The organism is Cellulomonas sp. PhB143, assembly GCF_003752595.1.
GTDB lineage: Bacteria > Actinomycetota > Actinomycetes > Actinomycetales > Cellulomonadaceae > Paraoerskovia.
In genome coordinates, this window is record NZ_RKIJ01000009.1 from 1 (window position 1) to 57,671 (window position 57,671).

Genomic DNA, 57,671 nt, shown 5'->3' on the forward strand with positions numbered 1-57,671 from the left:
CTGTTGAGTTCTCAAACAACCGACGCGCACCGTCCCGACCACCCCACACCGTGGAGCACCCGAACCCGGGGCAACTTCTCCAACTTACCAGACCCAGTCACCCGCGTCCAGCCCCCACACCCTCCACCACCAGCCGGGCACACCGAAGCGCACCACACCCGAAGGCCTCGTTCACAGGGATCACACCCGCGGCAGACAGCCACCGGCCAGCCCCCGAAAGAGCGACTCCCCCAGGCCGCGAAGCCCAAGATCCGTGTCCGTCCCGCCCTGCCGGGCTGACAAGAAGAACATTACACGGCCCCCAGCCCCCCTCCAAACCATCCCACCGTGACCCCCGGCACACGGTCGTGAGCCCGGCCCGTCGCGACCCCGGTCAGCGGCAGAACGGCACGGCTCCGACCCCCTCGGCGACGAGGCGGTCCCGGACCGCCCGCAGCAGGCCGACCGCCCCCGGGGTGTCCGAGTGCACGCAGACCGACTCGGCGTCCACCGTCAGGGCCGGCCCGTCGACCGACCGCACCCGGCCGTCGAGCACCATGCCCAGCACCCGGTCGGCCACCTCGCGGGGGTCGTGCACCAGGGCGCCCGGCGCGCCGCGCGGCACCAGCGTGCCGTCGGCGCGGTAGCCACGGTCGGCGAACGCCTCTCGCACCGTGCGCAGGCCCCGCCGCTCCGCCTCGCGCAGGACGACCGAACCGGGCAGCCCCACGACAGGAAGTGTCGCGTCGTACTCCTGCACCGCGTCGAGCACCGCCGCAGCCTGGGCCTCGTGGTGCACGATCGCGGTGTAGAGCGCACCGTGGGGCTTGACGTAGCGCACCCGGTCGCCGGCCAGGCGCGCGAAGCCGTCGAGGGCGGAGATCTGGTAGACGACGTCGTCGGCCAGGTCCGCCGGACGGACGTCGACGAACCGCCGTCCGAACCCCGCGAGGTCGCGGTAGGCCACGTGCGCCCCGACGCGCACACCGCGCTCGACGGCGCCGCGCGTCACCGCGCGCATCGTGGCCGGGTCCCCCGCATGGAAGCCGCAGGCGACGTTGGCGCTCGTGACGAGGTCGAGCAGCGCGGCGTCGTCCGCGATCGTCCACGCGCCGAAGCCCTCCCCCAGGTCGGCGTTGAGGTCGATGGTGCGCTGCGTCGTCGGGCCCATGGCGCCATGATGCGCCCTCCGGCGCGATGGCTACAGTGCGAGCGTGAACCATCGCACCCGTCCCGCCACCGCGGACGACGTCCCCGACCTCGTGCGCGTCGCCGCGCTGACGTTCCCGCTCGCCTGCCCGCCCGGGGCCGACCCGGCCGCGGTCGCCGAGCACGTGCGCACGCAGCTCGGCGCCGACCGCTTCGCGGCGTGGGCGAGCAGCCCGGACCACGCCCTCCTGGTGGTCGAGGACGCCGACCGCAGGACCGTGGGGTATGCGCTGCTCGCCCGCGGGCCGGTCGACGACCCCGAGGTCGCGGCGCTCGTCGGACTGGGGACCCGGGTGGAGCTGTCGAAGATCTACGTCGACCCGGCCGCCCAGGGCACGGGCGCCGCCGGCGCGCTGATGCGCGAGGCGCTCGGCGTCGCTCGCGAGAGGCTCGGCGCGCGGGACGTCTGGCTGGGCACCAACGGCGAGAACGCCCGCGCCCAGGCCTTCTACCGCAAGCACGGGTTCGCGACCGTCGGCAGCCGCCGCTACGTCGTCGGCGGCGAGACCCACGACGACGTCGTCATGGTGCTGGCGGAGCGCTGACCGCTCCTGCTCCGTCCGTCGAGGAGAACGCGGAGTCGAAGGCCGCCTCCGGGGCGTCCAGCGCGTTCGCTCGGACGAAGGCCAGCCCCTCCGGCGCCCCGAGCAGGCGATCCATCCCCGCGTCCTCCCACTCCACGGACAGAGGCCCGTCGTAGCCGATGGCGTTGAGCATCCGGAAGGCGTCGTCCCAGGGCACGTCCCCGCGGCCCGTCGAGATGAAGTCCCAGCCGCGGCGGGGGTCCGCCCATGCCAGGTGCGAGGACAGTCGACCGTTGCGGCCGTTGAGCCGCTTCTTGGTGTCCTTGCAGTGCACGTGGAAGATGCGGTCCCGGAAGTCCCACAGGAACCCCACGGGATCGAGGTCCTGCCAGACCATGTGGCTGGGGTCCCAGTTGAGGCCGAAGGACTCGCGGTGGCCGATGGCCTCCAGGGTGCGCTCGGCCGTCCAGTAGTCGTAGGCGATCTCGCTGGGGTGGACCTCGAGCGCGAAGCGGACGCCGACCTCGTCGAAGACGTCCAGGATCGGGTTCCACCGGTCGCCGAAGTCCTGGTAGCCCGCCTCGACCATGTCGGCGGGGACGGGCGGGAACATGGCGACCGTCTTCCAGATCGACGAGCCCGTGAACCCCACGACGGTCCGCACGCCCAGCCTGGCGGCCATGCGCGCGGTGTCCTTGATCGCCTCGGCCGCCCGGCGTCGTACCCCCTCCGGCTCGCCGTCGCCCCACACCTGCGGCGGGAGGATCTCCTGGTGGCGCCGGTCGATGGGGTCGTCGCACACGGCCTGGCCGGTCAGGTGGTTCGAGATCGCCACGATCTCCAGCCCGTGCCGCGCCATCAGGTCGAGCCGGCCGCGGACGTACTCGTCGTCGTCCCAGCGCGTGACGTCGAGGTGGTCGCCCCAGCAGCAGAGCTCGAGGCCGTCATACCCCCATCCGGCCGCGAGCCCCGCCACCTCCTCGAGCGGCAGGTCCGCCCACTGCCCGGTGAACAGGCTGATCCGTCGTGCCATCTCAGTTCCTTCCTCGTCGAGAGCCGGTCGGTCCGTCGACCTCGAGCCAGCATCCCTTCTCGGCGCTGCGCTCGACGGCGTCCAGCACGCGCTGGACGGCGAGGCCGTCGGCGAACGAGGGCGCGGGTACGTTCCCGGCAGCGATCGCGCCCACGAGATCGACGACCTGGTGCGTGAACGCGTGCTCGTACCCGAGCCCGTGCCCCGGCGGCCACCACGCGGCGACGTACGCGTGCTCGGGCTCCGTGACGACGATCCGCCGGAACCCCGCCGTCGCGGCCGGCTCGTCGGCGTCGAAGAAGTGCAGGACGTTCATGTCCTCGAAGTCGAACGCCAGCGCTCCGCGCGACCCGTTGATCTCGATGCGGATCGCGTTCTTGCGGCCCTGCGCGTACCTCGTCGCCTCGTAGACGCCGACGCCACCACCGGACATGCGTGCCAGGAAGCACGCGGCGTCGTCCACCGTGACCGGCCCGGTCTCGTCCCCGCCGGTCCCGGAGAGGCCCGCGAGCCCTGTCGCGACGGGACGCACCGGCACGAACGTCTCGAGCAGACCCGAGACGCTCGTGATCGCCTCGCCCGTGACGAACTGCGTGAGGTCGACGATGTGGGCACCGATGTCGCCGAGCGCGCCCGAGCCCGCCCGCTGCTTGTCCATGCGCCAGGTCAGCGGCGCCTCGGGATCGGACAACCAGTCCTGCAGGTACTGCGCCCGCACGTGGCGGACCGCACCGATCCGGCCGTCCGCCACGAGCCTGCGGGCGAGCTGGACCGCCGGCACGCGACGGTAGGTGAACCCGACCATCGCGACGACCCCACGCTCGGCCGCGGCGTCCGCGGCCGCAACCATCGCCTCCGCCTCGGCGACGGAGTTGGCCAGCGGCTTCTCGCAGAGGACGTGCTTGCCGGCCTCGAGCGCCGCGATCGCGATCTCGGCGTGCGTGTCACCGGGGGTGCAGACGTCGACCAGATCGACGTCCGCGCGCCCGAGGAGCGCATGCCAGTCCGTCTCGACCGAGTCCCAGCCGAGACGTGCCGCCGCGGCCGCGACCTTGTCGCGGTCCCGGCCCGCGAGCGCAGTCATCGAGACCGCCAGCGGCAGGTCGAAGAATCGCGGGGCCGTGCGCCATGCCTGGGAGTGCGCGGCACCCATGAACGAGTAGCCGACCATCCCCACGCCGAGGCGGCGGCGACCTGCGTCTGTCATGTCGGCTCAGGACTCGAACGCGGTGGGCAGGAACTCGTCGACGTTGTCCGCCGTCACGACGGGCGCGAAGAGCTGGACCTGGCGGGGCACGCCCACCGTCGAGATGTCGGTCAGGCTCTTGCCGTGGGCGATCAGGCGCGCCAGCTCGACGCCGTCGGCGGCCTGGGTGGACGGGTAGACGACGGTCGCCTGGAGGACCGTGTCCCCGGACTTGATGTCCTCCATCACGTTCTTGGACCCGGCCCCGCCGACCATGAAGAACTCGTCGCGGCCGGCGTTCTCGATGGCGGCCATGACGCCCACCCCCTGGTCGTCGTCGTGGTTCCAGATGGCGTCGATCTTCGGCGCGGCCTGCAGCAGGTTCGAGGTCGCCGACTCCCCGCCCTGGACCGTGAAGTCCGCGGCGACCCGGTGGTCGACGTCGAGCCCGCAGTCGTCCAGCGCGTCCTTGAAGCCCTTGCTGCGGTCCTGGGTCAGCGGGAGGGAGTCGATCCCGGCGATCTCCGCCACGACGGCGTCGGGGTCGTCGGCGAGCTGGGAGCAGATGTAGGTGCCCGCGCTGACCCCCATGCCGTAGTTGTCGCCGAGCACGGTGGTGCGCGCGGCGAACGGGCTGGAGAACTCGCGGTCGACGTTGACGACGGGGATGCCCGCCTCCATCGCCTTCGTCGCGACCGCGGTGAGCGAGGCCCCGTCGAAGGGCAGCAGGACGATGGCATCGACGCCGTCGTTGATGAACTGCTCGACCTGGCTGATCTGGACGTTGACGTCGTTCGTGGCCTCCGCCTGCCGGAGCTCGACGTCATCGAACGAGTCCGCCATCGCCACGGCGTTCTTGGTGATCGCGCCCATCCAGCCGTGGTCGGCAGCCGGTGCCGAGAAGCCGATGACGACGGTGTCGCCCGTCTCGTCGTTCGACGTGGCGGCGTCGACCTCGGTGGCGGTGCCGCCGCCGTCCCCGTCGTCGGAGGTGTCCTCGGTGTTCGAGGTGCAGCCGCTCACGAGCAGCGCCGCTGCGGCGCCGGCGACCGTGAGGCTCGCGAGCCGGCGGCGTGTGGTCGTCCGTGCAGACATGAGATCTCCCTTGATGTCGTACTGCTGGTGAGGTCGGGCCGGGTGGTGCCGTGCCGCGTGGTGCCGCGCCGCGGGGTCACGTGCTCGCGCTGCTGCGGTTCGCGAACCGCTGCTGCAGCAGGACGGCGACGACGATGATCACGCCCTTCGTGACGGACTGCGCCGAGATGGACATGTTGTTCTGCGTGAAGACGTTCGTCAGGGTGGTGAGGATGAGGACCCCGAGGACGGTGCCCGCGATCGTGCCCCGGCCGCCGGCGAGGAGCGTCCCGCCGACGACGACGGCCGCGATCGCGTCCAGCTCGTAGAGCTGACCGTGGGTGGACGTCCCGGCGGTCGTGCGAGCGAGCATCAGGACCGCCGCGATGCCGGCGGTGAGCCCGGACAGCGCGTAGAGGTACATGACGTGGCGCTGCACCTTGATGCCCGCGAGCCGCGCCGCCTCCGGGTTGCCGCCGACGGCCACGGTGCGGCGCCCGAACGTCGTCCGGTTCAGGAGCACCCATCCGGCGACGGCGACCAGCGCGAACATCCACACCAGCACCGGCACGCCGAGGAAGTCGGCACGGAAGAAGTCGAGGAAACCGTCGACCTCGACGATCTGGTTCTGGCGGCCCGAGATGATCTCGGCGAGCCCGCGGGCGCCGATGAGCATGGCGAGGGTCGCGATGAACGCGACGACCTTGCCGTAGGCGATGAGGACACCGTTGACGAGGCCCGCCGCCGTGCCGACGGCGAGCGCCGTGAAGACCATGACCGTCCAGTGCGTGTCCTGCGCCATCGTCTGGGTGGCGACCGTGCTCGCCCAGACCGTCGCCAGACCCAGGACCGACCCGACCGACAGGTCGATGCCGCCTCCGGTGATGACGAACGTCATGCCGACAGCCAGCACGCCGAGCACGGCCGCGAGCCGCAGGATCGTCAGGAAGTTGTCGACGCTGAGGAACCGCTCGCCGGCTGTCGCGTACCCGACGACGCAGAGCAGCAGCAGCGCGAGCACGAGCCCGGCATTGCGCCCCACCCCGCCGCCGAGGAGCTCTCGGCCGCGGCCGGGTGACGTGCCCTCGCGCGTCGAGGGTGGACGCCCCCCGAGCGCTGCTGCGTCGTTCTGCTCCGACACGGAGCTCCCGGCGTCCTGCTGACCGCTCATGCGACACGTCCTTCCATCACGAGGTCGAGCACGCCGTGCTCGTCGATCGACGTGGCCGGCCCGTCGTGGACGACCCGCCCCTCGGAGACCACCAGCACGCGGTCCGCGAGGCCGAGCACCTCCTCGATCTCGCTGGAGACGACGACGACCGCGGCCCCGGCGTCGGCCAGCGCCCGTACCAGGGCGTAGATCTCCGCGCGGGCACCGACGTCGACGCCACGCGTGGGCTCGTCCAGGAGGAGCACCCGGCACCCGTGCACGAGCCAGCGGGCGAGGAGCGCCTTCTGCTGGTTGCCGCCGGAGAGCGTGCGCACGGCCCTGTCGACGTCGGCGGGGCGCACGTCGAGGGCGGTCACCTGCTCTCGCGCGACGGCGCGCTCTGCGCGCTCGTCCACGAAGCCGGACCGCGCGAAGCGGGTGAAGCTCGGGAGAGTGATGTTGCGGTAGACGGCCTCGTCGAGCACCAGTCCCTGGGACTTGCGCTCCTCGGGGCACAGCCCGATCCCCGCGTCGACGGCGCGATGCACGGATCCCGGCCGCACCGGTGCCCCGGCCACGCTCACGGTGCCCGACGACGCCCGGCGAGCCCCGTAGACCGTCTCGAGGATCTCGGACCGTCCGGCGCCGACGAGCCCCGCGAGCCCGAGCACCTCGCCCGCGCGCACCGTCAGCGACACCTTCTCGAACACGCCGCGGAGGGTGAGGTCCTCCACCTCGAGCAGGGGGGCGGCATCCTCGGGCACGCCCGGGCGCTCCGGGAACGTCCCCTCGACCGTGCGCCCCGTCATCAGCCGGATCAGGTCCGGGGTCGTGGTCGCGGCCACCTCGAGCCCGGACGCGACGCTCGCACCGTCCTTGAGGACCGTGATGCGGTCGCCGATCTCGCGGATCTCCTCGAGGCGGTGGGAGATGTAGACGATCGCGATGCCCTGTGCGGACAGGTCCCGCACGACGCGGAACAGGTTGGCGACCTCTCCGGCGTCGAGGACGGCCGACGGCTCGTCCATGACGATCACCCGCGCGTCGTGGGAGAGCGCGCGAGCCATGGAGACGATCTGCTTGCCCGCGGCCGGCAGGGTCCCGACCTCGCGGTTGGGGGAGATCTCGCGGTGCCCGAGCCGGTCGAGGAGCGCCCGTGCGTGCCGGGCGAGCCGGTGCCGGGCCGTGAAGCCGCCCGCGGACAGCTCGTGCCCGAGGTAGACGTTCTCGGCGACCGAGAGCCCGTCGACCACGTCGAGCTCCTGGTACATCGTGGCGATGCCGTGGCGCAGCGCCGACACGGGGTCGGTGATCGTGACCGGCTCGCCGTCGATGAGGACCGCGCCCTCGGTCGGCTGGTGGGCGCCAGACAGGACCTTGATGAGCGTGGACTTGCCGGCGCCGTTCTGCCCGAGGAGGCAGTGCACCTCTCCCTGGCGGACCTCGAGGTCCACGCCGTCGAGGGCGCGTGCGCCCGGGAAGATCTTGACGATGCCGCGCATCTGCAGCAGCGGTGCTGGGGGGTCTGCGATGACCATGCGACGAACGTAGACGCACTTCTGTCAGTCGTCAAGCAAAAGATGGGGTACTTTTGCTTCGTTACTCGGCCGTGACAGAGTCTGGTAATCAGAAGTCTGGAGTCCGTACGACAGATTGGTGTTTCACTGTGCCTATGGAAGGGCTGAAGAAGTTCCCGCCGCGCCCGACGGGCGCCGGCGAGATGTTCCAGCTGTTCCGCGACGGTGAGCCGCGGACCCGTGCCGCGCTCGTCGCGACCACCGGCCAGTCCCGCTCGACCGTCGCCGCGCGCATCGACGCGCTCTGCGCGGTGGGTCTGCTCGCTCCCTCCGGCGAGGCCACCAGCACCGGCGGACGCCCGCCCTCGACGTTCGCGTTCGTCCCGGACGCCAGGATCGTCCTCGGCGTCGACCTCGGCGCCACGCACGCACGCCTCGCCGTCACGGACCTCGCGGGCGCCGTCCTCGCTGAGCTGGAGGCACCGCTCGCGATCGCGGACGGGCCCGACGCCGTGCTCGGCTGGACCGCAGAGGCCGGGGAGAAGCTCGTCGTCGGTGCCGGGCGGTCCCTCGAGGACCTCGCCGGCGTCGGGATCGGGCTCCCCGGACCCGTCGACCACGCGACGGGCCACCCGGTGAACCCGCCGCTCATGCCCGGGTGGGACGCCGTCGACGTCCCGGCCGCGCTGAGCCGGCGCTTCCGGACACCCACCGCGCTCGTCGACAACGACGTCAACATCATGGCCCTGGGCGAGCACCGCACCGCGCTGCCCGACGAGCGCGACCTGCTGTTCGTCAAGGTCGCGACCGGCATCGGGGCGGGCCTCGTCATGGACGGGAGGCTCCGCCGCGGCGCGCAGGGGGCCGCGGGCGACCTCGGGCACGTCGCCGTGCCAGGGGCCCGCGACGTGCCGTGCCGCTGCGGGAACGTCGGCTGCCTGGAGGCCATCGCCGGGGGCCAGGCGATCGCGACGGCGCTGCGGGCCGGCGGCGCGGACGTCACCACGGCGTCCGACGTCGTCGCCCTCGTGCGCGGGGGCGACGTCGCCGCGAGCCAGGCCGTGCGCCAGGCCGGGCGCGACATCGGCGCCGTCCTGGCCGCGTGCGTCAGCCTGCTCAACCCCTCGCGGATCGTGATCGGCGGCGTGCTCGCCGAGGCGGGCGAGCACCTCGTCGCGGGCATCCGGGAGATCGTCTACCAGCGGTCGCTGCCGCTGGCGACGCAGCACCTGCGGATCACCGCGTCGCTGACCGGCGCGCACGCCGGGGTGCTCGGTGCCGGCGCGATGGTCACCGAGCAGTTCCTCGCGTCGGCGTCCGTCGACGAGCTCGTCGCGCAGAGCTCGGAGCAGCGCTGACCCCCGCTCCCGCCCGGGGTACGGCTCAGGCGTCGGCGGCCGGGACCTCCACCGCGTCGGGACCTCCCTCGAGCAGCGCCGTGAAGCCGGCCTCGTCGAGGATCGGCCGGCCCAGCTCGCGCGCCCTGGACTCCTTGGACCCGGCGTTCTCGCCGACGACGACGAAGTCCGTCTTCTTCGAGACCGAGCCCGCCGCCTTGCCACCCCGCGCGAGGATCGCCTCCTTCGCGCCGTCGCGCGAGTAGCCCTCCAGCGACCCGGTGACGACGACGGTCAGCCCCTCGAGCGTGCGGGGCACCGACGCGTCGCGCTCGTCCTGCGTACGCACCCCCGCGGCCGCCCAGGCGTCGACGATCCCGCGGCGCCAGCCGCCCTCCTCCGGGTCGCCGAACCACTCCTTGACCGCGCGCGCGATCGTCGGGCCGACGCCGTCGACCGCCGCGAGCTCGGACGCCTCGTCGTCCTTCGACGCGGCCGCCTCGATCGCGTCGATGGAGCCGAAGTGCTGCGCGAGGGCGCGGGCCGCCGTCGGGCCCACGTGCCGGATGGACAGCGCCACCAGCACGCGCCACAGCGGCTGGGCCTTGGCCTTGTCCATCTCGGCGAACAGCGTGTCCGTCGTCGCCGACGGGCGCGCCCCGCCCTTGTCGCTGGTGGTCCAGAAGTACGGCCGGTCCGTCCAGAGCCCGGTCCCCTCGGTCTTGCGGCCGTCCGGGGCGTCGTCGACCCTGCGACGCAGCTCGCGCCACGTGCGCACGTCGCGCAGCGCGTCGGGCGTGAGGTCGAACAGGCCGGCCTCGTTGGCGAGCACCGGGGTCTGGCGCTCCGGCAGCCGCTCGGGCGCCGGCTCCTCGATCCTGCCGCCGGGCCGGTACACCGTCGCGTCCGCCGGCCGGTTGGCCTCCGGGTCCGTCAGCGCCCCGGCCGCCTCCCAGCCGAGCGCCTCGATGTCGAACGCGCCCCGGCCCGCCACGTGGAACAGCCGCTCGCGGATCTGCGCCGGGCAGGACTCCTGGTTGGGGCACCGGATGTCGACGTCGCCCTCCTTCGCGGGGGCGAGGCGCGTGCCGCAGGAGGGGCACTCCGTCGGCATGACGAAGGCCCGCAGCTCGTCGTCCCGCCCCTCGCGCAGCGCGACGACCGGGCCGACGATCTCGGGGATCACGTCCCCCGCCTTGCGCAGCACCACGGTGTCGCCGATCAGCACGCCCTTGCGCTCGACCTCGCTGGCGTTGTGCAGCGTCGCCATCTCCACGGTGGACCCGGCGACGACCACCGGTTCCATCACGCCGTAGGGCGTGACGCGCCCGGTGCGCCCGACGTTGACCCGGATGTCGAGGAGCGTCGTGTTGACCTCCTCGGGCGGGTACTTGTAGGCGATCGCCCAGCGCGGGGCCCGGCTCGTCGCGCCGAGGCGGCGCTGCAGCGCGAGCTCGTCGACCTTGACGACGATGCCGTCGAGCTCGTGCTCGATGTCGTGCCGGTGCTCGCCGTAGTGGTCGATCATCTCCTGCACGGCCCGCATGCCGTCGACCACACGGTTGTGCGGGGACACCGGCACGCCCCAGCCGGCGAGGAGCCCGTACGCGTCGGACTGCCGCTCGAGCCTCGTCGGGCGGCCACGCTGCCACTCGAGGGCACCGACGCCGTGCGCGTACATCCGCAGCGGCCGCCCGGCGGTGACCCGCGGGTCCTTCTGCCGCAGGGAGCCCGCGGCGGCGTTGCGCGGGTTCGCGAACGGCGCCTTGCCGGCGGCGACCTGCGCGGCGTTCAGCCCCTCGAACTCGGCGACGAGCATGAAGACCTCGCCGCGGACCTCGATGCGGTGCGGGTGGGTGGCGGGGTCCCCGCCGAGCGTGTGCGGGACGCCCTCGACCGTCCGCACGTTGAGGGTCACGTCCTCGCCCGTGCGCCCGTCCCCGCGCGTCGCGGCGCGCACGAGGCGGCCGTCGTCGTAGAGCAGGGCGATCGCCAGGCCGTCGATCTTGACCTCGCACAGGTAGTCGATCGTCCGGCCCTCGGGCAGCTCCAGCTCGCGGTGCACGCGCTCGGCCCACGCCGCGAGGTCCTCGGCGTTGAACGCGTTGTCGAGCGAGAGCATCCGCTCGACGTGCTCCACCGGGGTGAACGCGGTGGAGAACGTCCCCCCCACACGCTGGGTCGGCGACCCCGGGGTGCGCAGCTCGGGGTGCTCCTCCTCGAGGCGCTCGAGCTCGCGCATGCGGGCGTCGTAGTCCGCGTCCGACGACGTCGGCTCGTCCTTGAGGTAGTAGGCGAACTGGTCCGCCTCGAGCTGCTCGGCCAGCTCCGTCCACCGCCGCCGGGCGGCGGCGTCCTCCGGTGCGACCTGGGTCTTCGGTGTCTCGCTCACGGGGACATCATGGCGCGGACCACCGACGCCCGCCGCCCTCGCGGCGCGAGCACGGTCGTCGGCCACGGGCTGACCGTAGGGTGACCGCCATGGACTCCGCGGACGACCCCTACCTGTGGCTCGAGGACGTCGAGGGTGAGCGCGCGCTCGCCTGGGTGCGTGCCCGCAACCACGACGCCGAGACGGACCTCGCCTCGACGACGTCGTTCGCCACCACCCGGCAGGCGGTGCGCGACGTCCTCGACTCCGACGAGAAGATCCCCGCCGTCTCGCTCGTCGGGGGGCTGTACTACAACGTCTGGCGCGACGCCGAGCACCCGCGCGGCCTGTGGCGCCGCACCACCCCCGAGTCCTACCGCGCGGAGCGCACCGTGTGGGAGACCGTGCTCGACCTCGACGCGCTCAGCGAGGCCGAGGGCGAGAGCTGGGTGTGGCACGGCGCGAGCGTCCTGCGCCCGGACTGCCGACGCGCCCTCGTCGACCTCTCCCCCGGCGGTTCGGACGCGGACGTGACCCGCGAGTACGACCTCCTCGACCTGCGGTTCGTGCCCCCCGAGGAGGGCGGTTTCGCCCGGCCCGCGGCGAAGGGCGGCCTCGGCTGGATCGACGAGGACACCGTGTACGCGTGGAGCGACTTCGGCCCCGGCACCATGACCGCGTCCGGGTACCCCCGCACCGTGCGCCGCTGGCGCCGGGGCGCGCCGCTCGACGAGGCCGAGCCCGTGTTCGAGGGCACCGAGGACGACCTCTACGTCATGGCCACGCACTCGCGCACGCCAGGGTTCGAGATCGACCTCGTGCGCCGCAGCACCACCTTCTACAGCGGCGACCTCTACGTCGCGCGCGACGGCGGCCTCGTGCACGTCGACGTCCCCGTCTCGGCCGAGGCCGGGGTGCGCTGGGGCTGGCTGATGGTCCAGCTGCGCGACGACTGGACGGTGCCCGCCACCGACGCCGGGTCCGGTACGACGTACCGCGCCGGCTCGCTGCTCGCCGTCGCCCTCGAGGCGTTCCTCGCCGGCGAGCGCCGGCTGACCGTGCTCTTCGACCCCGCGCCGACGACGTCCCTGGCCGGGGCGACCTGGACGCGCCACCACCTCGTGGTCACCGTCCTCGACGACGTGCGCGACCGTCTCGCCGTGCTGGACCCGCCCCCGCTCGACAGCCGGCCGGGCACGCCGTGGGCACGCCGTGGCGTCGCGGGGCTGCCGGAGCTGGGGACGGTCGGCGTGCGGGCGCTCGACGCGGACGAGAGCGACGACGTCTGGCTCACCACGACCGGCTACCTGACGCCCACGACGCTCGCGCTCCTGACCGTCACGGAGGGGCCCGGTGCCGTCGACGCCGGCCGCGCCGAGCCGCTCAAGGCCGGTCCGACGTGGTTCGACGCCGGCGGCATGGTGGCGGTGCAGCACTTCGCGGTGTCCGACGACGGGACCCGCGTCCCGTACGTCGCCGTCGGACGCCGGGAGCTCGTCGAGCCCCCGGTCCCCGGGACGGCCGCCCGGCCGGCCACGACGCCGACCGTCCTGTACGGGTACGGCGGGTTCGAGATCTCCTTGACCCCCGCGTACTCGGGGACGACCGGCCGGGCGTGGCTGGCGCGGGGCGGCGTGCACGTGGTCGCCAACATCCGCGGCGGCGGCGAGTACGGCCCGGCCTGGCACCAGGCCGCGCTGCGCGAGCACCGCCACCGCGCGTACGAGGACTTCGCCGCGGTCGCCCGCGACCTCGTCGCCCGGGGCATCACCTCCCCCGGCCACCTCGCCGCGCAGGGTGGCAGCAACGGCGGGCTCCTCGCCGGGAACATGCTGGTCACCTACCCCGAGCTGTTCGGCGCCGTCGTGATCTCGGTCCCGCTGCTCGACATGCGCCGCTACACGAAGCTGCTCGCCGGCGCGTCGTGGGCCGCAGAGTACGGCGACCCTGACGACCCCGCGCAGTGGGAGCACCTGCGCACCTATTCGCCCTACCACCTGCTCGACCCCGCGCGGGCCTACCCGCCCGTGCTCCTGACGACCTCGACGCGCGACGACCGCGTCCACCCCGGCCACGCCCGCAAGATGGCCGCCGCGATGCTCGCGGCGGGCAAGGACGTCACGTACTTCGAGAACGTCGAGGGCGGGCACGGCGGCGCGGCCGACAACGCGCAGGCCGCGTACCTGTCGGCGCTCGCCCACGAGTTCCTCGCCGCGCGGCTCGGGCTGGGACCGGCGCGCGCTCAGGACGCGCAGGCCACCGACGAGTAGGTGGCGCGGACCGTCGCGGACGTCCCGTCCTGGGCGGTCCGGGTCACCGTGACCTCGCCGGGCACGAGGGCGCCGCGGACCTTGAAGGACTGCGCCGCGGACGCCCCGGGCCGCACGCTCGCGACCGCCTTTTCTCCGAACGGCGTCGAGAGCACGACGGCCGCCGCCTCGGTGCCGGTGTTCGTCGCCCGCACCGCCACGTACGGCGTCGTCCCGACGCACCGCGCGACGGCCTCCACCGCGAGCTGCGCGGCGGGCGGCGCCGCCGCGCTCGGGTAGACGTCGACCGCGTCGAGCTCGGTGTACCAGGTGGCCTTCGTCAGCGTGACGGTATTCCAGCCCTGGGCGAGGTCGACGTCGTGCGCGCGGGTCTGCCAATTGCCCCAGGTGGTGTGCGGGAACGTGACCGTCCCCGCGTCGCGGCCGTTCACCGTCACCGCGTCGCTGGACTCCAGCGGATAGCCGCCGCGCTCGGAGCCGTTGGCGAAGCGGAGCGCGAGGGTCGTGGCGCCGGCCTTCGCGGCGTACACCTGCACCGACACGGAGCTGTCGGCGAAGTCCATGCCGCCGACCTTCGCGCCGGCGGACGCCGACGGGTCGGCGCCGGCCGAGGCGTGGGTGATCGTGCCGTCCTCGAGCTCGTACCGGACCGCGTCCGCCGGGACCACGGGCGGGGCCGCCGGGCCGTCTCCGTCCACCGGCCCGTAGACGTCGACCGCGTCGATCTCGGCGTAGTACGTGGCGCGCGTGAGCGTGACCGTGTTCCACCCGGCCACGAGCTCGACGGGGTGCGCCACGTCCTGCCAGCTCCCCCAGGTCGTGTGGGCGAAGGTCACCGTGCCGGCGTCCCGCCCGTTCACGGTGACCGTGTCGCTCGCGCTCACGCGCTGCGCACCGGCCGTCGAGCCGTTGTCGTAGCGGATCCCGAGGGTCGCCGGGCCGGCCGCCTCCGCGTGCACCCGCACCGACACCGCGCTGTCGGGGAAGTCCATGCCGCCCACCTTCGAGCCGCCCGAGGCCTTCGGGTCGGCGACGACGCGGGCGTGGGTCACCGCGCCGGCCTCGGCCTCGTAGCGGTCGGAGGCGTCGGACACGGACGGCACGCCGTCCGCGGACCACTCGAGGTCGCTGACGTACATGGCGCGGTAGGTGAACGTCGGGTCCCAGCCGTGGAAGACGATCGCGTCCCCGCCGCCGGGCGCGGGGACCACGTCCTGCCCGCCCGGGCCGCGGACGTCGTCCTGGAAGCGGTCGCTGGTCATCAGCTCCGTCGTCGCCTTGGTGTACGGGCCCGTGACCGACGGTGCCGTGGCATACGCCGTCCGGTACGCGCCGCCGTAGAAGTCGTTCGCCGAGTAGAAGAGGTAGTACGTGCCGTCGTGCCGCACCAGCGTGGGCGCCTCGACGACCTTGCCCTCGGACGGGCGGTCGACGCGCAGCAGCTCCGTGGGCGGGCCCGTCAGGGTGGTGCCGTCCGCCGACAGCGGCTGGGCGAAGATGATCGCGGCCTTGCCCTCGCAGCAGTTCCCGTCGGCCTTCCACAGCAGGAAGAGCTGATCCCCCTCGCGGTAAGTGCTCGCGTCGATCGCACCCCCGAGGTCGGCCGTGCCGCCCTCGCCGTTGGGGCAGACCAGCGGCTGGTCGCCGACCGGCTCGAACGGCCCCGCCGGGTCGTCGGAGAGCGCGACCCCGATGCACTGCCGCGGCGACGTCGCGTCGCGGGCCGTGTAGTACAGGGCGTAGCGGCCGTCCACCACCGTGACCTCGGGCGCCCAGACGCAGCGGTCGGTGGCGCCGCCCGGCGCGAAGCTGCAGGCCCCGACCCAGTCACCGAGCGTCGGTGCCGCGTCGGGCTGGACCGTCCACGTGCGCAGGTCCGTCGACGTGCGGTGCTGGACGTTCTGCCCGCCGACGTTCGTCGCATAGGCGTGGTAGACGCCGTCGACCAGCAGGACGTCCGGGTCCGCGAAGCTCGCGTCGATCACGGGCGCGAGCGCCGGGTCGGTCGGGGCCGCTCCCGCGGGAAGGACCAGCCCGACGGCGGCGAGGACCAGCCCCGCGACGGCGGCGACGAGCGCCCTCGCCACGACGACGGACCGGGCGGGCGGGGTGCGGTGGCTCATGGTGTCTCCTCGACGGTGAGGGGGCTGCGCCCGCGGCGACCGCGGCTGGATGCATCGTCCCGCCCCTGACAGCGCACGTCAACGACGGTTGCTCACCCGGCGACGGCGCGCCTGCGGTGGAGCAGCCACCATGCCGTGACGAGGTCCTCCGTGCGGCGCACGTCCAGCCCGGTCAGCTCGCGGAACCGGTTGACCCGGTAGCGCACCGTGTTCGGGTGCACGGTCAGGCGCTCGGCGACCCGCCCGACGCGCTGGTCGTGCTCGAGGTAGAGCCTGGTCGTCTCCTCGACGTCGAGGCCGCTCCGGCCCTCCGCGTCCAGGCGTGCGAGGAGCCGCGCCTCGAGCCCGGTCGCGACCCGGTCAGCGGCGAGCACGAGCGGCCGCGGCCCGAGGTCCGCGAGGCGTACGACCCCGCTCGTCCCGAACCGCTCCGCCGTCGCCAGCGCGGTCTCGGCCTCCTCGAACCCGGCGTGCAGGTCCTCCAGGCCCTGGCGCGGTCCGACCGCGACGAGCCTGCCCTCGTCCGCCACCGGCGCGCGCGCGGCGATGCACCCGAGGCTCGAGCCGAGCTCCGCGAACAGCAGCCGGTCGGCGGGCGTGCGCAGTGCCCGCGCCACGCCCCGCCGCGCGTCCTCGGCGCCGACGCCGTCGCCCCGCGCGACGACGGCGACGTACCGCGCCGCGGAGTCGAGGCCGAACAGCGGCGCGTCGAGCGCTATCCGCTCGGCGGTGAAGGAGCCCGTGAGCACGCCACGGGCGAAGGCGGACCGGCGCTCGGCGTCGAGCCGGGCGCCCTCGACCGCGAGGTCGTGGCGGATCTGCGCGAAGATCGCCGAGGCCTCGTTCGAGAACTCCCACGTGCTGTCGTGCACCGCGAGCAGGAGCCCCGGCGGCAGGTCCACCTCGGCCGCGATGCGGTCCATCAGCTCGAGCATCTCGCGCGAGCCCAGCTGGTAGGAGACCGCGAGCGCCTCCATGGACATCCCCCGCGAGACCCGCTCGTGCGCGAAGCCGACGAGCGTCTCGCGCAGCGCGTCGTCGGGCACGCGGTACGACTCGAGCTCGCCGGCCATGATGTCGACGAACCCGTGTGCGGAGTCGCGGATCTCGTCGTCGGTGTAGAGGTCGTACTCCGGGACGTTCTGTCGGGCCGTGAGGAGGAACCGCTCGCCGAACTCGCCGCGCGCCGCCCGGAGCCTGCGTGCGGTCTCGAGCACGGCGCCGCGCAGCGGCTCGTCGAGGCTCGCGAGGTCGGGCAGCCGGGTACGCCGGGGCCAGGCCGCGGCGGAGTCGTTCTCCATGACGCGAGGATAGGCGTGTTCTTGTTCTGGAGGACAAGGACCATCGTCCCGCGTTGGTCGGACGGCCATGGTGCCGCGGCCTCGGCCCGGACACACTTGGTCCGCAGCGCGGGCGCCGTTGTCCGCGGCACCAAACGTTTCTTCAACGACGAAGGGATGCCACCCCATGGCACGCACCAGCGCGGAGCCGGACGTCCAGGTCTCGCGGCACACCCGCGCAGGCTGGATCCTCACCCTCCTGTTCGTGGGCAACCTGCTCAACTTCTACGACCGCCAGCTGCCGTCGATCGTGCTCGAGCAGATCAAGGCCGAGTACGCCCTGGACGACGCGCAGGTGGGCCTGCTCGCCTCGGCGTTCGTCGTCGTCGGCGCGATCGCGGGCATCCCGCTGGGCATGCTCGCCGACCGGTACGCCCGCAAGTGGGTCGCCGGGATCGGCCTGCTGGTGTGGAGCGCGTTCACCGCGCTCGGCGGCGTCAAGGGGCTCGGCTTCGGCGCGTTCTTCTGGACACGCGTGGGCGTCGGCGTCGGCGAAGCCAGCTACGGGCCCGCGACCGGCTCGCTCATCTCGGACCTGTACCCCTCCGACCGCCGCTCGCGCGCCAACGCGATCTTCAACATGGGGTTCCCCGTCGGCCTCCTGCTCTCGTTCCTCACGGTCGGCGGCATCGCCGAGGCCTTCGACTCCTGGCGCGCGCCGTTCCTGGTCGCCGCCGTCCCGGGTCTGGTCGTCGCGATCCTCATCCTGCTCATCAAGGAGCCCGCGCGCGGCCAGGCCGACCGCGACGAGGCCGCGCGGGCGGAGGCCGAGCGCCTCGCCGCCCCCGGCGCCGGCGCGTCGCTCCCGATCGGCTCCGCCGCCGCCACCGTCGGCCCGGACCTGACGGGCGACGCAGACGCCGTCGGGCCCGCACCCATCCCGCCATCACCGGCCGCGCACCGCCGCGCCCTGGCGACGGTGCTGCGCATCAAGTCGATGTACGGGCTGATCATCGGCTTTGCCGGGTACAACTTCGCCGCCTACGCCGTCGGCACGTTCCTGACGCCGGTGCTCCAGCGCTACTACGGGCTCGACCTCGTCCCGGCCGCGCTGACCAGCGGCGTGGTCATCGGCGTCACCGGCCTGATCGGCCTGCTGCTCGGCGGGCGCGTCCTGGACCGCGCCGCCCGGCGCTCCGCCTCGCGCCGCGTGCTCACCGCCGCGGTCTTCCTGGTCGCCGCCGCGGTCTTCTCCGTGATCGGGCTCGCCGCCGGGCAGGACTCGCTCTGGCAGCTCGTGCTGTTCCTCGGCCTCGGCTACCTGTTCGGCATCATCTACCTCGCCGCGTACGTCCCGGCGGTCACCGACGTCGTCGCGCCCCGGTCCCGCTCGACCGCGATCGGCGTCGTCTACGCCATCGCCCTGCTGCTCGGCGGCGCCGGCGGCCCCCTGGTCACCGGCGCGGTCTCCGACTCCATCAACGCGTCCCGCGCCACGGACCTCGCCTCCGACGTGGCCGCGGCGCAGGGCCTGCAGGCCGCCATGATGATCGTGGTCCCGATCGGTTTCGCCGTCGCGGCACTCGGCACGTTCCTCGTCGCCCGCTTCGCCGACGCCGACCGGGCCCGCATGCTCGCCGAGGAGGTGTCCGCATGACGGAGGGGACGGGCCCGGACGAGACCGTCCGGCACAGCAAGGTCGTGATCATCGGCGCCGGCTTCTCCGGCATCGCGCTGGGGCACGCGCTGCTCGGGTCGCGCTTCACCGACTTCACGCTCCTCGAGCGGGCCGACGACGTCGGCGGGGTCTGGAAGGCGAACACCTACCCCGGGTGCACGTGCGACGTCCCGTCGAACCTGTACTCGCTGTCCTTCGCGCCGAACCCGGACTGGACCTCGACCTACTCGACGCAGCCCGAGATCCAGCGCTACCTCGCCGGCTGCCTCGACCGCTTCGGGCTGCGCCCGCACCTGCGCACCGGGGTCGACGTCACCGCCGCGGCGTGGGACGAGGCCGCGCAGCTGTGGCGGCTGACCACCAGCGAGGGTCCGTGGACCGCCCAGGTGCTGGTCAGCGCCGTCGGGCCCCTCACTGAGCCGAAGCTGCCGGACGTGCCGGGGATCGAACGGTTCCGGGGCACGATCATGCACTCGGCGCGCTGGGACGCGAGCCACGACCTGACGGGCGAGCGGGTCGCCTCGATCGGGACGGGCGCGTCCGCGATCCAGTACGTGCCGCGCATCGTCGACCAGGTCGGCGAGCTCCTCGTCTTCCAGCGCAGCGCGCCGTGGATCATGCCGCACGACAAGCGCCCGACGACGCCCGAAGAGCGCGAGCGCTACCGCACCAACCCGCGCGCCCAGAAGATCGACCGGGCCAAGGTGTACGTGAGCAAGGAGCTGCTGGTTGCCGGCTTCGCGAAGCAGCCGAAGATCATGAAGGTGCTCTCGAGACTCTCCACGAAGCACATGGAGAGCCAGGTCGCCGACCCGACGCTGCGCGAGGCACTGACGCCCGACTTCACGCTCGGGTGCAAGCGCATCGTCCCGTCGAACGAGTGGTACCCGGCGCTGCAGAAGCCGAACGTCACGCTCGTGCCCGAGGCGCTCAGCGAGATCCGCGAGCGCTCGGTCGTCGGGTCCGACGGGGTGGAGCGCGAGGTCGACACGATCATCTTCGCGACCGGGTTCCACGTCGCGGACATCCCCTTCGCGGACCGCGTCCGGGGCCGCTCCGGCGAGCTCATGATGGAGCGCTGGAAGGGCTCGCCGCGCGCCTACCTCGGCACGTCGGTGCCCGGGTTCCCGAACTTCTTCATGTTCCTCGGCCCGAATACCGGCCTCGGGCACAGCTCGATGGTCTTCATGATCGAGTCGCAGGTGGAGCACGTGAAGAACGCGATCCGTGCCCTCGACACCTCCGGCGCGTCGGCGATCGAGGTGGACCAGCGGGTGCACGACGACTACAACGCGACGATCGACAAGAAGATGGCCACCACCGTCTGGGAGCTGGGCGGCTGCACGACCTTCTACCAGGACGCCAACGGCCGCAACGCCTCGATCTACCCGGACTGGACGTTCAGGTTCCGGCGGGACGCCAAGAGGTGGCGCCCCGAGGCCTACCGGCTCACGACAGGAGCGGACGCATGAGGGCGGTCACCGTCACGAAGGGCGAGCTCGAGCTCGTCGAGCTCCCGGACCCGGTGCCCGGCCCCGGGCAGCTGCTGCTGGACGTGCACCGCTGCGGCATCTGCGGCTCGGACCTGCACGCCCGCCGGCACGCGGACGAGCTCGCCGAGGTGCTCGAGCACTGCGGCTACGACCGCTACATGCGCTCCGAGCAGTCCGTCGTCATGGGCCACGAGATCTACGGCACCGTCGCGGACGTCGGCCCGTGGGGCACCGGATCGATCGCGGTGGGCACCCCCGTCGTCGCCGTCCCGATGGTCCGGCGCGGGCGGAAGGTCGACGGGATCGGCCTGTCGGCGGACGCGCCCGGCGGCTATGCCGAGCAGGTCGTCGTGCAGGAGTCGTTCACCCTGCCCGTGCCGAACGGGCTCGCCGCGGACACCGCCGCCGTCACCGAGCCGATGGCGGTCGCGTGGCACGCCGTCGCGCGCGGGGAGGTGAAGAAGAAGGACGTCGCGCTGGTCCTCGGCTGCGGGCCGGTCGGGCTCGCCGTGATCGCCGTCCTCAAGGCCCGGGGCGTCGGCACGATCGTCGCGACCGACTACTCCGCGGGCCGCCGCGCCCTCGCCGGGCGGTGCGGGGCCGACGTCGTCCTCGACCCCGCCGTCGACTCGCCGTGGGAGTCCCTCGCCGCGGGCGGGCACGGGTACGTCCAGGGCATGCCCGACGAGGTCAATGCCGGCTTCGACGCCATGGACGGGTTCGCGAAGCTGCCCGTGCCGTGGGCGACCGTCTGGCGCGGGCTGGACGCCGTTGGCGCGACCGCGGCGAAGCGCCCCGTCGTCTTCGAGTGCGTCGGGGTGCCGGGGATGATCGACGACGTGCTCGAGCACGCCCCGTTGCACACCCGCGTCGTCGTCGTCGGCGTCTGCATGGGCGCGGACCGGATCCGTCCGTCCCTCGCGGTGAACAAGGAGCTCGACCTGCGGTTCGTCGTCGGCTACACGCCCCTGGAGTTCCGCGACACGCTGCACGCGCTGGCGGACGGGAAGCTCGACGCATCGCCGCTGGTGACCGGGCGGGTCGGGCTGGCGGGGGTCGCAGGCGCGTTCGACACGCTCGCCGACCCGGAGGCGCACGCGAAGATCCTCATCGACCCGTCGATCCCCTCGGCCGACGTGCTGGCGGTCGGAGGCGGGCGTGCGCATCACCGGAGCGGTCCTCGAGACCTCGGACGCCGAGCCGCCCTTCGCCGCCTCGCGCCCGTTCACGGTCGCCGGGCTCGAGCTCGACGACCCGGGCGAGGGCGAGCTGCTGGTCCGCATCGAGGCGGCGGGGGTGTGCCACTCCGACCTGTCCGTCGTCGACGGCAGCAGGCGGCGGCCCCTGCCGATGCTCCTCGGGCACGAGGCGGCGGGGACCGTCGAGCGCGCCGGCCCGGGCGTCACGGACGTCCGGGCGGGCACGCGCGTGGTCCTGACCTTCCTGCCGCGCTGCGGGCGGTGCGCGGCCTGCGCGACCGACGGCCGCCTCCCGTGCACCGTCGGCAGCGCCGCGAACGCCGCCGGGACGCTGGTCGGCGGGGGCACGCGGTTGCACCGCCCGGCGGCGGGCGGCCGCACGGAACCGGTGGCGCACCACCTCGGGGTCAGCGCCTTCGCGACGCACGCCGTCGTCAGCCGCACCTCCGTGGTCCCCGTACCCGACGACGTCCCGCCCGACGTCGCCGCGCTGCTCGGCTGCGCGGTGCTCACCGGCGGGGGCGCGGTCGTCAACGCCGCCCGGCCGCGGCCCGGGGAGACCGTGGCCGTCGTCGGGCTCGGGGGCGTCGGCATGGCGGCGCTGCTCGTCGCGCTGGCGCTGGGCCACGAGGTCGTGGGCGTCGACCCGGTGCCGGCCAAGCTGGCGGCCGCGCGCGAGCTCGGCGCGGTCGCGGCGCACACCCCCGACGAGGCGCTCGCGGTCGGCGTCCGCGCGCCGGTGCTGGTCGAGGCCGCCGGCTCTGCCCGCGCGTTCGAGACGGCCTACGCGCTCACCGCGCCCGGCGGCACGACCGTCACGGTCGGGCTGCCGGCGCCGGATGCCCGTGCGACCATCGCCCCCGTGACCCTCACCGCCGAGGCGCGCACCGTCGTCGGCAGCTACCTCGGCTCGGCCGTGCCGGAGCGCGACGTGCCCCGGTACGTCGAGCTGTGGCGGGCGGGCCGCCTGCCGCTCGAACGGCTCGTCTCCGGCCACGTCGGGCTCGACCGCATCGACCTCGCCATGGACCGGCTCGCCGCCGGCGACCACCTCCGTCAGATCGTCCATCCCGAAGGGAACCCCGCATGACCGACTCCCCCGCCCCCGCCGGCAGCCCGGCCCGCACGGGTCGAACAGCGATCGTCAGCGGCGCCGCCCGCGGCATCGGCGCCGCGACCGCGCGCCGCCTCGCCGCCGACGGCCACGCCGTCGCCGTGCTCGACCTCGACGCCGCGCACTGCGCCGAGACCGTCGCCGCGATCGAGGCGGACGGCGGGCGCGCGCTCGCGGTCGGCGCCGACGTCGCGGACGCGTCCGCGGTGGACGCCGCGGTCGCGACCGTCGTCGAGCGCCTGGGCGCCCCGACGATCCTCGTGAACAACGCCGGGATCCTGCGCGACAACCTCATCTTCAAGATGACCGAGGGTGACTGGGACGCCGTCCTGGGCGTGCACCTGCGCGGCGCGTTCCTCATGACGCGTGCCGTGCAGAAGCACCAGGTCGAGGCCGGGTGGGGGCGGATCGTCAACCTCTCGAGCACCTCGGCGCTCGGCAACCGCGGGCAGGCGAACTACTCGGCGGCGAAGGCCGGCATGCAGGGGTTCACCAAGACCCTGGCGATCGAGCTGGGCCGGTTCGGCGTGACGGCCAACGCGATCGCGCCTGGGTTCATCGCGACGGACATGCTGCGCGAGACGGCCGAGCGCATGCACCTGACCTTCGAGGAGTTCCTCGAGGGCGCGGCGAAGGAGATCCCGGTCGGGCGCGTGGGGCAGCCCGAGGACGTCGCCGCCGCGGCGTCGTTCTTCTGCTCCGAGGCGGCGTCGTTCGTCTCCGGCCAGGTGCTCTACGTGGCGGGAGGCCCGAAGGCATGAGCACGAGCATCACCGCCGCCACCCCCGCGGGGCTCGCCGACGTCGTCGGGCAGCGGGCGACCGGTGACTGGTTCAGGATCGACCAGGCCCGCATCGCCGCGTTCGCCGACGCCACCGAGGACCACCAGTGGATCCACCTCGACGCCGAGCGGGCCGCGGCCGGGCCGTTCGGCGCGACGATCGCGCACGGCTACCTGACGCTGTCCCTGCTGCCCCGCCTCACGCGCGGTCTGCTCGACGTCGGCGGGACGGCGATGATCGTCAACTACGGGCTCGACGAGGTGCGCTTCCTCCAGCCCGTCGTCGCCGGGTCGCGGGTCCGGGCGACGTCCGAGCTGACGTCCGTCGACGACACCGCGCGCGGCGTGCGGGCCGGGGTGACCGTGACGGTCGAGATCGACGGCACCGAGCGGCCCGCGCTCGTGGCGCGGACCATCGCGCTGCTCGTCCCGCAGGACGCGGCATGAGCTACCGGTACCACCACCCGTTCCCGACCCGCTGGAACGACAACGACCAGTACGGGCACATGAACAACGCGGTGTTCTACGAGGCGATGGACACGGCGGTCAACGTCTGGATGGGCCGGCACGGCCTGGACCCGCAGGGCGGCACGTTCGCGTTCTGCGTGACGTCCGGGTGCACGTTCCACGCCTCGGCGTCGTTCCCCGACGAGCTGAGCGTCGGCGTCGGCGTCGAGCGCCTGGGCACCACGAGCATCACCTGGTCGCTCGGGATCCTGCGCGAGGACGGCACCGACCAGGTCGCGACGGGCACGTTCGTGCACGTCTTCGTGGACGCCGTCACCCGCCGCCCGGTGCCCGTGCCGGAGCGCATCCGCGCGGCGGTGCGGGCCGAGCTGATGGAGGACGGGCAGCGGTGAGCGACGTCCGCGGCCTCGACGAGACCGCCCTGGCCGCCTGGCTCGCGGGCGCCTGCCCGGAGCTCGCGGACGGCCCGCTGACGGCGCGCCTCCTGGCGGGCGGGCGCAGCAACCTCACCTACCGGGTCGACGGCGGCCGGGTCCCCCTGGTGCTGCGCCGCCCCCCGCTCGGGCACGTCCTGGCGACGGCGCACGACATGGGCCGCGAGCACCGGGTGCTGTCCGCGCTCGCGGGCACCGCCGTCCCGGTGCCGCCGGTGCTCGACCTCGTCGACGACACCGGCGGGACGATCACCGGGACCCCGTTCTACGTCATGCACCTCGTCGAGGGACGGGTGCTCGCGGCGCCGGGCGACGACGCGGGGCTCTCCCCGTCGGGGCGGCGCGCCCTGGGGCTCGAGCTGGCCGCCACGCTGGCGGACCTGCACGCGATCGACCCGGCCGCCGTCCGGCTCGGGGACTTCGGGCGGCCGGACGGCTACCTGGCGCGCCAGCTGACGACGTGGAAGCGCCAGCAGGACGCCTCCCGCACCCGCGACCTGCCCGGCCTCGACCGGCTGCAGGCCGGTCTCGTCGCGCGGCTGCCCGGCCCCGGTGCCGGTGCGGCGAGGCCGACGGTCGTGCACGGCGACTACCGCCTGGACAACGTGCTGGTCGCCGGCTCAGGCGACGAGCCTCGGGTCGCCGCGGTGCTCGACTGGGAGATGGCGACGCTCGGCGACCCGCTCGTCGACCTCGGCATGCTGGGCCTGTACTGGGAGATCTCCCAGCTGCCCGGCGTCACCGCCCTCGTGCCCAGCGCGGTCGACCCCGACGCCGGGTACGCGACGTTCGACGAGGTCGTGGCGGCGTACGCCGCGCGCGCCGGCACCGACGTCCCGGACCTGCGCTGGTACCGGGCCTTCGCCTCCTACAAGCTCGCCGTGATCGCGGAGGGAATCCACCACCGTTACCTGCAGGGCGAGACGCTCGGCGCCGGGTTCGACCAGGTCGGTGCCTTCGTCGCTCCCCTGTCCGACGACGGCCTCGCCCGCCTCGGCGCCCTCGCCCCCTGACCCGAAGGACCCGCCATGGACTTCTCCCACGACGCGCGCACCGCCGAGCTCGTCGCCGCCGCGACCGCGTTCCGCGACGAGCGCGTGCTGCCCGCCGAGCGGGTGCTCGACGCCCAGCTCGCCGCGACGCCGGACCAGTGGGGCTACCGACCGGTCGTCGGCGAGCTGCAGGCCGCCGCGCGGGCCCGGGGCCTGTGGAACCTGTTCCTCACCGGCGACACCCCCGGCGGCGCCGGCCTGACCAACCTCCAGTACGCGCCGGTCGCGGAGGTGACGGGCTGGAGCCCGCGGCTGGGCCCCGTTGCGTTCAACTGCTCGGCCCCCGACACGGGCAACATGGACCTGCTCGCGCAGTTCGGCACCCCCGAGCAGAAGGAGCGGTGGCTCGAGCCCCTGCTCACCGGGACCATCCGGTCCTCGTTCTGCATGACCGAGCCCGACGTCGCGTCGTCGGACGCCACGAACATCGCCACCCGCGTGCGCCCCGACGGCGACCACTACGTCATCACCGGGCGCAAGTGGTGGTCCACCGGAGCGATGAACCCGGACGCGGCCGTCTTCGTCGTCATGGGCAAGACCGACCCCGACGCGGCGCGCCACCGCCAGCAGTCGATGGTCCTCGTGCCCCGGGACACGCCCGGCGTGCGGATCGTGCGGCACCTGACGACGTTCGGCTACGACGACCGGGACCACGGCGGGCACGCGGAGATCGCGTTCGACGACGTCCGGGTGCCCGCCGCGAACCTCGTCGGCGGCGAGGGTGACGGGTTCGCGATCGCCCAGGCGCGCCTCGGCCCCGGTCGCATCCACCACTGCATGCGCGCGATCGGCATGGCCGAGCGCGCCCTGGCGCTGGTCCGCGAGCGGGCCCGCGGGCGCGTGGCGTTCCACCGGCCGATCGCCGAGCAGGGCGTGGTGCGCGAGTGGGTCGCCGAGTCCCGCATCCAGCTCGAGGCGCTGCGCCTGTTGGTTCTCAAGACCGCGTGGCTCATGGACACCGTCGGCAACAAGCAGGCGATGACCGAGATCCAGGCGATCAAGATCGCCGTGCCCCGCGCGGTGCAGACCATCCTCGACCGGTCCATCCAGGTGTTCGGTGCCGCCGGGCTGGCGAGCGACCAGCCGATCGCGGAGATGTTCGCCGGCGCGCGGGCCCTGCGCCTGGCCGACGGGCCGGACGAGGTGCACCTCTCGGCGCTCGGCAAGGCAGAGATGAGGCGTTCATGACCCGGCACGCACCCGACCCCGCGATCGACGGGGACGGCTTCGGCACGCTGTCCGCCGCGACCATCCTGTCCGGGACCGCGGCGCGCCACCCCGCCCGCACCGCGATCCTCTACGGCGACGAGACCATCACCTACGCCGACCTGTGGGCGCAGGCGCTGGCGTATGCCGGTGCCCTGCGCGCCCGGGGCGTCGGGCGCGGCGACCGCGTCGCCGTCCTGGTCCCCAACGTCCCCGACTTCCCCCGCGTGTACTACGCCGTCCTCGCGCTCGGCGCCGTCGTGGTCCCCGTCCACCTGCTGTTCAAGGCGGACGAGATCGAGCACGTGCTGCGCGACTGCGGCATCGACCTCATGGTGGCCGCCGGCCCGGTCCTCGGCGAGGCGCTCCCCGCGGCCCGCGGCGCGGGCGTGCCGGTCGTGACCGTCCTGGCGCCCGCGGCGGCCGACGGCGGGCCGGACCTGCCGCGCCTGGAGGACGAGGCGTCGTCGGCCGCCCCGCTCCCCCGGGCCGAGGCGGTGCGGCCGACGGATGCCGCCACGATCCTGTACACCTCCGGGACGACGGGCACGCCCAAGGGCGCCGTCGCCTCGCACCTGACGGTCGTGGAGCAGGTGCACGCCGCGCTGCTCGACTCGATCGAGATCCTGCCCGACGACGTGATCTTCGGCGGGCTGCCCCTGTTCCACGGGTTCGGCCAGAGCGCGGTGATGAACCTCGGGTTCCGCCGCGGCGCGGCGATCGTCCTGCTGCCGCGGTTCGAGCCGAGGGCCGCCCTGGACCTGCTCGTCGAGCACCGGGCCACCGTGTTCACCGCGGTGCCGACGATGTACGTGGGGATGATCGAGGCGGCGCGCGGCACGGACGCCCGCCCGCCCCTGCGGTTCGCGATCTCCGGCGGCGCGGCCCTGCCCGTCGCCGTGCTCGAGGCGTTCTCCGAGACGTTCGGCGCGTCGGTGCACGAGGGGTACGGCCTCACCGAGGCGGGGCCCAACGTGTCGGTGAACACGGTCTTCGAGCCGATCCGCCCCGGCACCGTGGGCCGCCCGTTGTGGGGGGTCGACGTCGCGGTCGCCGACCCGGCCGTCGAGGGCCGGGTCGAGCTGCTCGAGGAGCCCGGCGCCGTCGGCGAGGTCGTGGTGCGCGGCCACAATCTCTTCAAGGGCTACCTGGGCCGCGAGGACGCGTCGCGCGAGGCCGTGGTGGACGGGTGGCTGCGCAGCGGCGACCTCGGGACGGTGGATGCCGACGGCATCCTCACCATCGTCGACCGCAAGAAGGACATGATCGTCCGCAACGGCTACAACGTGTACCCGCTGGAGGTCGAGGCGGTGCTCGCCCGGCACCCGGACGTGGCGATCGCCGCGGTGTTCGGTGTTCCCGACGAGCGCCACGGCCAGGAGGTGCACGCCGCCGTCGTGCTGGGCGACGACGCGTCCGTCGCGCCCGAGGACCTCGCCGCCTTCGCACGCGAGAAGATCGCCGCCTACAAGTACCCGCGCGTGGTGCACGTCGTCGACGCGATGCCGCTCGGCCCGAGCGGCAAGGTGCTCAAGCGGGTGCTGGCCGAGCGGTTCGCGCCCGCCTAGCCCGGCAGCGTCCGGCGTCCGCTCAGCCGTCGGCGCGCTCGGCGAGCACCGCCGCGGCGCGGCCCAGGTTCCCCACCACGGCCCGGGCCGCGTCGAGGGACCCGTCGGCGATCGAGCGTCCCGACTCGAGCAGGACGACGTCGCCCAGCCCGGCGGCCGGGAGCCCGACCCGCCGCCACGGCACCGAGACGGCGTCCGCCAGCGCGACGACGTCCGGGCCGGCGCACTGCGAGACCCGCGCCGGCGGCAGGCCGGCCCAGAGCCCGACGCCGCGCTCGCTCGCCTTCGCGACGTCCGTCCACAGCCGCTCGTCCCAGGTCCCGGGAGCGAGGTCGAGCCCGACGGCGTCGGCCCCGGCGAGCACCGCGGGGCCGATCCCGCTGCGCGAGGCGCCGACCTGCATCACGACCCGCGCCCCGGCGTCGTGCAGGGCGTCGACGACGGTGCGCAGGCCCTCGACGACCTCCGGCCCGTGGACCGCACGGATCCGCGAGAAACCGGAGAAGGTCGGCAGCACGCCCGCCCCGACCTGGGCGAGCAGCGGCTCGTCGAGCTGGACCACGAGCTCGCCCCCCGGGACCTGGCGGCGCACGTCGGCGAGGTGGTCCGTGAGACCGGCGGCGAGCGACTCGGCCAGCTCGCCGCGCGCGCCGGTGTCGGCGAGCAGGCGGTCGCCGCGCGCGAGGTAGAGCTCTGCGGCCAGCGACCACGGGCCGGTGACGGACACCGTGAAGGGCCCCCGGTACCCGTACGCGGCGATCGACAGCGCCCCGAGGTCGTCCGCCAGCAGCGCGCGGGCGCGGCGCTCGTCCGTGCCCGTGCGGTCGGCCGTCCGCCAGCCGTGCGGCCCGAGCTCGACCGGCATCTCGACGAGCATCGCGACGGCGCGCCCCAGCGCGTCGGCCTCGACGCCCCGCGCGGGCAGCTGGACGAGGTACGGCAGCGCGGCGACGCCCGTGGGCAGCTCCGTGAGGTCGCCGAGCACGACCTGCTGGGCCTCCAGCGGATCGGTGCCGGGCCGCGGTCCGTGCCCGGAGACCGCCGTCACGCGCGCGTCCCGACGCTCGCGGGCCGGGCACGGTGCGCGCTCGCGACGGTCGCCTGGCCGAGCACGCGGGTGCCGCGGTAGACGACGAGCGACTGCCCCGCCGCGACGCCGCGCAGCGGCGCGCCGAGCAGCTCGACCTCCGCGCCGGCGTCGCCCGTCGTCCGGACGCGGGCCGGGACCGGCGCGCCGTGCGCCCGCACCTGGACCTCCCCCTCGACCCAGCCGTCGGCACCGGCGCCAGCCAGGACGTCGTCGGCCAGCCAGACGCTCTTCTCCCCGGTGATCCGGTCCACGCTCAGCAGCTCGGCGGCGCCGACGACGACGCGGTTCGCCGCGGCGTCGACCTCCAGCACGTAGCGCGGGCGCCCGTCCGCCGCGGGCGCGTCGATGCCCAGCCCCTTGCGCTGGCCGACCGTGTACCCGTAGGCGCCGTCGTGCTCGCCCAGCACCGCGCCGGAGGAGTCCACGATCTCCCCCGGCCGAGACCCGAGCCGGTCTCGCAGGAAGCCCTGGGTGTTGCCGTCGCGGACGAAGCAGATGTCGTAGGAGTCCGGCTTCGCGGAGACCGACAGCCCGCGCCGCGCGGCCTCGGCCCGCACCTCGTCCTTGCTCGCGAACCCGCCGAGCGGGAAGAGCGCGCGCTCGAGGCGCTCGGGACCCATCACCGCGAGCACGTAGGACTGGTCCTTCGCGGCGTCCGCCGCGCGGTGCAGCTCGGTGACCGCGCCCCGCACGACGCGCGCGTAGTGGCCCGTCGCGACGGCGTCGAAGCCGAGCGCCGTCGCCTTGTCGAGGAGCGCCTCGAACTTGATGTGCTCGTTGCACCGCACGCACGGGTTGGGCGTGCGGCCCGCCTCGTACTCGCGCAGGAAGTCCGCGACGACGGTCTCCTCGAAGCGCGCGGAGAGGTCCCACACGTAGTAGGGGATGCCGACGACGTCGGCCGCGCGCCGCGCGTCGCCCGCGTCCTCGATCGAGCAGCAGCCGCGCGAGCCCGAGCGCATCTGGTCGCGCTCGCGCGAGAGCGCCATGTGCACGCCGACGACGTCGTGCCCCGCCTCGACCGCGAGCGCCGCGGCGACCGCCGAGTCCACCCCGCCCGACATCGCCGCCAGGACGCGCATCAGATCCCCCCGACCCGGGCCGGCGCGGACGCGAGCCCGGCAGCCGCGGCGCGCTCGACCACGCCGGGCAGGACCTCGAGGAGCCGCGCCACGTCGTCGGGCGTCGAGGTCGCCCCGAGGGAGAAGCGCAGGGCGCCGCGCGCCGCGTCCTCGGGGACCCCCATGGCGATCAGCACGTGCGAGGGCTGCGGCACGCCGGCCTGGCACGCCGAGCCCGTCGAGACCTGCACGCCCGCCGAGTCGAGCAGGTAGAGCAGCGAGTCCCCCTCGCAGCCGGGGAAGGTGAAGTGGGCGTTGGCGGGGAGCCGGCCGGGCGTGCCCGCAGGTCCCGGCTCCGGCCCGCGCAGGACGGCGTCCGGCACCAGCCGGCGCACGCCCGCCACGAGCTCGTCGCGCAGGGCGGCCAGCCGCTCCGCCTCGCCCGCGCGCCGCGCGACCGCCTCGGTCAGCGCCACGGCGAAGGCCCGCACGGCCGGGGTGTCGACCGTGCCCGAGCGCACGCCGCGCTCCTGCCCGCCGCCGTGCAGCACGGGCGTGAGGTCCAGGCCCCGGGCGGCGACGAGCGCGCCGACGCCCACCGGGCCGCCGAGCTTGTGCGCGCTGACGGTCATCGCGTCCAGCCCGGAGGCCGCGAAGTCCACCTCGAGGTGCGCGACGGCCTGCACCGCGTCGCTGTGCACCGGGATGCCGTGGGGACGGGCGGCGCGCACCACCTCGTCGACCGGCTGCACGGTGCCCACCTCGTTGTTCGCCCACATCACCGAGATCAGGGCGACCTCGTCCGCGTGCTCGGCCAGCTCGGCGTGCAGCGCGCCGACGTCCAGCCGGCCGACGTCGTCGACCGGCAGCAGGACGATCTCGGCACCGGTGTGCTCCGCCATCCAGAACGCCGGGTCGAGGACCGCGTGGTGCTCGACCGCGGAGACGAGGATCCGCCGGCGCCTCGGGTCGGCCGACTTGCGCGCCCAGAAGATGCCCTTGACCGCGAGGTTGTCGGCCTCCGTGCCGCCCGCGGTGAAGAGCACCTCGCTCGGGCGCGCGCCGAGCGCCGCGCCGACCGCCTCGCGCGACTCCTCCACCGCGCGGCGCGCGCACCGGCCCGCCGAGTGCAGGGAGGAGGCGTTGCCCACCGTCGAGAGCTCGTCGACCATCGCCGCGACCGCGGCCGGCGACACCGGCGTCGTGGCGGCGTGGTCGAGGTACACGGACGCGTCCGGTCCGTCCGTCTGGGGGGTCACAGCAGACCAGTCTACGAACCGGCCGGGGGCGACACGAGCCACGGGTCACCCGCCTCCCGCCCGCCGCGGCATAGGTTGTCCAGGGCACCCGACCCCGACCCGATCCCGAGCGGCCCCTCCATGCATCATCCGGACGACGTCCCCATCACGAGCCAGATCCCCCGCGCGGAGGTTCGCGCGAAGATCGACGGCGCGCGGCTCGGCAGCGCCCGGATCGTCAACCCGCCCGCGATCGGGCGCCGGCCGTGGGCCTCGGTGCCCCGTGACGTCCGCGCGGAGATCGACGCGATCAACGGGTCGCCCGTGGTCGCCGAGCAGCTCGCCCGCCCGGGGTTCAGCGGCGGCATCGCGAGCACGGTGACGCTCGCCTCGGGGCGCCGGATGTTCCTCAAGGCGGCGTCCGTCGTCGAGGAGCCGTTCGCCGCCGACCTGCACCGCGCCGAGGCCGAGACCGCCGTCCGCCTGCCCGAGGCCGTGCCCGCCCCCGAGTTCCTGTGGACCTACGCCGACGACGAGTGGATCGTGCTCGCCTACGAGGTCGTCGCGGGCGACCACCCGACGACCCCCTGGGGCCGCTACGCGCTCGCCCGCGCCCTCGCGGCGATCGACGACCTCTCCCGCGTCCCGGGCGCCCGCGACCTGCAGCTGCGCCCGACGGGGCCCGACCTCGCGTCGATGTGCTCGGGGTGGGCCGCGCTGGACGCCGAGCCGGACGCGTTCGGCGAGGGCCTGGCCCGCATCGCGCCGTGGGCGACCGGGCGCCTGCACCAGCTCGCGGAGATCGAGAAGGGCGTCCTCGTGGCGAGCGAGGGCGAGGCGCTGGTGCACGGGGACCTGCGCGCCGACACGATGCTCCTGGCCCACGGCGACATGTACCTGCTCGACTGGCCCTACGCGTCGCGCGGGGCGCCGTGGCTCGATCTCGCGCTGTTCCTGCCCACGATCGGCATGCAGGGCATCGCCACCGAGCTCGACCCCGTCGACGCGGCGTCGTCGCCCGAGGAGCGCAAGGCCACCGGCGTCGAGCTCGCGCGGATGTTCGCGGCGCACCCGCTCGGCGGGACCGTGCACCCGGCCGACCTGCGCGCCGTCGTCGCCGGCGTCGCGGGCTACCTGATCTCCTCGGCCCTGCAGCCCGCGTCCCCGGGCGTGCCCGGGCTGCGGGACGTGCAGAGCGCCCAGGGCGTCGCGGCGATCGCCTGGCTCGAGCAGCTCGGGATCTGAGCTACGCGCCGTCCTGGCGGTGCGCGCGGATCGCGGCAGCCGCCTGGGGCAGGACGTCGGCGAGGTCCCCGACCACGGCGAAGTCGCTGATCTCGAACAGCGGGCACTCCGGGTCGTTGTTCACCGCCACCACCACCTGCGAGGACTGCATGCCCCCGCGGTGGTGCGGAGCCCCGGAGATCCCCGCGCCGATGTACAGGCGCGGGGCCACCGAGACGCCCGTCTGCCCCACGAACTCGTCGAACCAGCCCTCGAAGACGGCGTCGCGGCTCGCCCCGACGGCCGCGCCGAGCGCGTCGGCTAGGTCGAGGACCGGGCCGAAGTCGCCGTCGGTCCCGCGCCCGCCGGCGACGACGGTCGCGGCCTCCGCGAGGTCCGGGCGCCCGCCAGTGGTCGGGTGGACGGCGCGCGAGCGCGTCCGCACCGCCGTCGCGGCGGCGTCCGGCTCCACCGGGAACCCGGCCACCTGCGTCTCCACGGTCGTCCCGGCCGGCGCGGGCACGACGGCGTTGGCCCGGACCGTGAGCACGGCGACGTCGGTCGTGACCTCGCACTCCGTCTCCCACGTGCCGGCGAACGCGGTCTTGGCGCCGACGACGTGGCCGTCGTCCGTGGCCGTGACGCCCACCGCGTCGACGACCAGGCCCGCCCCGGTCGCGTGCGCGAGGTGCGCGGCGACCTCCTTCGTCACGAACGAGGAGGTGAGCAGGACGACGTCGGCCCCCGCGACCTCCACCGCCCGGGCCAGCGCGGCGGCGACCACGGGCGGGCGGTGGCGCTGCTCCGGGTCGTCGAGGGCGAGCTCGGCCTGGCGCACGTGCTCGACGCCGTAGGTGCCGAGCTGGGCGAGGGTCTCGAGGCTGGGCGCCTCGAGGGCCACCGCCTCCACGCGGCCCAGGCCGCGGGCGAGCGTGAGGATCTCGAGCGCGGGCGAGCGCAGCTCGGTCGCCGGGGTGTCGAGCAGGACGAGGACGGTGCGGGCGTTCATGAGGATCCCTCTCAGACCAGCTCGTTGCGGATGAGGAACTCGGCGAGCGCCGTGCCGCCGTCGCCCTTGTCGACGACGACCTCGGCCTCGGGGCGCTCCGGCCGCGGCTCGGCGCGCACGGTGCGGGTCCGCGCCCCGGCCTCGCCGACCCGCGAGGGATCGAGGCCGACGTCCGCCAGCGACCACTGCTCGACCGGCTTGCCGCGCGCCGCCATGATCAGCCGGAAGTTCGGGAACCGCGGCTGGTTGATGTGGTCGCTGACGCTCACCACCGCGGGCAGCGGCGCCTCGAGCTCCTCGCTCACGTGCCCGACGTCGCAGGTCGCGCGGGCGGTGCCCGCCGCGGCGTCGACCTCCAGCCGGTCCGCGAACGCGAGGTGCGGGCGACCCAGCTCCGCCGCCACGAACGAGGGGACGACGGACCCGAGGCCGTCGAGGGCCGCCATGCCCGCGAGCACGAGGTCCACGGGGCCGTCCTGCTCGAGCCGACGCACGGCGGCGGCGAGCACCGCGGCCGTGCCGGCGTAGTCGGACCCGGCGATCGCGTCGTCGCTGACGAGCACGCCGCGGTCCACGCCGAGCTGGAACGCCTTGCGCACCGCCGCGGCCGCGTCCGGGCCGCCGACGGTCAGGGCGACGACCTCGCTCGCGGCGCGCTCCTCCTCGCCCAGCGCCTCGACGAGGCTCAGCGCCGCCTCGAGGGCGTTCTCGTCGAGCTCGTTGAGCGTGCCGTCGTCGGGCACGCGCTCGACCCGGCCGTCCGCGAAGCCACGCTCGGACTGGATGTCGGGGACGTACTTCACGGCGACGACGATGCGCACAACGATCACTCCTCCACGAGCCGGGTTCGTCCCGAACACTACCGGCGGGCCCCGCACCGTGTCGGGGGCGTACGCGAGAATGGACGCGTGAACCCGCTCGAGCCCACCGCCCGCCCCTCCGTGACGGGCACCGACCACCACGGCCACGTCCCCCCGCTGGGCGTGCACCTGCGCGGCGACGGCGCCGACGTCGCCGTCCGGGCGGCCTACGCGACCGGCGTCGAGCTCTGCCTGATCGACGTCCTGGACGCCCCGGACGACGCTGCGGCCGGCGGGCCCGCGTACCGCGAGACCCGCGTGCCGCTGGACGGCCCGACGTACGGCGTCTGGCACGCGCACGTGCCCGGGGTGCGCGAGGGCCAGCGCTACGGATTCCGGGTCAGCGGCCCGTGGACGCCCCGCGAGGGCCACCGGCACAACCCCGCGAAGCTCCTCGTCGACCCGTACGCGCGCGGGATCGTCGGCGCCTTCGACCACTCCGCGGCGGCCTACGCCTACGTCGCCGAGGGCGATCCCGCCGCGGGCGGCGTGCACGGCGACCCCTACGGGCCCCCCGACCCGCGCGACTCGCTGCCCCACGTGCCCCACTCCGTCGTCGTCGGGCCGCGGACGGCGCACGCCGAGGTGGCGCGCCCCCACGTCCCGTGGTCGCAGACCGTGGTCTACGAGGCGCACGTGCGCGGCCTGACGAAGGCCCTGCCCGGCCTGCCGCCCGAGCTGCGCGGCACCTACGCCGGCCTCGCGCACCCGGTGACCGTCGAGCACCTGCGCGCGCTCGGCGTCACGACCCTCGAGCTCCTGCCCGTCCACGCGTCCGTCACCGAGCCGCACCTCGTCGCGAAGGGGCTCGAGAACTACTGGGGCTACTCCACGCTCGGGTTCTTCGCCCCGCACGCCGCCTACGCGACGCGCGCCGCCCGGGAGGCCGGGGCGGGCGCCGTCGTCGACGAGGTCCGGGGCATGGTCCACCTGCTGCACGAGGCCGGCATCGAGGTGCTGCTCGACGTCGTGCACAACCACACCGCCGAGGCGGGCGACGACGGCCCCCACCTGTCGCTGCGGGGGCTGGAGAACGCGACGTACTACCTGCACGACGGCGCCTCCCCCGCCCGGTACGCCGACGTCACCGGGACCGGCAACACCCTCGACTTCCGTCAGCCGCGCGTGGTGCAGCTCACCCTGGACTCGTTGCGGTACTGGGCGCAGGAGATCGGCGTCGACGGGTTCCGCTTCGACCTCGCCGTCACGCTCGGCCGGGGTCCGGCCGGGTTCGACCCGCACCACCCGTTCCTCGTCGCGCTGCAGTGCGACCCGGTGCTGAACGGGCTCAAGCTCGTGGCCGAGCCGTGGGACGTCGGCCCCGGCGGCTGGCAGACCGGCGGCTTCCCGGCGCCCATGGCGGAGTGGAACGACCGGTTCCGCAACGCCGCGCGCCAGTTCTGGCTCGCCGACCCGCGCGAGGCCGCCCACGGCCGCGGAACGCGCGGCGTGCGCGAGCTCGCGACGCGGCTCGCCGGCAGCGCCGACCTCTTCGGGCACAGCGAGCCGCCGCTGGTCCGCGGCCCCGTCGCGTCGATCAACATGGTCACCGCCCACGACGGCTTCACGCTCGCCGACCTCGTCGCGTTCGACCACAAGCACAACGAGGCCAACGGCGAGGGCGGGCGCGACGGGAGCGACGACAACCGCTCGTGGAACCACGGCATCGAGGACCACCTCGACGTGCCCGACGACGAGCCCGGCCCCGGCGGCGAGATCGCCCCGCTGCGCCGCCGCTCGATCCGCAACCTGCTCGCCACGCTCCTGCTCTCCGCGGGCACCCCCATGCTCACCGCCGGGGACGAGCTGGGCCGCACCCAGCGCGGCAACAACAACGCCTACTGCCAGGACAACGAGACCTCCTGGGTCGACTGGGACCTCGACGCCTGGCGCACGGAGCTGCTCGCCACCACGCGGCACCTGCTCGCGCTGCGGCGCGAGCACCGGGCGCTGCGCGCCGACGCGTTCTTCCTCGGCCTGCCGCGCAGCTCCCTGCGCACCGCCGTCCCCGACCTGGTGTGGTTCGGCGCCGAGGGCGACGTGATGGACCAGCGGTCCTGGAACGACCCGGCCACCCGCGTGGTCCAGATGCTGCGCACGGGACCGGCCGACGACGCGCACGACGTGCTCCTCGTGCTCAACGGGTCGCTCGACGACGTCGAGGTCGCGCTCGGCGGGATCGCCGTGCCGGACGGGGCAGGCACCGGGGGCGGGGCGCACGTCCGGCCGCAGGGGTGGACGCTCGCCTGGGACTCGGACTGGGAGCACCCCGACGACCGGTCCACGGTCGAGGGCGACGGGACCGCGGCGCCGGGGGACGTCGTCGTCCTCGAGCCGCTCAGCCTCCAGGTGTACGTCTCGCGCTGAGGCGCGCCGCTAGGCTCGGGCGATGACCGACACGGACGTCATCGTCATCGGCGCGGGCCTGGCCGGCCTCGTCACCGCCGCGGAGCTCACCGCCGCCGGCCGCCGGGTGGTCCTGCTCGACCAGGAGCCCGCGGCGAGCCTCGGGGGCCAGGCGTACTGGTCCTTCGGCGGGCTGTTCCTCGTCGGGTCCCCGGAGCAGCGGCGGCTCGGGGTGTCCGACGACGCCGACCTCGCCCTCGAGGACTGGCTCGGCTCCGCGGACTTCGCCCCCGGCGCGGCCGACGGCGTCGGTCCCGACCGGCACGGCTACGCCTGGGCGCGCTCGTTCGTCGAGTTCGCGGCCGGCGAGATGCGGCCCTGGCTGCACGGGCTCGGCGTGCGGTGGTTCCCGCTCGTGCAGTGGGCGGAGCGCGGCGGGTACGCGGCCGGCGGGCACGGCAACACCGTCCCGCGGTTCCACGTCACCTGGGGCACCGGTCCCGGCCTGCTCGAGCCGTTCGTCCGGGCGGCGCTCGACGCGCACGCCGCCGGCCTCCTGGACCTGCGGTCCCGCCACCGGGTGACCTCGCTCGTCACGACCGGCGGTCGGGTCACCGGCGTGCGCGCGCAGGTGCTGGCCCCGGACCGCGCCGGGCGCGGGGAGCCGTCCTCGCGCGACGTCGTCGGCGACGTCGAGCTGTCGGCGAGCGCCGTCGTCGTCGCCTCCGGGGGGATCGGGGCGAACCACGAGCTGGTGCGCTCGCGCTGGCCGGCCGCGGCCGGGCCGCTGCCCGGACGCATGCTGTCCGGGGTGCCGGACTCGACCGACGGGCTGATGATCGGCGCCGCCGCGGAGGCGGGTGCGGCCCTCGTGCACGAGGACCGCATGTGGCACTACCCCGAGGGCATCGCGAACCACTCCCCCGTGTGGTCCCGGCACGGCATCCGGATCCTGCCGGGCCCGTCGCCGCTGTGGCTCGACGCCGACGGCGGGCGCCTGCCCGCGCCGCTCTTCCCCGGGTTCGACGCACTCGGGGCGCTGCGGCACGTCACCGCCCGCGGCGACGACCACTCCTGGTTCGTGCTCAACCGCACGATCATGGAGACCGAGTTCGCGCTGTCCGGGTCCGAGCAGAACCCCGACCTGACCGGCCGCGACCTGCGGCTCCTCGCCCGGCGGGTGATGCCGGGCGCCGTCGGGCCCGTGGCGCGGTTCGCCGCGGCGTCCCCCGAGTTCGTCTGGGGGGCCGACCCCGCCGAGCTCGCCGCCGGGATGAACGCCCTGGTCGCCGCGACGCCGGGCTCGCGCGGGACCGTCGACGCGGCCGCGCTCGCGCGCACGATCGCGCTGCGGGACGCCCAGGTGCGCTCCGGCCTCGGCAAGGACCCGCAGGTGGTGGCCACGGCCGCCGCGCGCCGCTTCCGCGTCGACCGGCTGATGCGCGTGGCGCCGCCGCGGCCGCTCGTCGACCCGTCCGACGGGCCGCTGCTGGCGGTCCGGCTCTCGGTGCTGACGCGCAAGACGCTCGGCGGGCTGCACACGGACGCCTCGGCGCGCGCGCTCGACGGGGCGGGCGAGGTGCTGCCCGGGCTGTGGGCGGTGGGCGAGGCGGCGGGGTTCGGCGGCGGGGGCGTGCACGGGCACCGCGCGCTCGAGGGCACGTTCCTCGGCGGGTGCGTGCACACGGGGCGCGTCGCGGGGCGGGCGGTGGCGGCGGAGCTCGCCTGACCCCCGCCGCCGGGCCCCCTCTCCGCCGGACCGCCACACCGCCCGCCGCACCGCCCGCCGCACCTCCCTCACCCACCCACGCCCCGCGAGTTCGATGCTGCGGCGCGAGTTCGATGCCGAGGGGGTCGACCTCGCGCCGGAGCATCGAACTCGCGCTCAGCGGGACGCCGTCGTGCGCCGCAGCAGCGCGGCGATCCTCGCCACCACGCGTTCCGGGTCCCTCAGGTCAGCCCAGGTGACGCGCACGATCCGCCATCCCGCCTCGGTCAGCGCGTCGTGGCGCTCCTTCTCCGCGGCGAGCCGGGCCCGCGGATCCCCGAACGATCCGCCCGAGTACTTCACGGCAGCGTCGAACTCCACGCCGACGAGAGACTGCGGCCAGCCACCGTCGAGGCGCACCGTGCCCCGCCACGTGACCACCTCGTGCTGCGGCACGAACGGCGGGAGGCCGGCGGCGACCACGACGTGGCGCAGCAGCGTCTCGCCGGGCGACTCGGCGCGGCCATCCATCGTTGCCAGGACCTCGCGAGCCCTGCGGACGCCGCGCCCTCTGACGACGGCCTCGAGACGTCGCTCGATCTCGGCCCGGCGCGCACCGAGCCGCAGGGCCGAGTCGGCAACCACCAGCCCCTGCGGCACGGGGAGCAGCCTCGCGCAGTCCACGACGGTCCGCTCGAGCGACGTCACCGGGAGCCCGTGGCGCTCCGCGCGATCCGCTGCCGGCACGTCGCTGCGGTGGCGGGCGAGAGTCGCGTCCTGACAGCCCGCCCCGCTGGGACGCCCGAGCTGGGTGACGTGCGGCACGGGGTCCAGCCGCCACGTCCAGCAGCCCCAGAGCAGCGCCGCACTGGTGTGGCTGAACCAGTAGCGCGTCGTCAGCACCTCCGCGACGGCTCGGACGTGCGCGAGCGCCTCCTCCCGTCTGCGCAGGGCCGCCGACGACGGGGCGGTGGCGGCCGCGACGTAGACGCCGCGTCGAGGACGCCATGCGTTCCCGGCGCGGAGGGCCGCCTCGACGTCGGTCCGTGTCGCGCCGACGGAGCGCAGCGCCGGCGGGGGCGCGTCCTCGTGAGGTGTCATCGTCCGATCATCGGCAGCCGGGCTCGCGGGCCGCGCGCTCGGCGGCCGCGCCCTGTGGATGGGCGGCAGATCCACATGCGGCCGCCGCGACGTCACCGCACGACCCACCGCGCCGCACCTCGCGGCACGCTCGACGGGTCTCGACCGCACCAGCCACCGCGAGCTCGACGTTGCCGCTCGAGTTCGATACCGCGGCGATCGAACTCGGTCCGCAGCATCGAACTCGCGGCACGAGACCGCGGAGGAGAACCTGCAGGAGCACGTCGACGGCGGTGGCGGCGGCGCGTCGGAGGTCGGCCCTGGTGCGTCCGGCACCGCGACCTCGTTAGGTTGGTGCCGTGACCCGAGCCAGGCGACGCCCTCAGCCGACCGAACCCCCGACGTCCGAACCGTCGGCAGCACCCGAACCGGCGGCGACCGGCCCGAACCCGACCCCCGGTCCCGCACCCGCGCCGAGGCGCGCGCCCGCGAGCGCCGCCCGCAAGCCGCCGGCGCCCCGTCGCGCCGCCGGCACGCGTACCGGCGCCGTACCGGCGGCCGCGACGCGAGCCTCGACGGCCGCCGTCGGGTCGGCGCGCAGCACCGTGGCGGCCGCTGCCGAGCACCCGACGCGCAGCGCGGTGGCCGCGACCGCGCCGCTGACGGCTGCCCCCGCCCCGACGTCTGCCGCCACTCCCACGCCTGCCGCCGCCACGACGCGGTCTGCCGCACCCGCTCCGGAGACGCCGGCGGCACGCCCGACGCCGTCCGCCCCCCAGCCCAGCTCGTCCGCCGCGACGCTCCCCGCCGCCCCGGCCACCCGGCCCGCCCCGCCGGACGCCGTCGTCCCCGAGCCCAGGCCCGCCTCCCCGCGCCCGGTCGGGCGCATCCCGGTCGTCGAGGTGGCGCCAGCGATCGAGGACGGCCGCTGGCCCGCCAAGGCAGCGGTCGGCGAGGCCCTGCCGATCGAGGCGACCGTCTTCCGCGAGGGGCACGACGCCGTCTCGGCGTCCGCGGTCCTCCTCGCCCCGGACGGCAGCACGCACAGCACGGTGACGATGGTCGACGTCGCGCCCGGCCTCGACCGCTTCCGGGCGGTCGTGCTGCCCGACGCGCCGGGCGACTGGTCGTTCCGCGTCGAGGGCTGGTCCGACCCGTACGCGACCTGGGCGCACGACGCCCTGATCAAGGTCGCCGCCGGGCTCGACGTGGCCCTGATGCTGACGGAGGGCGAGCGGGTGCTGCGCCGCGCCCTGGAGCAGACGTCCCCCGCGCCCGAGGACGCCCGCACCGTCGAGGCCGCCGTCGCCGCTCTCGGGGACCAGGACCGTCCGGCCGAGGCACGCGTCGCGGCCGCGACGTCGTCCGAGGTGCGCGAGGCGCTGGCCCGCGACCCGCTGCGCGACATGGTCTCCCCGTCGGCGACCTATCCCCTGCGCGTGGACCGCCCGCTGGCGCTGTCCGGCGCCTGGTACGAGATGTTCCCGCGCTCGGAGGGCGCCCGGCAGCGCGACGACGGCAGCTGGGTCTCCGGCACCTTCACGACGGCGGCCCGCCGGCTCCCGGACATCGCTGCGATGGGGTTCGACGTCGTCTACCTCACCCCCGTCCACCCCATCGGCACCACGTACCGCAAGGGCCGCAACAACTCCCTGACTGCGCTGCCGGGCGACCCGGGCTCGCCGTACGCGATCGGCTCGCCCGACGGCGGCCACGACGCCATCCACCCGGACCTCGGGTCGGAGCGCACGTTCGCGGGCTTCGTGGAGAGCGCCCGCTCGCTGGGCATGGAGGTCGCCATCGACCTCGCCCTGCAGTGCTCGCCGGACCACCCGTGGGTGACGGAGCACCCGGAGTGGTTCACGACCCGCGCGGACGGCACGATCGCCTACGCGGAGAACCCGCCGAAGAAGTACCAGGACATCTTCCCGCTGAACTTCGACAACGACCCGGAGGGCATCTACGCGGAGATCCTGCGGGTCGTGCGCGTGTGGATCGAGCGCGGCGTGACCCTGTTCCGCGTCGACAACCCGCACACCAAGCCGCTGGTCTTCTGGGAGCGCCTGCTCGCGGAGGTCCGCGCCACCGACCCGGACGTGATCTTCCTGTCGGAGGCGTTCACCAAGCCCGCGATGATGCGCACCCTCGCGGCGATCGGCTTCCACCAGTCGTACACCTACTTCACGTGGCGCAACACGAAGGCGGAGCTGGAGGAGTACCTCGAGACCGTCTCGGGCCCCGAGGGCTCCGTGCTGCGCCCGAGCTTCTGGCCGACGACGCACGACATCCTCCCGCCGTACCTGCAGCACGGCGGGGTGGCCGGGTTCGCGGTGCGCGCGGTGCTCGCCGCGCTCGGCTCGCCGACGTGGGGCGTGTACTCGGGCTACGAGCTCGTGGAGAACGTCCCGCGCCCGGGCGTCGAGGAGCAGATCGACAACGAGAAGTACGAGTACAAGCCGCGGGACTGGTCCCGCGCCCCCGAGATCGGCATCAGCACGCTGATCACCGCGCTCAACGAGGTTCGTCGCGCGCACCCGGCGCTGCGCCAGCTGCGCAACCTCACGGTCCACCCGACGAGCAACGAGCACGTCGTAGCCTTCTCCCGCCACCTGGCGGCGGAGCACTCGCCGACCGGCGAGCCGGACACGGTGCTCGTCGTCGTCAACCTCGACCCGTGGACGGCCCAGGCCGCCACGGTCGACGTCGACCTCGCGGCGCTCGGGCTGGAGCCCGACGACGCGACGACGTACTCCGCGCACGACCTCCTCTCGGGGGAGCAGTACGCCTGGGGAGCCCACCCCTGGGTCCGCCTCGACCCCTACACCCAGGTCGCCCACGTGATCGAGGTCCGCCCATGAGCCGCGAGCCCGCAGAACAGACCACGCACGCCGCACCGGCGTCGGTCCCCGTCCCCGCCCCGTCGAGCCGGCGGGCCTTCGAGCCCGCCTCGATCACGGCCCCGATCCGCGCCCTGCCGCCGCGCCGCCAGCCGACGCCGCCGGGCCAGACCCACCCGGGCCTCTCGGACGACCCCCAGTGGTACAAGACCGCGGTGTTCTACGAGGTGCTCGTGCGCGCGTTCTCCGACTCCGGGGACGGGGGCTCGGGCGACCTGCGCGGCCTGATCGAGCGCCTGGACTACCTGCAGTGGCTCGGCATCGACTGCCTGTGGCTGCCGCCGTTCTACCCGTCGCCGCTGCGCGACGGCGGCTACGACATCTCGGACTACTCGGCCATCGCCTCGCAGTACGGGACGACCGCCGACTTCACCGAGCTCATCGAGAAGGCGCACGAGCGCGGCATGCGCCTGGTCATCGACCTGGTGATGAACCACACGAGCGACCAGCACCCCTGGTTCCAGGCGTCGCGCTCGGACCCGGAGGGCCCCTACGGGGACTTCTACGTGTGGAGCGACGACAACGAGAAGTACGGCGACGCGCGCATCATCTTCGTGGACACCGAGACGTCGAACTGGACGTTCGACCCGGTGCGCCGCCAGTACTTCTGGCACCGCTTCTTCTCCCACCAGCCGGACCTGAACTTCGAGAACCCCCGGGTGGCCGACGCGATGATCGACGTCGCCCGGTTCTGGCTGCAGATGGGCGTCGACGGGTTCCGGCTCGACGCCGTCCCGTACCTGTTCGAGGACGAGGGCACCAACTGCGAGAACCTGCCGCAGACGCACGCCTACCTGCGCCGCGTCCGGGCCATGGTCGACGAGGAGTTCCCCGGCCGCATCATGCTCGCGGAGGCCAACCAGTGGCCGAACGAGGTCGTCGACTACTTCGGCACCGAGGAGGAGCCGGAGTGCCACATGTGCTTCCACTTCCCCGTGATGCCGAGGATCTTCCACGCGCTGCGCGACCAGCGCGCGGGGTCCATCGTCGAGATCCTCGCGGACACGCCGGCGATCCCGGCGTCCGGCCAGTGGTCGACGTTCCTGCGCAACCACGACGAGCTCACGCTCGAGATGGTCTCGACGGAGGAGCGCGCGTCGATGTACGGGTGGTACGCGCCCGACTCGCGCATGCGCGCGAACGTCGGGATCCGGCGTCGGCTCGCGCCGCTGCTCGACAACTCGCGTGCGGAGATCCACCTCGCCCACGCGCTGCTGCTGTCGCTGCCCGGCAGCCCCTGCCTGTACTACGGCGACGAGATCGGCATGGGCGACAACATCTGGCTGCCCGACCGCGACGCGGTGCGCACGCCGATGCAGTGGACGCCGGACCGCAACGCCGGCTTCTCGACCGCTGACCCGGGCAAGCTGTACCTCCCGCTGATCCAGTCGCTCGTGCACAACTACCAGCACACGAACGTCGAGGCGCAGCTCGTGCAGCCGACGTCGCTGCTGCACTGGGTGCACGGCATGCTCGCGGTGCGCAGGCAGCACCCGACGTTCGGCACGGGCGACTTCGTGGCGCTGGAGGCGGACGACGAGTCGGTGCTCGCGTTCCTGCGCCGCTCGCCGCAGGAGACGCTGCTGTGCATCGTGAACCTCTCGGCGACCGCGCGGTCCGCGCGGATCGCGGTCCCGACGCTGGCAGGCGCGGGCCTCTCGGACGTGTTCGGCGGCGCGGCCTTCCCGCCGGTGAGCGAGGACGGCGGCGTCGTGGTCACGTTGGGCTCGCGCGACTTCTTCTGGCTGCACGTCGACCCGGCGGTCTAGCGCGCGTCCCGCACGATCTTGCACGACGGATGAGAGGTGTTGCCCGGTGGACGAGCCTGCACTGGACCGAGGGATGCGGACCGCGCCACCGTCCGCCGAGCTGCTCGCGCTCGTCGAGGGGTGGATGCCCGCCCGGCGGTGGTACCCGGTCAAGGGAACGGCGGTCCGGACCGTGCCGTGGCTGTCGTGGGAGCTGCCCTCTCCCGGCGCCGCGAGCGTCGAGGTGCACCTCCTGCGGCTCGTCGGCGACGGGGTCGACCTCGTGGTCCAGGTCCCCCTCGTCCTCGACCCGGGACCGGGGGCAGCCGTGCCCGACGACGGGCCGAGCGTCGTCGGGCACCTCGCCGGAGCGGGCGCTCCCGGTGCGGGGGGTGCCGTGCCGGTGACGGTGCACGACGGCGCCGCCCACCCCGCGTACTGGGCGGCGGTCCTGCGGCTGGCGGAGTGGGCGCACGGCGAGGCCGGCGCGGGGCCCTCCGCCGGCGCGCCGGACGCGGACGAGCTGGCGGGGGCGCGCCCGCTGGCCGTCGAGCAGTCGAACAGCTCGGTGGTCCTGCCCGGGGTCGCGGGCGGGGGGATGCTGAAGGTCGTGCGCGCCGTCGCGCTGGGGCCGAACCCGGACGTGACGATCCCCCGCGCGCTCGCGGGCGCCGGGTTCGCCGGCGCGCCGCGACCCCTCGCCTGGCTCACGGCCGGCTGGGAGCCGCAGGACGACGCCCCGGGCGCCGACGCCGCACACCCGGGGGCGGAGCCCCGCATCGCGCACCTGGCCGTCCTGGCGGAGCTCGTGCACGGCGCGCAGGACGGGTTCGACCTGGCCTGCGCCCTGGCCGGCCGCGGCGAGAGCTTCGCCGACGGTGCCGGGGCGCTCGGCCGCGCCGTCGCCCGCATGCACGTCGTGCTCGCCGGGGCGTTCGAGCCCGGTCCCCCGCTCGACGCGAAGTGGCTGGTCGACGACCTGCGCCGGCGTGCCGACACCGCCGCCGAGCAGACGCCGGTGCTCGCGGCGCGCCGGGACGCCGTGCGCGGGTTCCACGACGAGGCGGTCTCCCTGCTCGCGCAGTCCGGGGCGAGCACCCGCCTGCAGCGGATCCACGGCGACCTGCACCTCGGTCAGGTCCTGCACGGCGACGAGGGGTGGAAGATCCTCGACTTCGAGGGCGAGCCCATGCGCCCGGTCGCCGAGCGCACCCGGCCCGACGTCGCGCTGCGCGACGTCGCGGGGATGCTGCGGTCCGTCGACTACGCGGCGGCCGTCGGACACGCGACGGACCCGGGGTGGGCGTCCGCCGCCAGCGCCGCGTTCCTCGACGCCTACCGCGCCGAGACGGGGGTCTCGGGGGACGAGGCGCGCGCCGCCGAGGCGCTGCTGCGGGCCCTGCTGCTCGACAAGGCGCTGTACGAGGTGGTCTACGAGACCCGCAACCGGCCCGCCTGGCAGCACATCCCCCTCGCCGCGGTCGACCGCCTGCTCGCCGGCCAGGTCTGAACGGACCGCCTGCGGGTCGCCCGCGGGTCGCCTGCGGGGCGCGGGCGTTCGTGGAAGGGTGATGCCATGTCCACGCAGACGCCCAGCACCCCCGGCACGCACCCGCTCCCGTCCTCTCCCGAGGAGCTGGCCGCGGTCGCCGGCGGACGCCACTACGACCCCCACTCCGTGCTCGGCCCGCACCTGGACGCCGAGGCGGGCACCGCGACGGTCCGCGTGCTGCGCCCGCTGGCGGACGAGGTCGTGGTGCACACCCTCGACGGCGACACCGCCGCCCAGCACGAGCAGGACGGCGTCTGGGTCGCCGTCATCGAGGCCCCGTCCGACGACCTCGGCGTGCACGCCCCCGACTACCGCGTCTCGGCCCGCTACGGCGAGCACGTGGACCGCCGCGACGACCCGTACCGGTTCCTGCCGACCCTCGGCGAGGTCGACGAGCACCTCGTGCGCGAGGGCCGCCACGAGGAGCTCTGGACCGTCCTCGGCGCGAACCTGCGCCACTACCCGAGCGTGCTCGGGGCCGTGCACGGCACGTCGTTCGCCGTGTGGGCGCCCAACGCACGGGCGGTGCGCGTGGTCGGCGAGTTCAACGGCTGGGGCGGCGCGAGCCACGCCATGCGCTCGCTCGGCTCCAGCGGCGTGTGGGAGATCTTCGTCCCCGGCATCGGCGCGGGCACCGTCTACAAGTTCGAGATCCTCACCCCGGACGGCTCGTGGGTGCAGAAGGCCGACCCCGTCGCCAAGGGCACCGAGGTCCCCCCGGCCACGGGCAGCGTGGTCGTCGAGAGCAGCCACACGTGGGCCGACGACGAGTGGATGACCGCTCGCGCCGCCCACGACCCGCACACCGGGCCGGTCAGCACCTACGAGGTGCACCTCGGCTCCTGGCGGCCGGGCCTGAGCTATCGCGAGCTCGCCGACCAGCTCACCGCGTACGTCGTCGAGCACGGGTTCACGCACGTGGAGCTCATGCCGGTCGCGGAGCACCCGTTCGGCGGCTCGTGGGGCTACCAGGTCACGGGCTACTACGCGCCGACGTCCCGGTTCGGCCACCCCGACGACTTCCGGTTCCTCGTCGACTCCCTGCACCGCGCCGGCGTCGGCGTGATCCTCGACTGGGTGCCCGGCCACTTCCCGAGGGACATCTGGGCGCTGGCCCGCTTCGACGGGCTGCCGCTGTACGAGCACCCGGACCCCCTGCGGGGCGAGCAGCCCGACTGGGGCACGTTCGTGTTCGACTTCGGGCGCCGCGAGGTGCGCAACTTCCTCGTCGCCAACGCGACGTACTGGCTCGAGGAGTTCCATGTCGACGCGCTGCGCGTCGACGCGGTCGCCTCGATGCTCTACCTGGACTACTCGCGCGAGCCGGGCCAGTGGCACCCGAACGTGCACGGCGGGCGCGAGCACCTCGAGGCGATCTCGTTCCTGCAGGAGGCGAACGCCACCGCCTACCGGCGCAACCCGGGGACCATGATGATCGCCGAGGAGTCGACGGCGTGGCCCGGCGTCACGCAGCCGACGAGCGCCGGCGGCCTCGGGTTCGGCCTCAAGTGGAACATGGGCTGGATGAACGACACCCTGCGCTACCTGGCCGAGGAGCCGATCAACCGCCGCTACCACCACCACGAGGCGACGTTCTCGATGGTCTACGCCTACTCGGAGCGCTTCGTCCTGCCGATCAGCCACGACGAGGTCGTGCACGGCAAGGGCTCGCTGTTCGGCAAGATGCCCGGCGACCGCTGGCAGAAGCTCGCGGGCGTGCGCGCCCTGCTCGCCTACCAGTGGTCCCACCCGGGCAAGCAGCTGCTGTTCATGGGCAGCGAGCTCGCGCAGCCGACGGAGTGGAACGAGTCGGCCGGCCTCGACTGGGGCCTCGCCGACGACCCCGCCCACGCGGGCGTGCAGCGCACCGTCCGCGACCTCAACGCCTTCTACCGCGCCACCCCCGCGATGTGGGCGCTGGACTCCGACCCCGCCGGCTTCCAGTGGATCGACGCCGACGACGCCGACCACAACGTCCTGTCCTACCTGCGCCTCGACGGCAAGGGCGGCGCCGTCGCCGTCGTGGTGAACTTCGCCGGCACGCCGCACGAGGGCTACCGGCTGGCGCTGCCCAGCGGGGGCCGGTGGCGCGAGGCGCTCAACACGGACGCCGAGACGTACGGCGGCTCCGGGGTCGGCAACCTCGGGGGCGTCGACGCCGAGGCGGTCCCGCACCAGGGCCGCCCCTTCTCGGCCGTGGTGCGGGTCCCGCCGCTCGGCGCGCTGTTCCTCGAGCACGTGGAGGACTGACCGCCTCCGCGCGGGCGGTCGCCGCCCGCGCGGGGGCGCGCCGGTGTCGCGGCGTCAGTACAGCGCGATCGCGAGCCTCTGGCGCGCCTTCGCGACGCGCGGGTCGGTGACGCCGACCACCTCGAAGTACTCCACGAGCCGGGCCCGCACGGACTCCTTGGTCTCGGCATCGGCACCCGGGAGCAGGTCGAGGAGCCGCCCGAACGCGTCCTCCACCTTGCCGCCCAGCATGTCCATGTCGGCGACGGCGAGCTGCACCGCCGCGTCGGCGGGCGCGTCGGCCGCCGCCGTGCGCACGGCGCCGAGCTCGAGACCGCGCGTGCGCTGCAGGAGGTGCACCTGGGCGAGCCCGGCCGGAGCCATCGCGTCCTTCGGGTCCTGCGCGATCGCCTTGCGGTACGCGGCCTCGGCCGCGTCGAGGTCGTCGCGCTCGATCGCGTCGTAGGCCTCCTGGTGCAGGGGCGGCAGCTCGGGCTCCGGCTCGGGCGCCGGCGCCGCGGTCTCCTGCCCGTCCTGGTCCCCCTGGGACGGCGCGCGTCCCGTGACGCCGTTGGCCTCGGCGGCGGCGAGCACCTGGCCGATCACCTCGCGGGCCTGCTCGATCGGCGCCCCGCCCTGGAAGAGCGGCACGGGCTGCCCGGCGAGGACCGCCACGACCGTCGGCACGCCCTGCACCTGGAACGCCTGCGCGACCTGGGGGTACTTCTCGACGTCGACCCGCGCGAGCAGGAAGCGCCCCTCCTGCTCGGCCGCGAGCACGCCGAGGTCGACGCCCACCTGGGCGTTGGCCTGGTCGGTCGGGATCCACAGCAGGACGACGACGGGGTAGCTCGACGAGCTCTCGACCAGGGCGCCGAACGTCTCGTCGGTGACGTCGACGACGTATCCGCCGGCGTCGGGCGCCCCGCCGGGCTGTCCGGGAGGCGGCGCCTGGGGCCGGTTGAGGGCGGCGAGGTCCACGGCGCCGCGGACGTCGAACGGGGACTGGGGGTTCGCATCGCTCATGCCACCCATCCTAGGGAGGCGCCCGGGTGGTGGTCGCCCTGCCGCGTGCTCCGCCGGCCGCCGCCGGCCGCCGACAGGCTCAGCGGGCGTCGCGGGGCGTGCGGACCCGCCGCGTCAGCACGTACACCACGAGGATCACGACGACCAGGCCGGCCGTCGCGAGGAGCTGGGTGCGCGCCGCGTCGTCGGACACCATCAGCCCGGCGAGGGCGACCAGCGCGGCGAGCGTGACCCAGGACAGCCAGGGGTAGCCCCACATGCGTACCCGCATCGGCTCGCCCGTGCGCGCGGCCTCGGCCTCGAGCCGGGGCCGCAGCCTCAGCTGCGAGACCGTGACCAGCAGCCACACCACGAAGAGCGCGGAGCCGACGGCGTTGAGCAGGATCGACAGGAGGGAGTCGGGCAGCAGCCAGTTGAGGCCCACCGCCACGACGCCGAAGAAGACCGACACCAGCACGGCCACCCACGGCACCTCGCGGCGCGAGACCCTGGTGGTCGCGGACGGGGCGTCGTCGCGCTGCCCGAGGGAGAACAGCATGCGCGACGTGCCGTACACGTTGGCGTTGAAGGCGCTCAGGAGGGCCAGCGCGACCACGACCTCCATCAGCCGCGCCGCCCAGCCGAACCCGCCGAGCTGCAGCACGGAGACGAACGGGGAGACCAGCGCGTCGGTGTCGTCCCACGCGACGAGCGACACGATCACCGCGACGGAACCGACGTAGAAGAACAGGATGCGCCACAGGATGGTGCGCGTGGCGCGCGCGACGGCGTCCCGCGGGTCGCGGGCCTCGGCCGCCGCGATCGCCACGATCTCGATGCCGCCGAACGCGAAAGCCACGGCGAGCAGGCCCGCGGCGACGCCTCCGATCCCCGCGGGGGCGAAGCCGCCGTGCTCCGCCCAGTGCCCGAGGACGCTGCCCGTCACGGGCACCACGCCGACGATCATCAGCACGCCCACGACGAGGAACCCGACGATCGCCGCGACCTTGATCAGGGCGAACCAGAACTCGGCCTCGCCGAACTGCCGCACGCCGACGAGGTTGATGCCGCCCAGCACCGCGACGACGACGGCCGCCACCGCCCACTGCGGCACCGCCGGCCACCAGCCGGAGACGATGCCCGCGACCCCGGTGACCTCGACGCCCAGCACCATGATGAGCATGAACCAGTAGAGCCAGCCCAGCAGGAACCCGGCCCAGCGGCCCAGCGCCGCCTCCGCGTAGACGGAGAACGAGCCCGACGCCGGCATCGACGACGCCATCTCCGCGAGCATCCGCATGACGAGCACGACGATCGCGCCCGCGATCGCGTAGCTGACGAGCACCGCGGGCCCGGCGGTGCCGATCGCCTGCCCCGAACCCAGGAACAGCCCGGCACCGATGGCCGAGCCGAGCCCCATCATGGTCAGGTGCCGGGGCCGCAGCCCGTGGGAGAGGTGGGCGTCGGGCGACGGCGCGTCCTTCGGGTCGATGGTGGTCACGGCCGACCACCGTACCGGCCCACGCCGACGCTCAGCAGCCGGGGACCGTCAGGACGTGACCTTCGTGGTCACCCGCTCGACCCCGAGCACCTTCGGCTTGCCGTCCTTCGTCCCCGCCGGCGGGATGTACATCGCGACCATGGAGACCGAGTCGACGTCGAGCGTGTTCGTCGCCTCCTGGTCGCCGAACAGCGCCTTCTCCGCGTCGGTCTGCGGCTGGATCTTGGCGCCCTTCTCGGCCTTGTACGCCTCACGGGCGTCCATCGCACCCATCACGACGGCGCCGCCGTCCGTGGTGGCGACGCTGCGCAGGGCGTCGTCGGTGGCCTTGAAGGTGGTCGTGTGCTTGCCGTCGGCGGGCTCGAGCGCCTTGTTGAGGACCTTGTCCTGGTCGGCGAGGAGCTGGCGGAACAGGTCGTCGCCGAACTGGTCGGCGTACTTGGAGTCGTCGCCGAGGTTCAGGACGTCCACGTACCGCGCAAAGGCGTCGTCGGGCGAGACGACGAGCGAGTCGCCGTCGTCGTGCGCGACGGCCGGGCTGCCGACCGAGGGCTCGGCGAACGCGGGCAGCGACGTGTCGGGGAACAGCTTGACCCAGCCCCACAGGCTGTAGGGGGCGCGCGCGTCGTCCTGCTCGATGACGCTCAGCCGCGGGGACTGCGAGCCCTCGGCCTCCACGCTGACGGACATGCCGGTGCGCGGCCACGTGTCGGTCGCGGGCACGACGTCGGACTGCGAGTCCAGCGGCAGGTCGGTGACCAGGTCCGGCTCGTCGGCCTGCTTCGCGACGGTGAGCTGCCACGAGCGGGCCCGCAGCGCCGGGCCCTCCACCCGCGGCTCGAGCTCCTTGGGGTCCTCGGCCTTGGTCGCGGCGGCGAGGGTGTGGTTGATCGCGTCGTGCACGTGGTCCACCTGCTGCGACGTCAGCGCCGCCTGCGGCTTCTCGGGCGCCGGATCAGGGGCCGGCGCGGGGACCGCGGGCGCGCAGGCGCCCAGCAGCAGCGCCGCGCCGGCGACGCTCGCGCCCGCGGTCGCGCGGCGGGTCCACGTGGCGCGGCCACGACGGGTGCTCGTGGTGCTCATCGTCCGTCTCCCTCCGTGTCGCCGTCCGTGCTTCTCTCGGCATCGCCCGTGGCCTTCTCGGCGTCGCCCGCGCCGGTGCTGCCCTCGCCCTTCGGGGCGCTCTTCGCGCCGGACGCGCCGAAGCCCCAGGTACGCCGCCAGGCGTCGCCGCTCGCGGAGGTCTCGCGCGTCGAGCGGCGGGTCGCCGAGGCCGGGGCGTCGCCGTCGGCCGCGGGGGTGCCCGGCTCGTCCGACGCGTCGGTCGCCGTCGGCTCCTGCCGCACGACCGGGATCTGCCCGGTCAGCCAGCCGCGCAGCCCGCTCCTCTGGCTCGCGGCCTCGGCGGCGCGCGCCGCCTCCTCGCGCGCGGCCCGCTCCCGCAGCTCGCGCCGGGTCAGCACCACGCTCGTGGCGGTCACGTCGGTCCCGCTCACCGCGCCGTCCGCGGCGCCGCTCGCCGCCGGCCCGAAGGCGCTCGTCGCACCGGTCGCGCCGGTCGAGTCCCTGCGCCCCGAGCTCTTGCGCCGCAGCGAGCGCAGCACCAGGTAGCCGCCCACGAGCACCAGGACCACGCCGCCGACGATGCCGGGCCACAGCCAGGGCGTGGTGACCGTGCGCGGCCAGGTGAGCTGCAGGGTGGGTGCGGACGCGTCCTTGCCGACGCCCGCGGCGACCAGGCTCCAGCGGCCCTCGCGCCCCGTCCAGTGCAGCGAGGCGGAGCCCTTGCCGCTCGCCTCCGAGAACCACATGTCCGACCCCGCGGGGTCGGGCCCGGCGGCAGGCTGCTTCTTCTCGGCGTCCGCGGTCGCGTCCGCCGACGCCTCGGGGGTCGCGGACGGCGTCGCGCCGGCAGACGCGTCCGGGCTCGTGCTCGGGCTCGGCGACCGCGTCGGGTCCGCGCTCGCGGACGGGGAGGACGTCGGTGCGGCGCCGGAGGCGGTGGCGAGGGTGTCCCAGTCGCTCAGGCCGGTCACCCGGACGTACGGGTCGTCGCCGACCCAGCCCCGCACGTCGACGTCGCGGCCGATCGCGAGAGTCACGGGCTGGTCGCCCGTAGTCGTGGCGCGGATCGTGACGTCCTCGTCGACCAGGTCGAGCACCCCCGGGTCGGTGACGAGCAGGGTGTCGTCGCCGGCGTAGGTGGTCTTCGCCACCACCGTGTCGTCGGGTCGCCAGACGGTCGCGCTGGCGACGCCGCAGGCGGCGGCGAGCACGCCGGCCACGACGAGCACGAGGCCGATGATTCGTTGCAGCACCAAGTCTCCTCTTTCGTGGTGGACACCCCACCCTAGGGCCGGACGACCGGTGCCCCCGCCCGCAGGAGCGGCCTCCGGGCTCTCTCACAACCTCTTCACACCGCGACCGCAGGCCCGTTCACACCGCGACCGCAGGCCCGCCGCAGCGGCCCCGCGGCACCGGCCGGGGGCCCTGCGGCGCGTCCCGAGGGCGCCTCCCGGTGCCGCCGTCGCGCGCTGCGGGCGGGTGACGAGCCACTAGGGTGGTCGTCGAGACAAGTCCCCCGCGAGCATCTCACCCCCTGGTGCGCCGCGCGTCCGGGACGTCCCCGACCCTGAGGCCATGGAGGTTCCCGGTGACCGACGACCGTTCCCTGTTCCCGATCACGATGCGTGGCTACGACCGCGTCCAGGTGGACAACCAGGTCGCCCGGCTCGAACAGGCGCTCACCGACGCCCGCCGCCAGGTCGAGACCCTCGACCAGCGCCAGATGCAGCTCACGGCCGAGCTCGACGACGCCCGCCGCAAGGCGCAGGAGAGCGAGGCGCCGTCGTACGCGGGGCTCGGCTCCCGCATCGAGCAGCTGCTCCGGTCCGCCGAGGAGCAGTCCGCCGACATCCTCCAGCAGGCCAACGCCCAGGCGGCCGACATCATGGCCCGCTCCAAGCTCTCGGCGGGCCAGGTCCGTTCCCGGGCGGAGAACGAGGTCGCCGAGCTGCTCGCGTCCGCGCGCCGCGAGGCCGAGGAGGTCCGCACGACGAGCGCGTCCGAGGCGGACTCGACCCTCCAGGCGGCCCAGCGGCGTGCAGAGGAGCTGGTCTCCAGCGCCGAGCGCGAGGCGGCGCGGATCCAGATCGCGCTGACCACCGAGGAGGACGAGCGCCGTTCGACGCTGGAGCGCCAGCTCGCGAACCTGCGCAGCGTCACCGAGCGCGAGACGACGGAGCTGCGCGTCGCGAGCGAGCGTGCCGCCGCCGAGCTGCGGACGGCGACGACGCAGGAGATGACGGCGCTGCGCGAGTCGACGGAGGCAGCCGCCGCCGACCTCATCGAGACGGCCCGCCGCGAGGCCGAGCGCAACGCCGCGGAGGTCCGCCGGGCCGCCGCGGAGGAGACCAAGGCCGCGACGGCGGACCTCGAGCAGCTGCGCGAGGCGGCCCGCCGCGAGCTCGCCGACGTCGAGCTCGACGTCGCCCGCCGCCGCGAGGAGGCGGAGGCCGAGAACGGCGCCCGGCACACCGCGGCGAAGGCCGAGACCGAGAAGCTGGTCGCGACCGCCGAGGAGCACGCGGCCGACGCCGAGCGCCGCGTCGCCCTCGCCCTCGAGCAGGCCGAGAAGGTGCGCGCGGAGACCGACTCCTACGTGCGCCAGCAGCTCGCGGAGGCGCGGACGACGGCGGACGCCGTCATCGCCGAGGCACGGGAGTTCGCCGACCAGACCGTGAGCGACGCCAACGTGGAGGCCGACGCCCAGCGGGCCAGCGCCCAGCGCCAGCTCGAGGACCTCACGCGCCAGCACGACTCGATCAACGCCTACCTCGGCGAGCTGCGCGCCCTGCTGACCGACGAGTCGACCGGCGAGCCGGCGGCCCGCGCGCCGCGGATCGCCGGGACCCCGGCGCAGCAGGCCCGCGCCGCGCAGCTGCGCACCTCAGAGACCCCCGTCGTCCCGGCCCCGCCCGCTGCCGACGACGACTCCCGCTCCGACGACGAGACGCCCGATGCGGCGAGCACCGACGAGCCCGCCGACAGCGAGCACGCGGGCGACGACGGCACGGACGAGCCGCCGGTGGCCGACGACGCCACGCCCGAGGGCGGGTCGGGGCCGGTCGGCGAGGCCGAGGACACGAGCGGCCGCACGAGTGACACCGACACCGACGAGCAGCCCCGCGCCACCGGCACGGGTACCGCCAAGCGCTCGTCGACGTCCGCGCGGACGGCGCAGGCCCGGAACCGCCCCGCGAAGTCCGGTTCCGCGAGCGCCACGAAGGCCTGATGCCTGACGTGCCCCCCGGCGGCTCGGGCTCGGACGCCGTCGCCGGCGAGTCCCCCGAGGACTGGCGGCGCCGGCGGCGCGACGCCGCGGAGGAGAAGGGCCGCGCGCTCGAGCGCGCGAAGCGCGCGGAGTCGGCCGAGGCGGAGCGGGAGATCGCCCGGTTCGTGCGTGAGGCCCGGCGGCTGGGCGTCGACCCGCAGCCGCTGCGCGCCCGGGACTACGGGGGCCGCACGACGTACCGGACGCCCCTGACCGGCTGGTACCTGCGGTCCAACCGCTCCGTCGGCGTCGACGTCGAGGGCCGGTTCTACGTGCTCACCGTTCCCGGCGGCCTCGGCGCGCGCCTGCGTGGCCGCACCCCCGAGCCGTCGCCCCCGCCGCGTGTGCTCGGCGCGGGCGGGCGCGACGGGGAGTCGATCGACCTCGTCGACGCCCTGCGCGCGGTCCTCGACCGCGCGACCGGCTGAGCCGGCCCGGACGCAGCGGGGCCGGACGTCCTCAGTGCGCCGTCCTCAGCGCGCGCTGGCCCGGGCGACGAGGTCGGCGAGGGCGGCCGCGACGTCGTCGGGCGCCTCGACCGCGCTCAGGTGCCCCGCGCCGGGGACGATCCGCAGGTCGGCGGAGCGGTGCGCGACGACCATGTGCTCGGCCTCCGCGACGGGCGAGAGCACGTCCTCCTCGCCGACCACGACCGTCACCGGGCCCGGGAAGCCCTCGAGCACCCCGGTACGGTCGGGGCGGCGCGCCATCGCCCGCTGCGCCCACGCGACGGCCGAGGGCCGCTGCGCGCGGATCCACGACTCGAGCCGCGGCGTGAGCTCGTGCCGGCGCTCGGCGCTCGTCCGGCCGAGCAGGCTCGCGACCATCCCCATCACGGCGTCGGTGGAGCGCTCGTTCTCGACCTGGTGCGCGATCCGCTCCCGGTTGAGCCGGGCCTCGGACGGGTCCGCGTGCGACTTGGTGTCGACGAGCCCCAGCCCGGCGACCAGGCCGGGGTGACGCTCGGCGAGGGCCAGCGCGACGTAGCCGCCCATCGAGAGCCCGGCGACGACCGCCCGGTCGGACCCGGCGGCGCGCACGGCGCGGGCGACCGCGTCCGCGGAGGCCTCCAGGCTCGGCGTGCGCGGGCCGTCGGGGCTCGCCCCGAACCCGAACAGGTCGACGGCCAGCACCCCGAACCTCCCGGGCATCACCTCGGCGACGGGCCGCCACATCCGGTGGTCCACCGGGAACGCGTGGAGCAGCACCAGCGGCAGGCCGTGCCCGTCGCGCAGCGTGTGCACGGCGAGCCCGTCCTCGTGGCCGGGCGTCGCTCCTGAGGTGGCGGGCTTCCCGCTCGCGCTGGTCGTCATCGTCCTGCTCCTTCCCGTGAGGCGTCGTACGACTGCTGGTCGGTGGTCTCGGTGTCGGTGCCCGACGACGCCGCGCCGGCACCCGCCCACGTCGTGGGCAGCGGGGTGCTCACGTCCGGCGCGACGCGGGCGACGATCTCGTCGAGCACGCGGCGCACCGACGGCTCGCCCACCCACAGGTGCTTGGCGCCGTCGACGCCGACGACCTCCGCCTGGTGCACGCGGGCGAACCGCTCGCGCGCGGCCGCGGGGCGCAGGTAGTCGTCCTCCCCCGGCACCAGCGCGACCAGCGGCCTGCCGAAGGCGTCCCACCGGTCGAGGTCCGCGTCCCCCGCCCGGTGCAGCGGCGGGGACAGCAGGACCGCGCCGGCGACCGCCGGGTCGGCGCCGTGCATCAGCGCGAGCTCGGTGCCGAAGGACCAGCCCACGAGCCAGCGGTTCGGCAGGTCGCGGAACTCGGCCAGCTCGATCGCCGCCGCCACGTCGAACCGCTCGCCGTCGCCGCCGTCGAACGTGCCCTCGCTGGTCCCCCGCGGCGAAGCGGTCCCCCGTGTGTTGAACCGGAGGACGGCGACGTCCGCGAGCGCCGGGAGCCGCCACGCCGCCTTGCGCAGCACGTGGGAGTCCATGTATCCGCCGTGGGTGGGCAACGGGTGCAGCGTGATCAGGGTCGCGCGCGGCGGCCGGTCGGCCGGGAGGGCGAGCTCGCCGACGAGCGTCAGGCCGTCCGCGGTGTGCAGCTCGACGTCCTCGCGCCGCGCGGGGAGCACGGTCAGCGAGCGGACCTCGGTGATGGCGGGATCTGCGTCCTGCGCCGTCGACGTCGTCATCGTTCGAGCCTATCCCGGGCCCTCGACCGGCGGCGGGGCGCTACCGACGGCGGGGCGCTACCGCCGCCGGGAGCGTGCGGCCCAGCACGCGGAGTGCCAGTGGCGGCGGTCCTCGAGCGCGGACGCCGCGCCGAACATCGAGTCGTTCGCCCACGCCACGACGTGCGCGGTGTGCGGGCGCACGTCCTGCCGGCAGCCCGGGCACACGTACGACTTGTCCGAGCCGCGGACGCTCTGGACCGTCCAGTCGCCGTCGGGCGCGGACTCGGTCCGCCGGCCTCCCGTGGCCCGGTCGAGGTCGAGCGGGACGTGCTCGTCCCCCCAGGGACGACGGCGCGAGCGGCGCGAGGACGGCATGCCCCCATGGTCCCCCGCGCCCGGCGGCCGATCCAGCCGGCCGGTCTCGCCGGCCCGTCTCGCCGGCCGAGGACCGTCCAGACTGGCGCGTTAGGCTGACCCGGCCTGCCGACGGCACCGTGGCGCACCGCCGCGTCCCCACGACGAAGGAATTCTGTGAAGCACCGCACTCTCCGTGGCATCGCCGCGCTGACCATCAGCTCCGCGCTCCTCCTCGCCGGCTGCTCCGGCGGGTCGGACGACG

Annotated in this window: 45 protein-coding genes and 1 pseudogene (1 of these 46 running past the window's edge); 23 read left to right on the plus strand and 23 right to left on the minus strand. The window is 74.7% G+C overall.

Annotated features, from left to right (window positions below; genetic code table 11):
- Positions 1-373 precede the first annotated feature (373 nt).
- Positions 374-1,150, minus strand: a complete 777-nt coding sequence (locus EDF32_RS01525; RefSeq protein ID WP_123306787.1) for a LamB/YcsF family protein — start codon at positions 1,148-1,150, stop codon at positions 374-376.
- Between the two features lie 43 nt (positions 1,151-1,193).
- On the opposite strand from EDF32_RS01525, the gene EDF32_RS01530 reads away from it, so the two are divergent.
- Positions 1,194-1,733 carry a GNAT family N-acetyltransferase gene (locus EDF32_RS01530; RefSeq protein WP_123306788.1) on the plus strand — a complete coding sequence of 180 codons (540 nt, stop codon included), beginning with the start codon at positions 1,194-1,196 and terminating at the stop codon, positions 1,731-1,733.
- On the opposite strand, the gene EDF32_RS01535 is transcribed toward EDF32_RS01530, so the two are convergent.
- From EDF32_RS01535 to EDF32_RS01555, 5 genes are all read right to left on the minus strand, one after another.
- Positions 1,711-2,745, minus strand: coding sequence for a sugar phosphate isomerase/epimerase (locus EDF32_RS01535; RefSeq protein ID WP_123306789.1), 1,035 nt, complete (start codon positions 2,743-2,745; stop codon positions 1,711-1,713). The genes EDF32_RS01530 and EDF32_RS01535 overlap by 23 nt on opposite strands.
- Position 2,746: 1 nt before the next feature.
- A complete protein-coding gene (locus tag EDF32_RS01540; protein WP_123306790.1) occupies positions 2,747-3,952 on the minus strand; it encodes a Gfo/Idh/MocA family protein in 1,206 nt (401 codons plus the stop codon).
- Between the two features lie 6 nt (positions 3,953-3,958).
- A complete protein-coding gene (locus EDF32_RS01545; RefSeq protein ID WP_123306791.1) occupies positions 3,959-5,026 on the minus strand; it encodes a substrate-binding domain-containing protein in 1,068 nt (355 codons plus the stop codon).
- A 76-nt stretch (positions 5,027-5,102) separates the two neighbouring features.
- Positions 5,103-6,176 (minus strand): ABC transporter permease, encoded by a 1,074-nt coding sequence (locus EDF32_RS01550; protein WP_123306792.1) that lies wholly within the window; start codon positions 6,174-6,176, stop codon positions 5,103-5,105.
- On the minus strand, positions 6,173-7,693 hold the full coding sequence (locus tag EDF32_RS01555) for a sugar ABC transporter ATP-binding protein (RefSeq protein WP_123306793.1): 1,521 nt from the start codon (positions 7,691-7,693) through the stop codon (positions 6,173-6,175). Before EDF32_RS01555 ends, EDF32_RS01550 begins: the two co-directional genes overlap by 4 nt.
- 134 nt (positions 7,694-7,827) lie before the next feature.
- Between EDF32_RS01555 and EDF32_RS01560 the strand changes: the two genes are divergently transcribed.
- Positions 7,828-9,030 carry an ROK family protein gene (locus tag EDF32_RS01560; protein ID WP_123306794.1) on the plus strand — a complete coding sequence of 401 codons (1,203 nt, stop codon included), beginning with the start codon at positions 7,828-7,830 and terminating at the stop codon, positions 9,028-9,030.
- A 25-nt stretch (positions 9,031-9,055) separates the two neighbouring features.
- Here EDF32_RS01560 and ligA read toward each other — a convergent pair whose 3' ends face one another.
- Positions 9,056-11,401, minus strand: a complete 2,346-nt coding sequence (gene ligA, locus EDF32_RS01565; protein ID WP_123306795.1) for an NAD-dependent DNA ligase LigA — start codon at positions 11,399-11,401, stop codon at positions 9,056-9,058.
- An 89-nt stretch (positions 11,402-11,490) separates the two neighbouring features.
- Here ligA and EDF32_RS01570 point away from each other — a divergent pair, with 89 nt between their 5' ends.
- Positions 11,491-13,650, plus strand: a complete 2,160-nt coding sequence (locus EDF32_RS01570; RefSeq protein ID WP_123306796.1) for a prolyl oligopeptidase family protein — start codon at positions 11,491-11,493, stop codon at positions 13,648-13,650.
- On the opposite strand, the gene EDF32_RS01575 is transcribed toward EDF32_RS01570, so the two are convergent.
- Both EDF32_RS01575 and EDF32_RS01580 read right to left on the minus strand, forming a co-directional pair.
- The gene (locus EDF32_RS01575) at positions 13,623-15,773 is read right to left on the minus strand and encodes a family 43 glycosylhydrolase (RefSeq protein WP_123306797.1); all 2,151 of its coding nucleotides are present in this window, start codon (positions 15,771-15,773) and stop codon (positions 13,623-13,625) included. The two genes, EDF32_RS01570 and EDF32_RS01575, sit on opposite strands and share 28 nt — an antisense overlap.
- 92 nt (positions 15,774-15,865) lie before the next feature.
- Positions 15,866-17,074, minus strand: a complete 1,209-nt coding sequence (locus tag EDF32_RS01580) for a CdaR family transcriptional regulator (protein WP_123306798.1) — start codon at positions 17,072-17,074, stop codon at positions 15,866-15,868.
- A gap of 166 nt (positions 17,075-17,240) precedes the next feature.
- Here EDF32_RS01580 and EDF32_RS01585 point away from each other — a divergent pair, with 166 nt between their 5' ends.
- The 10 genes and pseudogenes from EDF32_RS01585 to EDF32_RS01630 all read left to right on the plus strand — a co-directional run bounded on the left by EDF32_RS01585 (position 17,241) and on the right by EDF32_RS01630 (position 28,046).
- Positions 17,241-18,710, plus strand: a complete 1,470-nt coding sequence (locus tag EDF32_RS01585; protein ID WP_158614039.1) for an MFS transporter — start codon at positions 17,241-17,243, stop codon at positions 18,708-18,710.
- Positions 18,707-20,203 carry an NAD(P)/FAD-dependent oxidoreductase gene (locus EDF32_RS01590; protein WP_123306800.1) on the plus strand — a complete coding sequence of 499 codons (1,497 nt, stop codon included), beginning with the start codon at positions 18,707-18,709 and terminating at the stop codon, positions 20,201-20,203. Before EDF32_RS01585 ends, EDF32_RS01590 begins: the two co-directional genes overlap by 4 nt.
- A pseudogene (locus EDF32_RS15045) lies at positions 20,200-20,448 on the plus strand (alcohol dehydrogenase catalytic domain-containing protein); the annotation flags it as partial. The gene EDF32_RS01590 and the pseudogene EDF32_RS15045, both read left to right, overlap by 4 nt.
- Before the next feature lie 934 nt (positions 20,449-21,382).
- The gene (locus EDF32_RS01600; protein ID WP_123306801.1) at positions 21,383-22,513 is read left to right on the plus strand and encodes an alcohol dehydrogenase catalytic domain-containing protein; all 1,131 of its coding nucleotides are present in this window, start codon (positions 21,383-21,385) and stop codon (positions 22,511-22,513) included.
- Positions 22,510-23,298 carry a 3-oxoacyl-ACP reductase FabG gene (gene fabG, locus EDF32_RS01605; protein WP_123307201.1) on the plus strand — a complete coding sequence of 263 codons (789 nt, stop codon included), beginning with the start codon at positions 22,510-22,512 and terminating at the stop codon, positions 23,296-23,298. Before EDF32_RS01600 ends, fabG begins: the two co-directional genes overlap by 4 nt.
- Entirely contained in the window at positions 23,295-23,765 is a 471-nt protein-coding gene (locus EDF32_RS01610; protein WP_123306802.1) for a MaoC family dehydratase, read from the plus strand. The genes fabG and EDF32_RS01610 overlap by 4 nt, the downstream gene beginning before the upstream one ends.
- Positions 23,762-24,178, plus strand: a complete 417-nt coding sequence (locus EDF32_RS01615; RefSeq protein WP_123306803.1) for a thioesterase family protein — start codon at positions 23,762-23,764, stop codon at positions 24,176-24,178. Before EDF32_RS01610 ends, EDF32_RS01615 begins: the two co-directional genes overlap by 4 nt.
- Positions 24,175-25,233, plus strand: coding sequence for a phosphotransferase family protein (locus EDF32_RS01620; RefSeq protein ID WP_123306804.1), 1,059 nt, complete (start codon positions 24,175-24,177; stop codon positions 25,231-25,233). Before EDF32_RS01615 ends, EDF32_RS01620 begins: the two co-directional genes overlap by 4 nt.
- 15 nt (positions 25,234-25,248) lie before the next feature.
- Positions 25,249-26,460 (plus strand): acyl-CoA dehydrogenase family protein, encoded by a 1,212-nt coding sequence (locus tag EDF32_RS01625; RefSeq protein WP_123306805.1) that lies wholly within the window; start codon positions 25,249-25,251, stop codon positions 26,458-26,460.
- Positions 26,457-28,046 carry a long-chain fatty acid--CoA ligase gene (locus EDF32_RS01630; protein WP_123306806.1) on the plus strand — a complete coding sequence of 530 codons (1,590 nt, stop codon included), beginning with the start codon at positions 26,457-26,459 and terminating at the stop codon, positions 28,044-28,046. Before EDF32_RS01625 ends, EDF32_RS01630 begins: the two co-directional genes overlap by 4 nt.
- Before the next feature lie 22 nt (positions 28,047-28,068).
- On the opposite strand, the gene EDF32_RS01635 is transcribed toward EDF32_RS01630, so the two are convergent.
- Genes EDF32_RS01635 through EDF32_RS01645 form a run of 3 tightly spaced genes read right to left on the minus strand, consistent with a single transcriptional unit; the run spans position 28,069 to position 31,456 of the window.
- Positions 28,069-29,094, minus strand: a complete 1,026-nt coding sequence (locus EDF32_RS01635) for a hypothetical protein (RefSeq protein WP_123306807.1) — start codon at positions 29,092-29,094, stop codon at positions 28,069-28,071.
- Positions 29,091-30,218 (minus strand): tRNA 2-thiouridine(34) synthase MnmA, encoded by a 1,128-nt coding sequence (gene mnmA, locus EDF32_RS01640; RefSeq protein ID WP_123306808.1) that lies wholly within the window; start codon positions 30,216-30,218, stop codon positions 29,091-29,093. Before mnmA ends, EDF32_RS01635 begins: the two co-directional genes overlap by 4 nt.
- Positions 30,218-31,456, minus strand: a complete 1,239-nt coding sequence (locus EDF32_RS01645; protein WP_123306809.1) for a cysteine desulfurase family protein — start codon at positions 31,454-31,456, stop codon at positions 30,218-30,220. Before EDF32_RS01645 ends, mnmA begins: the two co-directional genes overlap by 1 nt.
- 120 nt (positions 31,457-31,576) lie before the next feature.
- Here EDF32_RS01645 and EDF32_RS01650 point away from each other — a divergent pair, with 120 nt between their 5' ends.
- On the plus strand, positions 31,577-32,680 hold the full coding sequence (locus tag EDF32_RS01650) for a phosphotransferase (protein ID WP_123306810.1): 1,104 nt from the start codon (positions 31,577-31,579) through the stop codon (positions 32,678-32,680).
- Between the two features lies 1 nt (position 32,681).
- On the opposite strand, the gene EDF32_RS01655 is transcribed toward EDF32_RS01650, so the two are convergent.
- A complete protein-coding gene (locus EDF32_RS01655; protein ID WP_123306811.1) occupies positions 32,682-33,668 on the minus strand; it encodes an electron transfer flavoprotein subunit alpha/FixB family protein in 987 nt (328 codons plus the stop codon).
- 11 nt (positions 33,669-33,679) lie between these two features.
- A complete protein-coding gene (locus EDF32_RS01660; RefSeq protein WP_123306812.1) occupies positions 33,680-34,489 on the minus strand; it encodes an electron transfer flavoprotein subunit beta/FixA family protein in 810 nt (269 codons plus the stop codon).
- A gap of 87 nt (positions 34,490-34,576) precedes the next feature.
- Between EDF32_RS01660 and glgX the strand changes: the two genes are divergently transcribed.
- Both glgX and EDF32_RS01670 read left to right on the plus strand, forming a co-directional pair.
- Positions 34,577-36,895: a glycogen debranching protein GlgX gene (gene glgX, locus EDF32_RS01665; protein ID WP_370449882.1), complete on the plus strand. Its 2,319-nt coding sequence runs from the start codon at positions 34,577-34,579 to the stop codon at positions 36,893-36,895.
- 22 nt (positions 36,896-36,917) lie between these two features.
- Positions 36,918-38,603: an FAD-binding dehydrogenase gene (locus tag EDF32_RS01670; protein WP_123306813.1), complete on the plus strand. Its 1,686-nt coding sequence runs from the start codon at positions 36,918-36,920 to the stop codon at positions 38,601-38,603.
- Between the two features lie 156 nt (positions 38,604-38,759).
- Here the strand turns inward: EDF32_RS01670 and EDF32_RS01675 are convergent, their stop codons facing one another.
- Positions 38,760-39,683, minus strand: a complete 924-nt coding sequence (locus EDF32_RS01675; RefSeq protein ID WP_123306814.1) for a hypothetical protein — start codon at positions 39,681-39,683, stop codon at positions 38,760-38,762.
- A 361-nt stretch (positions 39,684-40,044) separates the two neighbouring features.
- The gene (locus EDF32_RS14805) at positions 40,045-40,551 is read right to left on the minus strand and encodes a hypothetical protein (RefSeq protein ID WP_233565689.1); all 507 of its coding nucleotides are present in this window, start codon (positions 40,549-40,551) and stop codon (positions 40,045-40,047) included.
- Positions 40,552-40,564: 13 nt separating this feature from the next.
- On the opposite strand from EDF32_RS14805, the gene EDF32_RS01680 reads away from it, so the two are divergent.
- From EDF32_RS01680 to glgB, 4 genes are all read left to right on the plus strand, one after another.
- Positions 40,565-42,520 carry an alpha-1,4-glucan--maltose-1-phosphate maltosyltransferase gene (locus tag EDF32_RS01680; RefSeq protein WP_370449883.1) on the plus strand — a complete coding sequence of 652 codons (1,956 nt, stop codon included), beginning with the start codon at positions 40,565-40,567 and terminating at the stop codon, positions 42,518-42,520.
- A complete protein-coding gene (gene treS, locus EDF32_RS01685; RefSeq protein WP_123306816.1) occupies positions 42,517-44,328 on the plus strand; it encodes a maltose alpha-D-glucosyltransferase in 1,812 nt (603 codons plus the stop codon). Before EDF32_RS01680 ends, treS begins: the two co-directional genes overlap by 4 nt.
- A 46-nt stretch (positions 44,329-44,374) precedes the next feature.
- The gene (locus tag EDF32_RS01690) at positions 44,375-45,817 is read left to right on the plus strand and encodes an aminoglycoside phosphotransferase (protein ID WP_233565616.1); all 1,443 of its coding nucleotides are present in this window, start codon (positions 44,375-44,377) and stop codon (positions 45,815-45,817) included.
- A 66-nt stretch (positions 45,818-45,883) separates the two neighbouring features.
- Entirely contained in the window at positions 45,884-48,109 is a 2,226-nt protein-coding gene (gene glgB / locus EDF32_RS01695) for a 1,4-alpha-glucan branching protein GlgB (RefSeq protein ID WP_123306818.1), read from the plus strand.
- A gap of 54 nt (positions 48,110-48,163) precedes the next feature.
- On the opposite strand, the gene EDF32_RS01700 is transcribed toward glgB, so the two are convergent.
- The 4 genes from EDF32_RS01700 to EDF32_RS01715 form a co-directional block, all read right to left on the minus strand.
- Positions 48,164-49,114, minus strand: a complete 951-nt coding sequence (locus tag EDF32_RS01700; RefSeq protein ID WP_123306819.1) for a tetratricopeptide repeat protein — start codon at positions 49,112-49,114, stop codon at positions 48,164-48,166.
- Positions 49,115-49,193: 79 nt separating this feature from the next.
- Complete coding sequence (locus tag EDF32_RS01705; protein ID WP_305037911.1) at positions 49,194-50,594, minus strand: amino acid permease; 1,401 nt, start codon at positions 50,592-50,594, stop codon at positions 49,194-49,196.
- 48 nt (positions 50,595-50,642) lie between these two features.
- On the minus strand, positions 50,643-51,677 hold the full coding sequence (locus EDF32_RS01710; RefSeq protein ID WP_123306820.1) for a hypothetical protein: 1,035 nt from the start codon (positions 51,675-51,677) through the stop codon (positions 50,643-50,645).
- Positions 51,674-52,912, minus strand: a complete 1,239-nt coding sequence (locus tag EDF32_RS01715) for a hypothetical protein (RefSeq protein ID WP_148061546.1) — start codon at positions 52,910-52,912, stop codon at positions 51,674-51,676. Before EDF32_RS01715 ends, EDF32_RS01710 begins: the two co-directional genes overlap by 4 nt.
- A 335-nt stretch (positions 52,913-53,247) precedes the next feature.
- Here EDF32_RS01715 and EDF32_RS01720 point away from each other — a divergent pair, with 335 nt between their 5' ends.
- Positions 53,248-54,888: a hypothetical protein gene (locus EDF32_RS01720; RefSeq protein ID WP_123306822.1), complete on the plus strand. Its 1,641-nt coding sequence runs from the start codon at positions 53,248-53,250 to the stop codon at positions 54,886-54,888.
- On the plus strand, positions 54,888-55,355 hold the full coding sequence (locus tag EDF32_RS01725) for a hypothetical protein (protein ID WP_233565617.1): 468 nt from the start codon (positions 54,888-54,890) through the stop codon (positions 55,353-55,355). The genes EDF32_RS01720 and EDF32_RS01725 overlap by 1 nt, the downstream gene beginning before the upstream one ends.
- Before the next feature lie 45 nt (positions 55,356-55,400).
- Here the strand turns inward: EDF32_RS01725 and EDF32_RS01730 are convergent, their stop codons facing one another.
- The 3 genes from EDF32_RS01730 to EDF32_RS01740 are packed head-to-tail and all read right to left on the minus strand — an operon-like array spanning position 55,401 to position 57,427.
- Positions 55,401-56,240: an alpha/beta fold hydrolase gene (locus EDF32_RS01730; RefSeq protein WP_123306823.1), complete on the minus strand. Its 840-nt coding sequence runs from the start codon at positions 56,238-56,240 to the stop codon at positions 55,401-55,403.
- Entirely contained in the window at positions 56,237-57,070 is an 834-nt protein-coding gene (locus tag EDF32_RS01735; protein ID WP_123306824.1) for an alpha/beta hydrolase, read from the minus strand. Before EDF32_RS01735 ends, EDF32_RS01730 begins: the two co-directional genes overlap by 4 nt.
- Positions 57,071-57,127: 57 nt before the next feature.
- Complete coding sequence (locus tag EDF32_RS01740; protein ID WP_123306825.1) at positions 57,128-57,427, minus strand: hypothetical protein; 300 nt, start codon at positions 57,425-57,427, stop codon at positions 57,128-57,130.
- A 156-nt stretch (positions 57,428-57,583) separates the two neighbouring features.
- Between EDF32_RS01740 and EDF32_RS01745 the strand changes: the two genes are divergently transcribed.
- Positions 57,584-57,671 carry the start of an FKBP-type peptidyl-prolyl cis-trans isomerase gene (locus EDF32_RS01745; protein ID WP_123306826.1) on the plus strand. 899 nt of this gene lie beyond the right edge of the window, so the window shows 88 of its 987 coding nt (coding positions 1-88); its start codon is at positions 57,584-57,586; its stop codon lies beyond the right edge, outside the window.

What these genes read in the sequence shown, in the direction of transcription:
- EDF32_RS01525 (WP_123306787.1), bottom strand. Translation starts at nt 1,150, where the DNA reads ATGGGCCCGACGACGCAGCGCACCATCGACCTCAACGCCGACCTGGGG.
- EDF32_RS01535 (WP_123306789.1), bottom strand. Translation starts at nt 2,745, where the DNA reads ATGGCACGACGGATCAGCCTGTTCACCGGGCAGTGGGCGGACCTGCCG.
- EDF32_RS01540 (WP_123306790.1), bottom strand. Translation starts at nt 3,952, where the DNA reads ATGACAGACGCAGGTCGCCGCCGCCTCGGCGTGGGGATGGTCGGCTAC.
- EDF32_RS01545 (WP_123306791.1), bottom strand. Translation starts at nt 5,026, where the DNA reads ATGTCTGCACGGACGACCACACGCCGCCGGCTCGCGAGCCTCACGGTC.
- EDF32_RS01550 (WP_123306792.1), bottom strand. Translation starts at nt 6,176, where the DNA reads ATGAGCGGTCAGCAGGACGCCGGGAGCTCCGTGTCGGAGCAGAACGAC.
- EDF32_RS01555 (WP_123306793.1), bottom strand. Translation starts at nt 7,693, where the DNA reads ATGGTCATCGCAGACCCCCCAGCACCGCTGCTGCAGATGCGCGGCATC.
- EDF32_RS01560 (WP_123306794.1), top strand. Translation starts at nt 7,828, where the DNA reads ATGGAAGGGCTGAAGAAGTTCCCGCCGCGCCCGACGGGCGCCGGCGAG.
- EDF32_RS01570 (WP_123306796.1), top strand. Translation starts at nt 11,491, where the DNA reads ATGGACTCCGCGGACGACCCCTACCTGTGGCTCGAGGACGTCGAGGGT.
- EDF32_RS01575 (WP_123306797.1), bottom strand. Translation starts at nt 15,773, where the DNA reads ATGAGCCACCGCACCCCGCCCGCCCGGTCCGTCGTCGTGGCGAGGGCG.
- EDF32_RS01580 (WP_123306798.1), bottom strand. Translation starts at nt 17,074, where the DNA reads ATGGAGAACGACTCCGCCGCGGCCTGGCCCCGGCGTACCCGGCTGCCC.
- EDF32_RS01585 (WP_158614039.1), top strand. Translation starts at nt 17,241, where the DNA reads ATGGCACGCACCAGCGCGGAGCCGGACGTCCAGGTCTCGCGGCACACC.
- EDF32_RS01590 (WP_123306800.1), top strand. Translation starts at nt 18,707, where the DNA reads ATGACGGAGGGGACGGGCCCGGACGAGACCGTCCGGCACAGCAAGGTC.
- fabG (WP_123307201.1), top strand. Translation starts at nt 22,510, where the DNA reads ATGACCGACTCCCCCGCCCCCGCCGGCAGCCCGGCCCGCACGGGTCGA.
- EDF32_RS01610 (WP_123306802.1), top strand. Translation starts at nt 23,295, where the DNA reads ATGAGCACGAGCATCACCGCCGCCACCCCCGCGGGGCTCGCCGACGTC.
- EDF32_RS01615 (WP_123306803.1), top strand. Translation starts at nt 23,762, where the DNA reads ATGAGCTACCGGTACCACCACCCGTTCCCGACCCGCTGGAACGACAAC.
- EDF32_RS01625 (WP_123306805.1), top strand. Translation starts at nt 25,249, where the DNA reads ATGGACTTCTCCCACGACGCGCGCACCGCCGAGCTCGTCGCCGCCGCG.
- EDF32_RS01630 (WP_123306806.1), top strand. Translation starts at nt 26,457, where the DNA reads ATGACCCGGCACGCACCCGACCCCGCGATCGACGGGGACGGCTTCGGC.
- mnmA (WP_123306808.1), bottom strand. Translation starts at nt 30,218, where the DNA reads ATGCGCGTCCTGGCGGCGATGTCGGGCGGGGTGGACTCGGCGGTCGCC.
- EDF32_RS01650 (WP_123306810.1), top strand. Translation starts at nt 31,577, where the DNA reads ATGCATCATCCGGACGACGTCCCCATCACGAGCCAGATCCCCCGCGCG.
- EDF32_RS01655 (WP_123306811.1), bottom strand. Translation starts at nt 33,668, where the DNA reads ATGAACGCCCGCACCGTCCTCGTCCTGCTCGACACCCCGGCGACCGAG.
- EDF32_RS01670 (WP_123306813.1), top strand. Translation starts at nt 36,918, where the DNA reads ATGACCGACACGGACGTCATCGTCATCGGCGCGGGCCTGGCCGGCCTC.
- EDF32_RS01675 (WP_123306814.1), bottom strand. Translation starts at nt 39,683, where the DNA reads ATGACACCTCACGAGGACGCGCCCCCGCCGGCGCTGCGCTCCGTCGGC.
- EDF32_RS14805 (WP_233565689.1), bottom strand. Translation starts at nt 40,551, where the DNA reads ATGCGCCCGACCGGGCGCGGGGAGGCGGGCCTGGGCTCGGGGACGACG.
- treS (WP_123306816.1), top strand. Translation starts at nt 42,517, where the DNA reads ATGAGCCGCGAGCCCGCAGAACAGACCACGCACGCCGCACCGGCGTCG.
- glgB (WP_123306818.1), top strand. Translation starts at nt 45,884, where the DNA reads ATGTCCACGCAGACGCCCAGCACCCCCGGCACGCACCCGCTCCCGTCC.
- EDF32_RS01700 (WP_123306819.1), bottom strand. Translation starts at nt 49,114, where the DNA reads ATGAGCGATGCGAACCCCCAGTCCCCGTTCGACGTCCGCGGCGCCGTG.
- EDF32_RS01710 (WP_123306820.1), bottom strand. Translation starts at nt 51,677, where the DNA reads ATGAGCACCACGAGCACCCGTCGTGGCCGCGCCACGTGGACCCGCCGC.
- EDF32_RS01725 (WP_233565617.1), top strand. Translation starts at nt 54,888, where the DNA reads ATGCCTGACGTGCCCCCCGGCGGCTCGGGCTCGGACGCCGTCGCCGGC.
- EDF32_RS01730 (WP_123306823.1), bottom strand. Translation starts at nt 56,240, where the DNA reads ATGACGACCAGCGCGAGCGGGAAGCCCGCCACCTCAGGAGCGACGCCC.
- EDF32_RS01735 (WP_123306824.1), bottom strand. Translation starts at nt 57,070, where the DNA reads ATGACGACGTCGACGGCGCAGGACGCAGATCCCGCCATCACCGAGGTC.
- EDF32_RS01740 (WP_123306825.1), bottom strand. Translation starts at nt 57,427, where the DNA reads ATGCCGTCCTCGCGCCGCTCGCGCCGTCGTCCCTGGGGGGACGAGCAC.